The following is a 45,901-nucleotide window of genomic DNA, read 5'->3' on the forward strand; positions in this document are numbered from 1 at the left end:
CCCCGTCCCACCGAACAGCTCGTCGATGCTGTGCTGAGCTGGGACCCGCGGTAGCCCTCGCCGCAGAATCTCCCTCCATGCTCCCGGCAATCACCTTTCCTCCACACAGGGTGGTTATCCACAAATTCATCCACGTTCGAGAGAACAGTGGATATATTCGTCCACATCTTTTAGAATAAGAGGAGTCATCGAGCGAATGGCGAACGGGCATTGTCGCCCGGGCACTGCCGCATTCGGAACCACCAGGGAGAGGGGGCCTCGTCGCGATGACGATCATGTCGCAGCCGCCCGCCGACACGGAGCCGCCTGACCCCACGGTCCGCGCCCGCAAGCCCCTGGATCCTGACGACTTCGCCGCCCGTTCCCTCATGGAGCCGGGGTGCCTCGAGGCGCACCTGGCCCTCGAGCTGTTCGCCGCCCAGCAGGCCGAAGCCCGCTCCTATGCAGAGCACCTCCGGAAGATGGCGATGTTCTGGGATGAATCCGGCGACGACGGCGATCTGTACGCGATCCTCGTCGCCGATGCTCGGCGGATCACCGTGCATCAGGCGAGCACGCAGCTGCACGCCGCCTACACCGCCGTCACGGGCTTCCCGCACACCCTTGCCCGGCTCGAGGCCGGCGACCTCCCGGCCCACTGGTTCGAGCAGCTGCTCCGACGCGTGCGCCGCCTCACGCCGGACCAGTGGCGACAGGTCGATGACCGCGTCTCCGCCTGGGACCTCGCCAACATCCCCTCCGACCGGTTCACCCGCGAGCTGGGGAAGCTGATCGCCTGGTTCGGCGCAGCTGCGGTGCGTGAAACCCCTGCCCAGCAGCGCAATGTCGGGCTTGAGGTCAACCCCGATCACGACGGGACCGCCCGCCTCGCCATCACTGGACCGGTCCACGAGATCGTCGGCCTCTCGCACCGTCTCGATGCCGCCGCGCGCGCCGTCCAGAACGACCAGCGTCATGCGGTCGACGAAGGCCGCCCCGCACCGTTCGACATCGACGGCGACGTCTCCCGCGACGGCCACCACATGACCCTCGCGGCCCTGCGGTACGCGATCCTCACCCGCACCATGCTCGACACCGCGGGCATCGAGGTGCCCGGGAGCAGGTTCCGGCTCCAGGTCGTCGTCCCCGCCATGACACTGCTCGGCGAGACCGAGGCACCCGGCACGATCGACGGCACGATCCCGCTGCCCGCACCGATGGCCCGCCATCTCGCGGCTGGCGAGCCCACCTGGTACCGGATCCTCACCGATCCGGCCACCGGGGCCTACCTCCCGCTCCCGCCCTCGAGGTACTCCCCCACCCCCACGATGCAGGAGCACCTCCGCCTCCTCGATCCCGTCTGCGCCGTTCCCGGCTGCACCAGAAATGTCTGCACCGTCGGGGAATCCGATCACATCGAAGAATATGATCACGACAATCCCGAGAAGGGCGGTCAGACCTCGATCGAGAATCTCCATCGATTGTGCTGGAAACACCACACGATGAAGACGCGAGGGCTTCTCGATCCGGTTCGCGGTCCCGATGGCAGCACGACATGGAATATCGGAGAGATCGAACGCCTGAGCACCCGGCAGAACTGCGACCTGCTCACTCCGGAGATCGCCGCCGACCTCCAGCATTCCTGGGATGTCTACGAGGAGATGCTCGCATGGGATGACGCCCGCTGGCGGGGACTCCTCCAGGACGCCGAGTCACCAGCCCCGGCCCCAGCACCAGTTCCGGTCCCGGTCCCGGTCCCGGACCCGTCGTCGATCCCGTTGGCCGATGTCGTGCCGGTCAGGGTCCCGTACACGGATCCGGCCACGTACCCCGACCCTCCGTTCTGAGGGTCGGCGCAGGTCCCGCTTGCCCAGGCGTCGCGGAGCCTCCTCACCCTCAGTGGTTCCGAGCTACCCAGCCGTCGCCGCACTGGCCGCCGTTCTCTGCGGTATCGATCCTCACCTCATCGCCCTCCACGTCGAGGAGCGGCTGGTACATGGACGCCACCTCCCGGCTGTTCTCGGGGATGTAGTGGAAGATCAACGAGCGCCGGAAGCGGTCGGCGCTGGAGTTGGGCTTGGAGCCGTGCACAAGACTGCCGTGGAAGATGAGCATGTCGCCGGCCTTCATGTCCGTCTGCACCACGTGGAGGTGGTCGGGAATGCTCACGGTGATCGAGGTGAACGACTCGGTCGCATCGGCCTCCTCCGGGCAGACGATCTCGTAGCGGTGCGTGCCGGGGACGACGCCCAGCGCGCCGTTCTCCGCGTCGCAGTCGTCCACCGCGATCCAGGCCGCGATGCAGGTCTCAGGATTGGACTGCAGGAAGAGGTTGTCCTGGTGCATGGCCTGGCCACGAGCCCCGGCGGGCTTGAAGTAGAACATCGACTGCGCCGCCCACACCGGCCCCACCGTCTCGACGACCCTGCCCATCACCCGCTGCTCGAGCATCCAGCGCCTCGCGAGCACACCCGGCGCGTGCTCACCGCGGTGCGGCTGGATCATGCGGGGGTAGGCGTGCAGAGGATCGCCGGCCTCCGTCTCGTCGAAGGCCCCGCCCTCCCCGTCGGTCTCGATGTGGGTGGTGAACGTGTCGCGGAGCTCGGCGATCTCGTCCGCGGTGAGCACCCCGCGCAGGTGCACCGCACCCCCGGCCTCGTACGCCGCCGCCAGCTGGTCCGGAGTCGCACCGGCGGCGTCGAGGATCACGAGGTCCGACGCATCGGCTGTTCTGGTGTCCGCGGTCGGGGTGAGTCCCTGCGCAGTGGTTCCCTGAGTAGTGGTCATGATGTCAGTGTGGTTCTCTGGACCATGACGGACCAGGTGATCGGAGGTCACGGACATGGACGATCCTGCTGGGCGACGTCAGGTCGCACCGGTCGAGGTGCCGCCTCCGGAGACCGGTCGAGTGCTGGCCGGCGAATTCGATCAGGACGCCGGGTATCACGTGCGCCGCACCCGGGGCACCGCGGACTGGCTCCTGCTGCACACCGTCAGCGGCGGTGGACTCGTGCGCACCTCCGAGACCCACGTTCTGGCCACGGAGCCCGGCGAGGCCCTGCTGCTGCGCCCCGGCACGCTGCACGACTACGGCACCGATCCTGCCGCCGGGCACTGGCACCTGCTGTACTGCCATGTCCACCCGCCCGCGACCTGGCTCGCGCTGCTGGACTGGCCCGAGGCGGCATCCGGTGGGTCCGCATCCGGTATCGGCCGCATCCGTCTCGGCGCGGAGGTGGCCGCGCGCGTGCAGCAGCAGCTGCGCGGGGCCGCCCGTGCCACGCGCCTCGCCGTCGGCCGCCCGGAGCTGTTCGCCCTCAACGCGATCGAGGCGGCCCTGCTCTGGTACGACACCCAGAACCCGCGGCAGCGCCAGCTCGACGAACGTGTGCTGAGGGTGCTCGAGCACCTGGATGCGCACCTCACCGAGGATGTCGATGTCGCGCGCCTCGCGGACGTCGCCCACCTCTCCCCGTCCCGCCTCTCGCACCTGTTCACCGCGCAGGTGGGCACGCCGATCTCGCGGTACATCGAGGCGCAGCGGATGGAGCTCGCGGCCCGACTGCTGGAGATGACGGGAGAGCCCGTCTCCGAGGTCGCGCGGCGCGTGGGGTTCCGCGATGCTCTCTACTTCTCGCGCCGCTTCCGGGCTCTGCACGGTGCGAGCCCGTCGGCCCATCGCGCGCGGCACCGCTGAGCGCACGCGGGACGACCCCTGACGACGACGGCCCCTGACGACGACGGCCCCCGACGCCGAAGGCCCCTCCGGCGCCGCCGCGGGGCGGGCTGGAGGGGCCGTCGAGGGTCCTGCTGGGTCTGGCTGGGGCTTGCTAAGTCCTACGGGACGCTGATCAGGCGTCGACCACGACCGCCATGACGGCGGGCTCGCGGCGGTAGGTGCGGCGCAGGTAGCCGCTGACCGCCTCGACGATGATCTCCTCGAGCTGACCGATGTCGTCGATCTTGTCGTCCTTGGCGCGCTTGAGCGCCTTGTCGACCTGGGTCGATGCACCCTCGAAGGTCTTGTCGTCGTGCACGAAGCCCTTGGTGATGAACTCGAGCGGCTCGGTCGGCTGGTTGGTCTTGGGGTCGATCAGCGCCACGACGGTGACGACGCCGCCGCCGCTGAGCAGACGGCGCTCGGCGAGGGTGTCCTCGGTGGCGGTGCCGATGGTCTGACCGTCGACGTAGACCAGCCCGGCCTCGACCTTGCCGGAGATCTTCGCGCGGCCGTCCACCAGGTCGACGGTGACGCCGTCCTGGCCCACGATGATGCGATCCTCGGGGACGCCGGTGCGGCGTGCGAGCTCGGCGTTGGCGTGCAGGTGCTTGGACTCGCCGTGCACCGGCATCACGTTGCTGGGGCGCACGATGTTGTAGCAGTACACGAGCTCGCCGGCGCTGGCGTGGCCGGAGACGTGGACCTTGGCGTTGCCCTTGTGGACGATGTTCGCGCCGAGGTCGGTGAGCTTGTTGATGATCCCGTAGATCGCGTTCTCGTTGCCGGGGATCAGCGAGCTGGCCATCAGCACGGTGTCACCCTCGCCGACGCGGATCTGGTGGTCGCCGTTGGCCATGCGCGCGAGCGCGGCCATCGGCTCGCCCTGCGAGCCGGTGCAGATCAGCGTGATCTTGTGGTCCGGCATCGACTGGATCTTGCGGAAGTCGACCACGAGACCCTTGGGGATCGTCAGGTAGCCGAGGTCGCGGGCGATGCCCATGTTGCGCACCATGGAGCGGCCCACGAAGGCGACCTTGCGGCCGTTGGCGTGCGCGGCGTTGAGCACCTGCTGGATGCGGTGCACGTGGCTGGCGAAGCTCGAGACGATGATCCGACGCGGCGAGGTGGTGAACACCTGGTCGATCGCGGGGTTCAGGTCGCGCTCGGACATCGTGAAGCCGGGGACCTCGGCGTTCGTGGAGTCGGTGAGGAAGAGGTCCACACCCTCCTCGCCGAGGCGTGCGAAGGCACGGAGGTCGGTGATCCGGTCGTCCAGCGGGAACTGGTCCATCTTGAAGTCGCCGGTGTGCAGCACCATGCCCGCCTTGGTGCGGATCGCGACCGCGAGGGCATCGGGGATCGAGTGGTTGACCGCGACGAACTCGAGATCGAACGCGCCCATCTTGCGGTGCTCCCCCGCCTCGACCTGGATGGTCTTGGGGGTGATGCGGTGCTCCTTGAGCTTGGCCGTGATGAAGGCCAGGGTCAGCTCGGAACCGATCAGGGGGATGTCGGCCCGCTCCTTGAGCAGGTACGGCACGCCGCCGATGTGGTCCTCGTGCCCGTGGGTGAGCACGATGGCCTCGATGTCGTCGAGGCGGTCACGGATGGACGTGAAGTCCGGCAGGATCACGTCGATGCCCGGCTGGTGCTCCTCGGGGAAGAGCACGCCGCAGTCGACGATGATCAGCTTGCCGCCGAACTCGAACACGGTCATGTTGCGTCCGACCTCGCCGAGACCGCCCAGCGGCGTGATGCGCAGGCCGTTCTTGGGCAGGCGCGGGGGCGCGGTGAGCTTGCGGTGGGCAGACGCTACGGAAGGGGCTGCAGAGGAGGGCATAGAAGCATCTCGATTCGTTGAAGGGTCAGGGTCTCAAGAGTCGGGTGTCGCGCGCGTCGCAGAGCTCGCAGCAGCGTTCACAGCATTTACCGTACGGCAGTGAGGGCCATCTGGCCGACGACATCCCGCAAGGGGAGACAATCGCCATGGCCGCGCCCTGTCGGTTTCTGGGCAGCCGGCGCCCCAGCGCACAGCTCCGGATCGGCTGTCGCACCACGGTCGGACACGAAGTTCAGGTGGCGCGCAGGTGCGCCAGGAGCAGTCCGATGGGAATGCTGACCAGCGTCACGACCAGCACGGCCCGGTAGGTCCACAGCGCCCAGACCGGCCCGTTCCCGCCACGCCCCACGGTGCGGATCATGAGGGCGAGCGCGGCCACGAGCAGCAGACCGCCGCCGTCGACGATCAGGGGCGCTGTGAGCAGGGTTCCCGCGATCACGGCGAGGCAGCCCAGGTTCCAGGTGAGCACCTCGGCCACGAGGGTCCGGGCCGACGGGCCTCGCGGCGACAGCGCGTGCTGGGCGATCCCGAGTCCCGCCTGGAGCACCCCGCCCACGAGCACCTGGAAGGCCGCGGACCAGGAACCGTGCTCCAGACCCAGCGGACCGGTCACCGCGGCGACCAGGCCGCCGGTGATCACCCAGAGCAGCGCGAGCCCCCGGAACAGCAGGTCGTCGCGGAACAGCAGGTCGTCCCGGAAGCCGCCGGGAGCACGGAGATCACCAGTCATGGTCACCATCCTCCTGCGGCCGACGGGGCGGGTGGGGCCGACGGCCTGCACTGAGACGAACCAGGCACGCCGTCGCTCTATCGTTCCGCACCTCAGACGATCCGCACCTCAGGCGATCCCCGCCTCAGGCGATCCGCTCGACCAACGCGTCGAGCGAACGGTCCGCGCGGAACGCGTGCCCACCGTCGGTGACCACGAGCTCCGGCGGCACCGCCCCGTGCTCCTCCCACACGCCCGCGAGCCGCGCGAAGGAGGCCCGGGTCGCCGCGATCGGGAAGATGTGGTCCAGCTCCCCCGCCTCGAGGATCAGCGGGCGCGGGGCGATCAGGGCGGCGATGTCCGCCATCTCCAGCTCGGGCAGCAGGCCCGGGATGATGTTGCAGGGACAGTGCCGGATCGAGCACAGGCTCGCCTCGAAGGTGCAGAAGTAGGTCGCGACCAGGGCCGCCGCGATCGACGGATCCACCGCGGCGAGCAGCAGCGCGACCGCTCCGCCGCCGGAGCCGCCGGCCACGCCGACCCGGTCGGGGTCCACCCCGGGGAGCCGGCGCAGTGCCTGGGCTGCGGCGCGGGCGTCGGCCACACGGTGCCCCATGACGGGCCGCCCGTGCAGGAGATGCCGGGCCGCGTCGATGCCGCAGGTGTTCTCGGTGGGCTCGTAGGGCACCGTGTACCCTGCCTGCCCCTCGGGCTGCGGGAAGCGTCGCCTGCCGAAGCTGACCATCTCCGGGCACAGCACCGTGAACCCGGCTCGGACCAGCTTGTGAGCGAGGCCGTCGTGAAAGTCGTCGACCGGATCCTGGGCCACCAGATCGTCGATGCCCCGGCCGTGCCCGGCCACCAGCACGACGCCGGCACCGGTGGCGGTCTCCGGGGCCGGGCGCAGCAGGAAGGCAGGGATCTCGTCGCCGTCGGCGGTCCGGACCTGCACGAGGGCTGGTTCGGGCGCCGACGCCGCCCCTGTGCTCGAGGAGGCGCTCGTCGGACCGACGAGGCTCGCGTCACCGGACTCGGGGCCGGGACCGAGACCGAGCAGCGTGCGCAGCCGCTCGCGGAGCAGGTCAGAGCTCGTGGATCGGGCGACCATGCGTTCTCCTCGTCATCGGAATGCGGTCAACAGCCCACGGACAGCCGCCCGTCAGCTCCTCGCAGCAAGCAGGTCACTCCCCCGTGACGGCGCGATCCAGCCGGCCGGAGATGTCGGCGAGCACGTCGTCGACGGGCTGCTCGGCGAGGGACTTCATGAAGGGTTCCACCTTGACAGGGCCCGTGTAGCCGGCGGCGTGGACCGCGCCCATGAAGCCGGCCAGGTCGATGACCCCGGTGTCGTAGGGCAGGCGGCGGTCGAGGTCCTGCTGCTCGTCGCGCTCGCGATCGGTGCGGGCGTCGTTGATGTCCACCGAGACGATGTCGGCGTCGGTCAGCCCGGCGAGGTCCTCGGCGCTCTCCCCGGCGGTGTGCCAGTGGTAGCTGTCCAGGATGATCCCGACGTTCGTGGCGCCGGAGTCGGCGATCAGCTCGCGGGCCTCACGCAGGGAGTGGATGAACGGGTAGCGCTCGGTGGACCAGAAGGTCTTCGGGCCGATGTACTCCAGGCCGATGCGCAGACCGGCGTCGGCCAGCAGCTCGGCGACCAGGGCCAGGCGACCCACGTGCAGGCGCCAGTTGCGCAGGTAGTCGAGGTCGTCGTGCATCGGCCGCATCCAGGTGCCCACGCGGGTCACGCCCGCCGCCCGGAGCAGCTCGAGGGACTCGGGGAGGTCGACGAGAGCCTCGCGGAACTCCGCGGCGGGGGCGTCCAGCGGGACAGGGAGACCTGCCATCCCCCATTCGAGGCCCTTCTCCTGCAAGGCGGCGGCGTGCTCGGCGACGGCGGACGTGCCGCCCAGGGTGCGGAAGTAGCCGAGATCGGGGTCGACTCCTCCGAAGCCGTGCTTCGCGGCGAGGTCGATCGAGGTGGTGTGGTCCAGGGGAAGGCCGAGTGCGCCGGCCGAGAGGTTCGAGAACATCCGGAAAGACTATGCGTGTTTTCTTCCCACGTGGTGATCCGGGGCACACCGTCCGCCAGGTGGGACGACGGGTCAGTGGCGCGGTTCGGCCGTCGACATCTGGGCCGGCGCGAGCTCCTCGTAGGCATGCAGGAAGCGGTCGAAGAGATCCAGCAGGACCGCCGCGTCGGCCTCTCCGAGGGACATCAGTGCGGACTCGTAGCCGCCCAGCGAGATCTGGACGTCCTGCTCGAACGCCTGGTGCCCAGCATCGGTGCTCACGACCTCGTAGGCGGAGCCGCCCGGTGGCCGCGACTTCTCCAGCAGGCCCTGTGCGACAGCGGCGTTCACCTGGCGGTTGACCGTGGACTGCTCGAGGTTGAGCTCCTGGGCGATCTGCTTGAGGGTGCGAGGCTCCCGGTCGGTGAACAGCCAGAGCATCCGCAGGTCGGCGGTACCGAGCGTCATGGCCTGCAGGTGGGTGCGACGCAGGCGGTCGAGCCGTTCGATCACGCTCGCGAGCCGCCTGCCGCGTCGGACGTCGGGCGCCGTCCGGCCCTTTTCCCTGCTCGCCATCTCGTTCCTCTCATCACGCCGGGGTGGTGCCTCGAGCCTGAATGTGTAGTCTACATAGAAAGGTCTTATGTACTTTACACATCACGCCCTCCATCCACTCCTCCAAAGGTGCCGATGACACATCCGCCTCAGTCCGAGACCACAGCGCCCCGGAACGCCCGCCACCCGATCGCAATCCTTCTCGTGGCCGGCTTCTCGAGCCTCTGCGCAGCCCTCATGCAGTCGCTCGTGATCCCGATCCAGCCAGAGCTCCCCGCCATGCTCGGCACATCGGCGTCCAACTCCGCGTGGGTGGTCACCGCGACCCTGCTCGCGGGCGGCGTCGCCATGCCGGTCTCCGGCAAGCTCGCCGACCTCAAGGGACGCAAGCCCGTCCTCGTGGTCTCCGCGATCATCCTGCTGATCGGCTCGCTGATCTGCGCGCTCGGCGACTCCCTGGCCCCGGTGCTCGTGGGCCGCGTGCTGCAGGGCCTGGCGATGGGCTACATCCCGGTCGCCATCAGCTTCGTACGCGAGCTGATGCCCGCGCACCTGCGCAACACCGCCGTCGCCGGCATCAGCGCCACAATGGGGGTCGGCGGCGCCCTCGGCCTGCCGCTCGCCGCCTGGATCGCCCAGTCCTACGACTGGCACGCCCTGTTCTGGCTGGCCAGCGCCCTGGCCGTCGTCATGGTCGTCGCGACCGCTGCGGTGATGCCGCACCGCCCCGCGGCGCAGACGGGGAAGCTCGACGTGATCGGCGCCCTCGGCATGGCCGTGGGCGTGGTCGCCCTGCTGGTCGGTGTCTCCAAGGGCAACGACTGGGGCTGGGCCAGCCCCACCACCCTCGCTGCGATCATCGGCGGGATCGTGGTCCTGCTGCTGTGGGGCCGCTTCGAGGTGAGGCAGAAGAACCCCCTGGTCGACCTGCGCACCACCGCGCGACGGCCGATCCTGCTGACCAACATCGCCGCCCTGATGGCGGGCTTCGGCATGATGGCCCAGTCCATCGTCGTCCCGCAGCTGCTGCAGGGCCCCGAGGCCACCGGCTACGGCCTGGGCCAGACGATGCTGCAGGCGGGCCTGTGGATGGCGCCGGCCGGGCTGATGATGATGATCTTCACCCCGGTCTCCAGCAGGATGCTGACCGCCCTCGGCGGACGCATCACGCTGGCCACCGGCATGGTCGTGATGGCCGCCGGCTACGCGGTCGCCTTCTTCCTCACCGACGCCCCGTGGCAGCTCATGCTCGCCGCCTGCGTCTCCTCGGCCGGTGTGGGCATCGCCTACGCCGCCATGCCGACGCTGATCATGGAGAACTCCCCCGCCTCCGAGGCCGGTGCGGGCGTGGGCGTGAACGCGCTCATGCGCTCCATGGGCACCACCGTCGCCGGCGCCGTCATGGCCATCGTGCTCACGTCGGTCACGACCACGCTCGGCGGCACGGACGTTCCCACCGTGACCGCCTTCAAGCTCTGCTTCCTGCTGGGTGCGATCGCGGGGCTCGGGGCCGCGGTGGTCACGCTGTGCATCGCGCGGCGCCCCGCAGGACTGGCAGAACCATCTGAGGAGGTCGCCGACCACCGAGCTCCGGTCGAGGCTGCGTAGGTTCCACGCCCACCCGGGCGCTCCTCCCGAGCCGGGCCTCGTGCACCTCGAGGAAGGCCCTTGCCAGGTACATCGCAGCAGGGGCCTTCTGCCGTCCCTACGGGAGCCGCTACTCTTCAGACACGTCATGCCGCCGGGGATTGGCTCGAGGGGTGGAGCAATGAGGAACGACGAAGGCAGGATCGGCCGCCGCAAGGCCATCATCGCCGCAACGCTCATCACCGCTGTGGCCAGCACGCTGGGAGCATGCTCCACCTTCGACTCCGAGCGACCGGACGGGGACCTCGTGTTCCTCGCGGAGAACTGGAGCATCGACATCCCGGCGAGCGCCGAGACCGCGAGCTACTACACCAGCGAATCGGATTTCCAGGGCGGCCGAGACGACGTCTATGTGGTCTCCATGGAGGCGGCGGACCGAGTCGGATACTGGGATCTCTCCCAGTTCACCGAGTCCGCCACCTCCTCCCTCGAACCGTCACCGCAGACCATCATCGCCGCGTCCGAGGCGCCTGTGGAACAGAGCGCGCTGGGCCGCCTCCGGTGCAGGAGCTCCGAGGAGCAGGGACAGGATTACCTGCTTCTCTGCTTCGATGACGACACCGAGCGATACCTGGTGTTCGAGCAGATCTTCTGAGGCCCGAGCCTCGCGAATCACCGAACGGGCGGGGTCCACCGCGGGTCGCGGCCGAGGAAGGCGAACAGCTTCTCCTGCTCGGTGGCGTCGGCCGGGACCGGCTGCTGCTCCCCGAACTGGCCGGTGGGGCGCAGATATTCCTCCGCCGCGCTCATCCCGGTATAGGCGTCGTGGACCATGCCGGGGTCGAGTCGGTCATCCTGCCCCGAGGAGCGGGCGAGGTCCCAGGTGTGGAAGAAGACGTCCCCGGTGAAGAACTCGTCGATCACCCCGGGCAGCGGCCGATCCGATCCCGTGTGCGGGTTCGAGTGGAGGTGCCGGTCGGCAGCGGGGTCCGCGAAGAGAGCGTGGAGCTGGTTGTCGAGATGGGCCCACGCCCCGACGGGATCCTGATCGGCCGACGGACCCTCCTCGAAGCGGAACGTCGACCCGCCGTGGATCATCGCCGGCAGCCACGTGACCAGATGACCCACGACGTCCCGGGCGCGCCACTCCGCGACGGGTGTGGGGGCGTCCCAGTCGGTGACGCCTCCGACGGTCGCCGTGAACCCGGAGGCGATCGCCCGGTACTTCTCCGCAGGAGGCAGCTGGGTCAGAGGCGTGCTGGCGGCGTTCACCGGGCGCCCCCTGCGGTGTCGTCGGCCGCCAGAAGGTCATCGAGCGCGGCGTAGCCCTCGTGGACCCCCACGTCCATGCCGCTGTCGAGCATCTGCCCGCGCCCCTCGAAGGAGTCGAAGAGCGAGGTGCTGTGCATCCGGGTCCAGCCGTCACCGAGATCCTCGAGGCGCATGGTCTCCAGGGAGACCCCTTCCGGCCAGCCGTCGAAGGTGAAGGTCTGGACGATGCGCTCCTCGGTGATCTCATGGAAGCAGCCGTGGAAGGAGAACCGCTCCTCGCCACGGATGTTCGTGAAAGCCCAGGAGCCGCCCGTGCGCGCATCCCAGTGGTCGATGCGGGTGGAGAGGCTCTCCGGGCCGACCCACTGCGAATACAGCTCGGGGTCCGTGTGGGCATGGATCAGCCGGGCCGCGGTGGCAGGGAAATCCCGGGTGATGCGGATCAGGGGGACCTCGGGGTCGGCTTCGATGGTGGCGGTGGTCAGGTGCTCGGTGGGCTGCAGGTGCTCGGTGGGGTTCATGGCGTGCGCTCCGGGGTGTCGGTGCTGCTCGGGTCATGGAGGTCCGGGTCATGGTGGGTCGCGTCACGGAGGACGGCGTCGAGGCGGGACAGTCTCGTCTCGGCGGCGAGGCGGTGGCGATCGATCCAGCGGGTCAGCTCCCCCAGCACCTCGGCATCGAGGCGGACGGGGCGCCGTTGGGCGTCGCGCCGGCGGGTCACGAGGCCCGCCGATTCGAGGACCGCGATGTGCTTGCTCACGGCCTGCAGGGACATGGCGTAGGGGGCGGCGAGCTCGCCGACGGTGGCATCACCGAGGGTGAGTCGGGAGACGAGGTCTCGCCGGGTGGGATCAGCGAGGGCTGCGAACGCCCTGGACAAGGTGTCGTCGTCCATCCCTCCCCTTCTCAACTGATTGGTTGATGACGGGAACGCTACCTCTCGAACAAGGCGTCGTCAACCATCAGGTTGAGAACCGGTGGCACCCGGTCCGCACCGCCACGAACTGGTGCGAAGCAGCGCCGGGGCGGCGGCACGACAGCATGACGGCAGGACGCCACGACGCACGTCGCTCCGACATGTCCCCTGTCCGGGAACATGCCGGAGCGTCACCAGCCGTACGGAGGGCCCGGGCTCACGCCCCCAGCTGGAGCTCCACGGTCACGAAGGAGTGCGCGGGCAGCGTGATCTCGAGGCCGCGATCGTGCTCACGCACGTCGGTGAGCTCGGCTGGGGCGACGGCGTCGGGCTGGTCCGGGGTGTTGTGCGCGGCGGAGGTCGCGCCGGTGAGCACGCGGGCGGTGTGCCCGGTGACGGTGCGTCCGCGCAGGTCCAGCACGAGGGTGCGCTCCTGCGCGTGATCGAGGTTCGACAGCGAGATCAGCGCCGTCGACCCGGTGGTGGACGCGGAGGCGGAGATCATCGGCAGAACGCGGCCATCGACCTCGGCAGGCTCCTCCGGCAGCAGCACGTGGGCGGCGAGCGCGCGGGCATCCTGGTGCCCGGCGTTCATCGCGAACACGTGGTACGTCGGCGTGAGCACGAGGGCGCCGGTGTCCGGATCGGTGAGGATCATCGCCTGCAGCACGTTCACCGTCTGGGCGATATTCGCCATCATCAGGCGGTCCGCGTGGCGATGGAAGCCGTCGAAGTGGATCGAGGCCACGAGCGCATCGCGCACGGTGTTCTGCTGGTACAGGAAGCCGGGATTCGTGCCGGGCTCCACGTTCCACCAGGTGCCCCACTCGTCGAACACCAGGCCCACCTTCTTGTGCGGGTCGTAGTGGTCCATGACGGTGGCGTGGCGGGCCACGAGCTCCTCGGCGCGGGCCGCACGGGAGAGGGTGCGGTACCACTCCTCCTCGCTGAACTCGGTGGCGCTGCCCTTGTCGCCCCAGGGGCCGGACATCGTGTAGTAGTGCATCGAGATGGCCTGGTAGGGACCGGCCCTGCCCTCGCGCTCGTCCAGGTTCGTGACGGCACGCATGAGCGCCTCGGTCCACGCGAAGTCGTCATCGCTCGCGCCGGCCGCGATCCGGGTGACTGTATTTCCTGGGTCACCGCCCTGGTCACGCACATAGGTGGAGTACTGGCGAGCCAAGGCCGCGTAGTCGTCGGCCCGCATGTTGCCGCCGCAGCCCCAGGCCTCGTTGCCGATGCCGAAGAAGGGCACCTTCCACGGCTCGTCCCGCCCGTTCTCGCGGCGCAGCGACGCCATGGGCGAGTCATCGGCGCGGGTGAGGTACTCGATCCACTCGCTCATCTCCGCGACGGTGCCCGAGCCGACGTTGCCGTTGACGTACGCCTCGGTGCCGAGCAGCTCCACGAGGTCCATGAACTCGTGGGTGCCGAAGGAGTTGTCCTCGACGATGTCGCCCCAGTGGGAGTTGACCATGCGGGGCCGCTGCTCGCGCGGGCCGATGCCGTCCTTCCAGTGGTAGTCGTCCGCGAAGCAGCCGCCGGGCCAGCGCAGGTTCGGGATCTGCAGGGCGCGCAGAGCGGCGACCACGTCGTCGCGGATGCCGCGGGTGTTGGGGATCTCGGAGTCCTCGCCCACGTAGAAGCCCTCATAGATGCAGCGACCGAGGTGCTCGGCGAAGTGGCCGTAGAGGTGGCGGCTGATGGTGGCACCGGGCAGGTCGAGGTCGACGACCACGCGGGCCGGGCCGTCCGTCGGCCTGCTGGACGGGCCGGTGGATCCGGTGGCGCCGGCGGCAGGGGAACCGGTGGCGCTCGGGCTCAGGGCCGAGACCAGTCCGGGGGTGAGGGTGCGGGCACGGGCGGTCATGAGGGTCTCCTCGGAGGACGGCAGGCGGCAGGGCGGGGCGGGGCGGGGCGGCACAGTCTGCGGACGGGCCCGATCCGCTCCTGCGGGAGGAACGGATCGGGACCGGCCGACGGGGTCAGGCGGCCGGGGTCAGGCAGTGGGCGTCAGGCTGCCGGGCGAGCCAGACGCACCAGGGTCCACGAGATCGCGGGCAGGTCGCCGACGAGGCGGCCTCCCTCGAGGCGCACCGAGTCATTGGCCGCCGGGACCACGGTCTCGGGCGCGGCCTGGGTGTTCGTGGCGTAGGGGTCCTCGTGGTGCAGGGTGAGGGCCTCGACGACCTCGAGATCGCCGAAGGAGTCGAGATCCGCGTCCAGGGCGAGGGGCGCGTCGGCCCCGCGGTTCACGACGAACACTGCGAGCGTGCCGGCGTCGTCGTCCCAGGTGGCCACCGCGTCGGCCGCGGAGCTGGAGCCGAAGCGCTGGTTCTCGAAGCTCGGGGCGTCCAGACGCACGTCGAGCACCTCACCCACCGCATAGCGGGAGGTGAGTGCGAAGGGATGGAAGGTGGTCTGCTTCCAGGCGGCCCCGCCGGGCTCGGTCATGATCGGGGCGATCACGTTGACGAGCTGGGCGAGCGAGGCGGAGGCGACGCGGTCGCTGTGGCGCAGCAGCGAGATGAGCAGGTTGCCGAACACGACCGCGTCCATCGCGCTGTAGGTGTCCTCCAGGAGCACGGGGGCGACGGGCCAGTCATCGCCGCTCGGCGGGCGGGACTCGGCGCGGTGCTGGTACCAGATGTTCCACTCGTCGAAGCTGATCATGATGCGCTTGTCGCGCTTGAGCTTCGCGCGCACGTGATCGGCGGTGGCCACGACGGAGTCGATGAAGTGGTCCATGTCGTCGGCCGAGGCGAGGAAGGAGGCCTGGTCTCCGTCCTTCTCGGAGTAGTAGACGTGGGCGGAGACCATGTCTACCTGGTCGTACGCCTCGGTGAGGACCGTGTTCTCCCAGGCGCCGAAGGTGGGCATCTGGGAGTTGGAGGAGCCGCACACGATGAGCTCGAGGTCCGGATCCTCCTGACGCATGAGGCGGGCGGTCTCGGTCGCCAGACGGGCGTACTCCTCGGCCGTCTTGTGACCGGCCTGCCAGGGGCCGTCCATCTCGTTGCCCAGGCACCACATCGAGATGCCGTAGGGCTCGGGATGCCCGTTGGCGGCGCGCTGGTCCGAGAGCGCGATGCCCTGCGGGGCGTTCGCGTACTGGAGCACGTCCAGCGCCTCCTCCATCCCACGGGTGCCGAGGTTCACGGCGTACATCGGCTCGACGTCGGCCTTCTTCGCCCAGGCCATGAACTCGTCCAGACCCACGGTGTTGGGATCGCTCGAGTGCCATGCGAGGTCGTGGCGGGTGGGGCGGTCCTCGACCGGGCCGACGCCGTCCTCCCACTTGTAGCCGGAGACGAAGTTGCCGCCCGGGTAGCGCACGGAGCTCACGCCGAGCTCGCGGGTGAGCTCGAGGACGTCGGTGCGGAAGCCGTCCTCGTCGGCCGTCGGATGGCCCGGCTCGTGGATGCCCGTGTAGACGCAGCGGCCGAGGTGCTCGACGAACGCGCCGAAGGTGCGGCGGCGCACGGGGGCGACGCGGAAGGAGGGGTTCAGAGTGAGGGTGACGTGCGAAGACATCGGTGTCGGCGTCCTTCTCGAAGGTAGGGGAACCGGTCCGTGCGCAGCTGTGCGACGGAAAGTTCTACAACGTTGCAATAACCTTTCCATACCCGTGTGACCACGTCAACGGGTCTCCGGGATCCGGTCGGCGCACCCTGTCCGGCCGCTCGCCGCGCCAGGTCGTCCGCGCGCCTGTCCTCAGGTGCGAGAATCGACCCCATGCCCCTGCACCCCGCTTCCGGCCGCAAGCGCCCTCCGGCGCTGCGCGACGTCGCCGAGCTCGCGGGCGTCTCGATCAAGACCGTCTCCAACGTGGTCAACGACTACCCGCACGTGAAGGACTCGACCCGCGAGACGGTGCGCGAAGCGATCCTGCAGGTCGGCTACCGCCCGCAGGCCGCGGCGCAGCAGCTGCGCACCGGGGCCTCGAAGATGATCACGCTCGCGGTGCCGGCCCTGACCTTCTCCTACTTCTCCAACCTCGCCCAGCAGTTCATCGACGAGGCGCAGCGGCGCGGCCAGACCGTCGTCCTGCATTCGACGTCCGGCGGCCGGGAGGCCGAGCGCACCGTGCTCGAGGGGTTCAACCGCGTGGTCGGCGACGGCGTGATCTTCAATCCTCTGCTGATCGAGGAGGAGGTGTTCGCCCGGATGGAGCAGACCACGCAGCCCACCGTCTTCATCGGCGAGCACCTGCCCGAGAAGCTCCCCCACGGCAGCGACTACGTACGGATCGACAACGTCGCCGCAGCCTTCGACGCCACGACCCACCTGCTCGAGACGGGTCGGCGGCGCATCGCGTTCCTCGGTGCGATCGCCACCAAGCACGGCCTGCAGCCGCACAGCTCCGGCTCCCTGCGCCGGGACGGCTACCTCGCCGCCCTGCGGGAGCACAAGGTCGAGCCGGATCCCAGCCTCGTGCAGGCGGTGGACGACTGGCATCGCCACGACGGGTTCGCCGGCGCGCAGGACCTGATGGCCCGGCACCCGGACCTCGACGGGATCGTCTGCGGCAACGACGACCTCGCGATCGGGGTCCTCGCCCACCTGCGCCGACTGGGCCGTCGCGTCCCGGAGGACATCGCCGTGATCGGCTACGACGACACGCCCGACGCCCCGTTCGCCTCGCCCCCGCTGTCCACGATCTCCCCGGACAAGCACGCCCTCGCCGCCACCGCGCTGGATCTGCTGACCGAGCGCATCCAAGGGTTCGACGGGCCGCCCCGGATCGTCGACACCCCGTATTCGCTGGTGATCCGTGATTCCACGGAGCCTGCAGCCGGCGGCCACACTCCGACCACCCCCTCATCCACCCTTCCTGACGCCACTGACGCGCACGACCGCGAGGAGCTCCCCCGGTGACCATCCCGACCCCGTACGAGGACCTGCTGCGCGAGGTCATGGAGACCGGCAACGCCAAGAGCGACCGCACCGGCACCGGCACCCGCAGCCTCTTCGGCAAGCAGATCCGCTTCGACCTGACCCAGGGCTTCCCGCTGATCACCACGAAGCGCGTGCACACCCGCTCGATCATCCTCGAGCTGCTGTGGTTCCTGCGCGGGGACACCAACGCGCGCTGGCTGCAGGAGCAGGGCGTGAGCATCTGGGACGAATGGGCCGACGAGAACGGTGACCTCGGCCCGATCTACGGCGCGCAGTGGCGCTCCTGGCCCACGGCGGACGGCGCCGTGATCGACCAGATCAGCGACGTCGTCGAGCAGATCCGCACGAACCCGGACTCCCGCCGCCTCATCGTCTCGGCCTGGAACCCGGCCGACATCCCGCAGATGGCGCTCGCCCCCTGCCACGCGCTGTTCCAGTTCGAGGTGCACGACGGGAAGCTCTCCTGCCAGCTGTACCAGCGCAGCGCCGACCTGTTCCTCGGGGTGCCGTTCAACATCGCCAGCTACGCGCTGCTGACCCACATGATCGCCCAGCAGACGGACCTCGAGGTGGGCGACTTCGTGTGGACCGGCGGCGACTGCCACATCTACGACAACCACGTCGAGCAGGTGACCCGGCAGCTCTCGCGCGAGCCGTTCCCCTACCCCACGCTGACGATCGGGCGCCGACCCGAGTCGATCCTCGACTACGAGCTCGAGGACTTCGAGATCGAGGGCTACCAGCACCACAAGGGCATCAAGGCCCCGGTGGCGGTGTGAGCAGGGCTCAGTCCCCGACCGGTGGCGTGAGTGCTGGGCCCTCTCCCCGGATCGGCCTGATCTGGGCGCAGGCCCGCGATCGCGTGATCGGCGCGGCCGGCACGATGCCCTGGCACCTGAGCGAGGACCTCCGGCACTTCTCGCGCACCACGAAGGGCTCGCCCGTGGTGATGGGCCGACGCACCTGGCAGTCGTTCCCTGAGAAGTTCCGACCGCTGCCGGGGCGCACGAACATCGTCATCACCCGCGATGATGCCTTCGCCGACGAGGGCGCTGTGCGTGCTCGTGACCTGGGGGATGCGCTGCGCATCGCGCAGGAGACGGTGGCGACGACCTCGCCCGAGGCCGGCGCAGCCACCGCGCCGGCGTCCGCGACCGACGGACCGTCCGACGCCGACTCCCGCCCGGTGATCTGGGTGATCGGCGGCGGTTCCGTGTACCGCGAAGCGATCGAGGACGCCGACCTGCTGGTGGTCACCGAGATCGACCTCGAGGTCGACGGGGACACCACGGCGCCAGCGGTGCCGGATCGCCTCGGCACGCCGGTGGCCGACCCGGAGAACGGGTGGCACGAGGCGAAGAACGGTCTGCGCTACCGCATCCTCACCTACCGCCGCTGATCGCCGGCCGTCCCTCCGAGGCACAACCCGTCGGCTCACGGAGCCCGTCGGCTCAGCCAGCCCGTCGGCTCACGGAGCCCGGCGGCTCACGACCAGGGACGGCGGTTCCGTACCCACCTCGAGCTCCCGCAGATGCAGGTAGCGGCCGGTGCGCTCCTCGTCCCAGGCGTGGAAGGCGATCACGTCCTGGCCGTCGGGACCGATCGTGCATGAGTTGTGCCCGGGCCCGATGAACTCCTCGTCGCTCGCCAGCAGCACGTCCTCCCCCGGCGCCGGCACGGTCCAGGGACCCTCGGGCGACGTCGCCCAGGCCCAGGCCGTGCGATAGCCGGGCCCCTGCCAGGAACCTCCTGACCAGGTCATCAGCAGCACACCATCGCGGACCACCACGTGCGGGCCCTCGAGGGTGTGCCAGTCGAAGCGTCGGCCGTACATCTCTCGGTCGCGGGCGAAGATCTGCCAGTCCGCGTACGGCGCGAGCACGCTCACCGTCTCCCCGAGCGAGGTCGGGGAGAGCAGCGGCGCGGCCGCGAGATGGGTGCCCGGCCGTTCGTGGTCGAGCACGTCGCGGGCGAAGAACAGCCACCAGCTGCCGTCGGGGAGCCGGCACGGGGAGGCGTCGATCGCGAACAGCTCGTCCGGGGTGAGGACCACGCCCTGGTCGAGGAACGGGCCCTCGGGACGCTCGGCCCGGGCGACCCGGATCAGGTGCCCCCGATCGCCATGGCCCACCGAGTAGTACATCCACCAGATGCCGTCGCGCACGCAGACCTCGGGAGCCCAGTAGGAGTCCCCCGCCTGCGGGTCGAGCGCCTGCAGGACGTTGCCGACCCCGCGCCACTCGCGCAGGTCCGACGAGACCGCGGCCGGGACAGCACGACCGCCATGCACCGGACCGGTCCCGTAGGCGATCCACCCGTCGGCCGTGCGCACCACGGCGGGGTCCGCGAGCGGCGTCGACCAGGCGGGCTCGGCCCGGGGAGCACGGACCGAACCGTCCTCGACGGGCCGGTCGCCGGCGTCCCCACCTGCCCCGCTCATCCCTTCAGTCCCGTCGCCGCGATGCCCGCGACCAGGTAGCGCTGGAGCACGAAGAACACCAGCAGCACCGGGATCAGGCTGACGGTGGCGGCCATGAACAGGCCGCCGTAGTCGAAGGTCTGCGCGGTGAGGAAGGAGGACAGATATATCTGCACCGTCATCGCATTCTGCCCGTCGCCCGCCACGACCAGCGGCCACAGGAAGGCGTTCCACGAGCCGATCAGCCCCAGCACCGTGAGCGCCGAGGCGAACGGCAGCGTATTGGGGAAGACGATCCGGAAGAAGGTGCGGAAGAACCCGGCACCGTCGATATAGGCGGCCTCCTCGATCTCCCGTGGGAAGTTCACATAGAACTGCCGGAACAGGAACACGTTGAAGGCGCTGAACAGTCCCGGCACGATCAGGCCCTGCAGGGTGCCGATCCAGCCGAGCGAGGCGACGATGATGAAGTTCGGGACGAACGCCGTGGTCGCCGGCACCAGCAGCACCACGATGACCAGTATGAACATCGGTTTCGCGGCTCGGTGCGGGATCCGCACCAGGGCGTACCCGGCCAGCGCCGCGATGAGGATGGACAGCGACGTCGAGACGATCGCCATGATCGCGGAGTTCATCAGCGCGTCGAGATACCGCGGATCCGCGAAGAGCTCCGGGATGCGCTGCCATTGCGGATCGCTCGGCCAGAACACGAAGTCCTGCGAATAGATCTCGTCGTTGGTGGACAGCGCCGTCTTGATCATCGCGTAGAACGGCACGAGGAACACCAGGGCCAGCACGGACGCCACCGTGTAGCGCAGCACGAGTCCGACGCTGCTGCGGTTCTGGCCCACGATGTTGAGCTGTGCGGTCATCGCCGCGCCTCCTTCTCCGGCGTCTGCGTGGTCTCCGTCGTCTCCGCGGCGTCGACGGGCCGACGGCGGCGCCCGCGCAGGAACCCGAACCGGCGCCGGGTGGTGTCGTCGTTGGACCCGAAGCCGACCAGCCAGGTCTGCAGGAGCCCGGCGAGGACCATGATCGCGGTGAGCACGAGCGCGCCCGCGGAGCCGCGGCCGAAGTCCTGCTGCGGACCGAGCGCGATGTTGTACAGGTACACCAGCGGGGGTCGGGTCTCGGGATTGTTGCCCGTGAGGTTGTAGAACTCGTCGAACGCCTGGAAGGACGCGATGAGCAGGAGCAGCAGCACCGCGGCCGACGTGGTGCGCAGCTGCGGCAGGGTGATCAGGCGGAACATCGAGAAGCCACCGGGATTCAGCCCGTCGACCGACGCCGCCTCGTACATCTGGGTGGGGATCGCCTGCAGGCCCGCGAGGAACAGCAGCATGTAGAAGCCGACCTGCAGCCACAGCCGCACGGAGACCAGCACGATCCACCAGTACGGCGAGGCGGACAGCCATGACGCGATCGAGTCGAGCCCGACCACGCCCAGCAGCTGATTCACGATCCCGGACTCGAGACCGTTGAACAGCGACAGCCTCCACACCACGCAGGCGACGACATAGCTGCATGCCGTGGGCAGGAAGAACACCGAGCGGAAGAAGGTCTGAAACCTCGGCAGGCCGTTGACTAGCACGGCGAGCGCGAGGGAGACCGCCATCGTGACCGGCACGATGAACACTGCGAACACGAGGAAGGTGCGCAGGGACTGCAGGAACGCGGTGTCGACGAGGAAGCCGCGGAAGTTGTCCAGGCCGATGAACTTCGTGGGCAGCACGGTGCCGCGGGCCTCGAAGAGGCTCAGCGTCCCACCCCAGATCAGCGGCAGGATCGTGAACACGCACAGCCCGACCAGGAACGGGGTGAAGAAGAGCCAGAAGGCGAGTCCGTTCCCCTTGATCCGGGTGGGGCCGGTGCGGGTCGGGGGCGCGGCCGTGGCGTCGGCCCGCGTGGCGGACGGGGCGCTCACGACCCGATCGCCCGGTTGCTGGCCTCCTCGGCCTTCGCCAGCTCCTCGGCCGGGTCGGCACCGTTCTTGAGGATGTTGCTGATCGCGTCGTCGCGCGGAGTGCCGATGTCCCCGGTGTACTCCGGCGGGCCGGTGACCCCCATGTCCTTGGCCATGGTCGCGATCTCCAGGCCGTTGCCCTCCTTGAGCGCCTCCGCCTGATCGGCGACCGCGGTGATCGGCGGGATGTGGAACCCGTAGCTGAGCGCCCAGTCCGTCTGATGATCGGTCTGGTCCACCCACAGCCACTTGGCGAACGCCTTGGCCGCATCGGTCTTCTCGCTGTTGCCGGCGACCTGCTCGTTCCAGGAGCCCATGAAGGCGACCTGGCGGCCGTCCGAGCCGACGGCCGGATGCGGGAACACGCCGATGTCGTCGAGGGCGCCCTCGAGCGCCGGCAGCGCCCAGCAACCGCCCCAGGTGATCGCGGCGAGACCTGCGGCGAAGGCCGCCGGATCCGCCCAGTCCGACGGGGCGCCGGTGAGGAGCACGTCGTCCTTGATCATCTGCTGGATCGACCCCAGCCCCTCGGCGTAGCCGGGAGTGTTGTAGGCGACGGCGTCCTTCGCCTCGTTGAGCGGGGATCCGCCCGCGGCCCAGACCATCGCCCAGGAGCTGGCGTCGTAGTTGTTGCCCAGGAACAGGCCCTTCTGATCCTTGGTGGTGAGCTCGGTGGCCGCGGCGACCAGGTCGTCGAAGGTTGTCGGCGGCTCGATGCCCGCCTTCTCGAACAGGCTCTTGCGGTAGTAGAAGTGCTGCGGGTCCAGGATCATGGGGATGCCCCAGATCTTGCCGTCGATCGTGACCGGGCCGAGCGACGCCTCGTTGAACTGGTCCTTGACCGGCTCCATGATGTCGGTCAGGTCGGTGTACCGCCCCTGCTTCGCCTGGTCCACAGCGATCCCGTTGTTCTCGAACACGTCGACGCCGCCGCCCGAGAGCAGCGCGGTCGAGAGCCGGGCGGCATAGTCGCCGGTCACCCAGTTCACCTTCACGGTCGCGTCCTCGTAGCCCGCGGCGTACTTCGTCGCGGCGTCCTGCGTGCCGTCCTCGCCGTACTGGTGGTACCACTGCGAGAGCGTCTCTCCGCCTCCTCCTCCGCCACCACCGGTCAGACCGCCGGTGTTGCCGCCGCAGGCCGCGAGGCCGGCGCCGGCGAGCGCCATCCCGCCGAGGCCGAGAGCATTGCGTCGCGTGAACCGATTCCGAGTAGGCATAGCCGTCTCCTTTGAGGCACCGAGGCGTCGCATCGTTGCGAGGCTGCTCGGAGTCTAACGTGAGAATAGGTGGCTCCGGTCACATCTGCGCAACGGTTCCGGAGGCAGGTTCTCGACCTCCCCGACGCGGTGCGCACACAGAACGCCTGCCACCCGGCGGGCGCTCGGCTCGGGAAAGAGCTCGGACGCGCCGGATGGCAGACGTCCGATGGTCGCGTGGGACGCGAGGCGCGGGACCGGTCGGGCTGACCGGTCCCGTCAGAGCCGCCTCTCAGGTGCCGGCAATGCCGGTGGTGGCGACACCCTTGATGATCTGGCGCTGGAAGAACATGAACACCACGATCAACGGCAGCGCGGCGAGCACGGCCTGGGCCATGTTCTGCGCGTACTGGATGCCGTAGGCGCTGATCACGGTCTGAAGACCGGTGGGCAGCGTCATCAAGCTGGCGTCGTTGACCACGATGAATGGCCACAGGAAGTTGTTCCATGCGCCGATGAACACGAAGATCGCGACAGCGCCCAGGATCGGGCGGGACAGCGGCAGCACGATGGACCAGAAGATCCGCAGCCGGCTCGCGCCGTCCATGAGCGCGGCCTCCTCGAGCTCGAAGGGGATCTGGTCGAAGAACTTCTTGAGGATGAACACCATGGGTGCCGCGACGACCTGCGGCAGGATGATCCCCCAGTAGGTGTCCACCAGGTTCAGGTTCAGCATCAGGTGGAACAGCGGGACGATGAGGATCTGGCCAGGGATCATAATCGAGGCGACGATCAGGGTGATGATCATCTGCCGACCGGTGAACTTCAGCCGCGACAGGGCATAGCCGGCGAGCGTCGAGATCGCCACGGTGATCACCGTGACCAGCGCCGAGGTGAGCAGGCTGTTCCATGCCCATCGCGGCACCAGACCCTCGGTGAGCACATTGAGGTAGGCCTTCAGCGTGAACCCGCTGTCGGGAATGATCGAGACCGGCATGGCGGCCGCCTCGGCTTCCGTCTTGAAGGAGGTCAGCACCGCCCAGAGCACCGGGATGAGCCAGGCCAGAGCGAGGACGGCGAGGATCACGAAGGCGAGGATCCGGGCAGGGGTGGGCCCGCGACGGCGACGCCCGGCCGTGCTGAGTGCCGGAGACTCCGAGATCGGGACCGCCGGGCTCAGGGTGGCGGTGGGGGTCGCGGCGCTCATGCCTTCACGCTCCGTCGGGACGAGATCACCATGTAGGCGATCGAGACGATGATGATCAGGAAGAAGAAGATGTAGGAGATCGCCGAGGCATAGCCCAGGCGGTAGCCGGTGAATCCGACCTCGTAGATGTACAGCAGCACCGGACGGGTCTCCCCTCCGGGCCCGCCGCCGGTCATCTGATAGATCTGATCGAAGACCTTCAGCGAGGCCAGCATCTGCAGGACAAGGACCAGCACGGTCGTGGGCAGGAGCTGCGGCAGGGTGATCGAGCGGAACTTCCGCCAGGCGCCGGCCCCGTCGAGCGAGGCGGCCTCGTAGAGCTGATCGGGAATGTTCTGGAGGGCAGCGAGGTAGAGCAGGAAGTTGAAGCCGATGGTCCACCACACGGTCGTGACGACCACGGCGATCATGGCCGTGCTCGGGTCCTGCAACCAGGCTGGCCCAGCGATCCCGAACCAGCCGAGGAAGGTGTTGATCAGCCCCAGCTGCGGGTTGTACATCCAGTTCCAGAACTGCGAGACCACGGTCGAGGCGAGCAGGAACGGCATGAAGAACGAGAGCCGCCAGAACCACTGACCCGGCAGCCCGATGTTGACCAGCACCGCGAGCAGCATCGCGACCACCACCAGCGGGACCGTCGAGAGGACGGTGAACCACGCGGTGTTGGCCAGCGAAGTCCAGACCTGCGGGTCCCCGAGGGCTTCCTTCCAGTTCGCCAGGCCCACGAACTCCGTGTTCGTGCCGGCGAGGCTCGTTCCGGTGAAGCTCATCCACAGGCCGTAGATCGTGGGCCAGATGAGGAATATCCCGAACGCGAGGAGGAACGGCGCGCAGTACAGCCAGCCGCGCAGGTTGTCCGAGCGGCGGCGACGGGCCCGGCCGACGGCGAGGCTGTCGCCCTGCAGAGCGCCCTGTGGAGGGGCGGAGAGAGCTTCGGCGGTGGTCATCGGTCGTCTCCTTCGACGGACGGACATGTCTGCACGACTGAGATGGAGCGCGAACGGCGCGCCGGGGAGGGGAGGGACGAGGTGGCCACCGGGGTCGTGCGGAACCCGGGAGGCAGCGTCTCGAGATATCGCACGGCGATCACATCGGGGTCGGCTTGAGCAGCAGGGCGTTGATCCGGGCGACGAAAGCGTTCCAGCCGTCGAGCGGATCGGTGCGCCGCGCCCAGACGTTCTGCATGTCATTGCCGAAATAGGTGTGGAAGTCGCTGCCGGATCCGCTGAACCAGGCCGGCGGGTCATAGACGAGGTGGTCGACTGCATCGGCATAGTGCGACTGCGGGACGAGGTCGGCATAAGCCGGATCCTCGATCACCGGGGAGTAGGCGGGAATGTGTCCAGCGCCCGCCCACGTGATCGAGTTCTTCAGGAGGTAGGCGACGACTCCATGCACGTTGCGGCGCCGTTCCGGATCCGGGTTCATCTGGTGGGGCAGCACGAAGGAGTGCGAGTCGGCGTAGGCGACCGGCTCCCCGAAGACGCCCGGGATCATGGTCATGTCGAAGGGGACTCCTTGGTTGCGGTAGTTCCCCGATTCCCAGACACCGCCGTAGAAGGCCCCGGAACCACCGGTGGCGAACTCGGAGATCGCGGTGCCTCCGTCGTGCCCGGGGTTGCCGACCTCGCCGTCGATGAGCGAGAGGATCCACTCCGCGGCCTCGATGACCAGTTCCTCCTGGTACACCATCTTCTTGCCCACCGGCAGCTCGATCGTGCCGCCGAGCTGGGCGTAGTAGGTGGAGAACATGCGCCACTGGTTGGAGCCGTCCCCCAGGTACCCGAAGGAGAGCCCATAGCCGCTGGGAGCCTTGGCCCCGAGCTCGAGCGCCATCGCCCGGAAATCCTCGGGGTTGTCGGTGGGCATCAGGAGTCCATCACTGCCCAGCACACCCGCCGCGTCGGCGATCTCGGTGTTGTAGTAGAGGACGAACGGGTGGGAATCCAGGGCGATGTCGGTGAGCTTGCCCTCCACGACCATCTTGTCCCAGATCAGCTCCGGGAAGTCCTCCTGGCGGACGCCGAACTCCCCGAGCAGGTCGATGTCCCATTCATCGAGCAGACCCCCGGGCGCGTAGCCGGGCACGCGCGCCGCGTGCATCACGGCGAGGTCAGGGGCTCGGCCGCCGGCCGAGGCCATCGCGAGCTTCGTGTAGTACGGGGCGCCCCAGGCGAGCACGGTCTGCTTGACGGAGGCCGACCCCTCGGTGGCCATGTAACCGTCGAGCATCTCGCCCATTGTCACTCCGTCCGGCCCGGAGAGCAGGTGCCAGAAGGCGATGTCATCGGCCGCCCTCGCCGCGGTGCCGGCGCAGCCGGACAGCGCACCCAGCCCGCCGAGAGCGCCCAGGGTGCCGGCACCCTGCATCAGGGCGCGACGGCCGACGGCGGGGCCGCTGTCGCGAGCACGCCCGGGAAGACCTCCGGGGGAAGTCGGCCGGGGCCCTGCGGCGCCGGCGCGAGAAGAACCAAGCACCATTCCATCCACCTCTTCGTGGTGGGGCGCGGCCGCCGCGGCAGATGCCGTGCGCGGCCGTCAACCCGACAGTCTTCGTACGCTGGTTTCGAATTTACATCGTTGCAAAGCGGCCGTCAACACTCCGCGCAGAAGTGCTTCTTGTGGGGCCCACCGGCCGATTCGCTCCATCCGGGCAGGTCAGCGCTCATCACGAAAGGGTCGGACTTCAGAAGCACAGTTCGTCATCGCTCAAGGCGGACAGAACGGCGCCCCGTCATCGCGCGCATCGCGGGCGCCAGGACGCCGTCGGACCTCTCTCGGCCCTTCAGACCCGAACCGGTCATCGCTTCATCGACTCGACGCACGGAACCCCGCCGCCGTCCTCGACCATGGGGATCGAGGATGGCGACGGGGTTCCGGTCGCAGGCGACAGAGCCAGGCCCTGTCGTCGCCTCTCAGGCTCCGCTGGTGGAGCGCTTCTTGTTCCAGACGTCGAAGGCCACGGCCACCAGCAGCACCACGCCGCGGACGACCGACTGCGTGGACTGGTCGATGCCCATGATCTGCATGCCGTTGGACATGACCGCCATGATGAGACCACCGATGATCGCGCCGTGGACCTTGCCCACGCCACCGGTCACCGCCGCGCCGCCGATGAAGGCGGCCGCGATGGCGTCCAGCTCGAACATGTTGCCGGCGCCCGGCTGGGCGCTGTTCGAGCGCGCGGAGTAGACGATGCCGGCGACCGCGGAGAGCAGGCCCATGTTCACGAACAGGAGCATGTTCACGCGGCGGGTCTTCACGCCGGAGAGCTGCGCGGCCTGGAGGTTGCCGCCCATGGCGTAGATGTGTCGACCGAAGATCGTGTTCTGGCTGATGAAGCCGTAGATGAGCACGAGGGCGGCCAGCAGGATCAGCACCACCGGCAGGCCGCGCGAGTGCGCGAGCTGCCAGGCGAAGGCCATGACGACCACGGCGATCGCGGCGGTCTTCAGCCAGAACAGCGGCAGGGCCTCGACCTGCTGCTTGTACCTCAGCTTCGCCAGGCGCCCGCGGTACTGCTGGACCGCGAAGACCACGATCAGCGCAGCGGCGAGGAACAGCGTGAAGGCGTCGTAGCCGTTGCCGCCGAAGAGCCCGTTGAGGAACCCGCCGGAGATGTACTGGTACTCCTTGGGGAACGGCGAGAGCGAGACGTTGCCCAGGACCTGCATGGCCATGCCGCGGAAGATGAGCATGCCGGCCAGGGTGACGATGAACGCCGGGATGCCCACATAGGCCACCCAGAAGCCCTGCCACAGGCCCACCAGCACACCGGTGCCCAGCGCCGCGAGCACGCCGAGCCACCAGGGCATGCCGTGGCCGATCACCACGACGGCTGCGACGCCGCCGGTCAGGGCGACCACTGAGCCGACGGACAGGTCGATGTGCCCGGCCACGATGATCAGCACCATGCCGATCGCGAGGATCAGGATGTAGGAGTACTGCAGCACCAGGTTCGTCAGGTTGCCCGGGCTGAGCAGGGCACCGCCCGTGAGGATCGTGAACAGCACGATGATGAACACGAACGCGATGTAGATGCCGCTCTGACGCATGTTCCGCGTCAGGAGCTCTTTGATGTCAGAAGTTCCCGCCATGAGGCGCGCTCACTCCCTTTCCCTGGTCATGAGCTCCATGAGGTGCTCCTGCGTGGCGTCCTGAGCGGCGACCTCGCCGGTGATGCGCCCCGTAGACAATGTGTAGATTCGATCGGAGAGCCCCATGACTTCGGGCAGCTCCGAGGAGATGACGATGATCGCCTTGCCGGACTCGGCGAGCTCATTGATGATCGAGTAGATCTCGAACTTCGCGCCGACGTCGACGCCGCGGGTGGGCTCGTCGAGGATCAGCAGCTCGGGCTCGGTGTACAGCCACTTGCTGAGCACGACCTTCTGCTGGTTGCCGCCGGAGAGCTTGCCGACGGGCGCCATGACGGTCGGGGTCTTGATGTTCAGCGAGGAGCGGTAGCGCTCGGCGACCGCGATCTCCTCGTTGCCGTTGATCCACCCGCCGGTGGTGATCTTCTTCAGACCTGCCGCGGTGACGTTCGTGCGGATGTCCTGGATCAGGTTCAGCCCGTACTGCTTGCGGTCCTCGGAGACGTAGGCGATCCCGGCGTCGATGGCGTCGGAGACGGTCTTGATCTCCACGGGCCGCCCGTGCATGAACACGGTGCCGGAGATGTCCCGGCCGTACGAGCGCCCGAAGACGCTCATGGCGAGCTCGGTGCGGCCGGCACCCATGAGCCCGGCGATGCCGACGACCTCGCCGGCGCGCACGGTCAGCGCCGCGCCGTCGACGACCACGCGCCCCTGCTGGGTGGGGTGGCCGACGTGCCAGTCCTCGACCCGGAAGATCTCCTCGCCGATCTCGGCGTGGCGCTCCGGGTAGAGGTTGTCGATGTCGCGGCCCACCATGCCCTTGATGATGCGCGGGATGAGGGTGCGCTTCTGCTCGGCGGGCACGTCCATGTCGATGGTCTCGATGGTGGAGCCATCGCGGATGATCGTCGTGGCGTCGGCGACGGCGGCGATCTCTCCGAGTTTGTGGCTGATGATGATGCTGGTGACGCCCTCGTCGCGCAATCCGCGGATGAGGCCGAGCAGGTGCTCGGAGTCGTCGTCGTTCAGTGCCGCGGTGGGCTCGTCGAGGATCAGCAGGCTCACGTTCTTGGTGAGCGCCTTGGCGATCTCCACGAGCTGCTGCTTGCCCACACCGAGCTGTCCGACGGGGGTCACGGGCTTCTCGCGCAGTCCGACGCGCTCGAGGAGCTCGGCGGCCCGGGCGTTGGTCTCGTGCCAGCTGATCACGCCGCCCTTGGTCTGCTCGTTCCCCAGGAAGATGTTCTCGGCGATCGACAGGTGGGGCACCAGGGCGAGCTCCTGGTGGATGATCACGATGCCCTCGGCCTCGGAGTCATTGATGGTGGCGAAGCTGACGGGGCGGCCGCGGTAGTGGATCTCGCCCTCGTAGCTGCCGGCCGGCTCGACGCCGGAGAGCACCTTCATGAGCGTGGACTTGCCGGCGCCGTTCTCGCCGCAGATCGCGTGGATCTCGCCCTCGCCGACCGTCAGGGACACGTCCTTGAGGGCGACGACGCCGGGGAATCTCTTGGTGATGGACCGCATCTCGAGGATGTGTTCGGTCAAGGGGCCCTCCTTCGGGCAGGAGGGTCCCAGCGCCGCGATCTCGCGTGCGCCGGGACCCCACCGGATTACTGCTGCAGAGGCTGGCTCAGAGCTGGCCGGACTCGACCTGCTCAGGCGTGTAATACCCGGAATCGACCATGATCTCCTGGTAGTTGTTCTCCAGGACCATCTGGATCGGGAGCAGGTACGACGGCACGACCTTCACGCCGTTGTCATAGGTCTCGGTATCGTTCGCCTCGGGCTCCTCGCCCTTGAGGATCGACTCCGCGCTCAGGATGGCCTGGTCTGCCAGGGTGCGGGTGTCTTTGAAGATGGTCGAGGACTGCACGCCGTCAGCGATCAGCTTGATCGAGGCGATCTCTGCGTCCTGCCCGGTGACGACCGGCAGACCCTCCTCGAGCGTCGGCCCGAGACCGGCGTTCTGCAGGGCGTTGATGATGCCGCGCGACAGCGGATCGGCCGGAGAGAGCACACCGGCCAGCTCCTCGCCGCCGTTGTAGTGCGTGGTCAGCAGGTTCTCCATGCGCTTCTGAGCCGTCTCCTGCTCCCAACGCTGGGTGGCGGCCTGCTCGATGTCCGTCTGCTCGGACAGCACCACGAGGGTGCCGTCGTCGAAGTACGGCTGGAGGGTGTCGATCGCGCCCTGCCAGAACAGATGGGCGTTGTTGTCGTCCAGCGATCCGGCGAAGAGCTCGACGTTCAGCGGCCCCTTCGGGGCGTCGTCGGCGGCCTCGAACTTCTCGTCCAGCAGGCCCAGGCCGAACATCAGCGCGTTGGCCTGGTTCACGCCCACCTTGTAGTTGTCGAAGGTGACGTAGAAGTCGACGTTCTCGCTGTCGGTGAGCAGGCGGTCGTACGCGATGACCGGGATGTTCGCCGCGGCGGCCGCATCGAGCTGCGAGGAGAGCGAGGCGCCGTCGATCGAGGCGATCAGCAGCACGCTGACGCCCGAATTGACCATCTGATCGATCTGCTGCTGCTGCGTCGGGATGTCATCCTCGGCGTACTGCATGTCGACCTTGAAGCCCTTGTCCTCCAGGCCCTTCTTGATGTTGTTGCCGTCCGCGACCCACCGCTCGTAGGTCTGGGTGGGCATCGCGACGCCGACGGTCTGGTCGCTGGGTGCGGCGTCCGTGTCGGGGCCGCCGGATCCTGCGCCTTCGCCGCCACAGGCGGCCAGTCCGAGCGCGGCCGCCGTGGCCGTCGCGCCCAGCATGAAGATTCTCCGGTTGTACATGGGTATTTCCTCCTCGAAATCGCCGACTGCTACCTGCAGCAGGGGACGTCCCGCGTGGCTCTGAGCGTGTACGGCGCCGGGCTGCTCCGCCCGTCACCGCGTCGACATCGCCTCGGCGGGCACTGCTGGACCCTGGGCGGGTCCGTGTCCTTGGTTCGCATGCCATCGATGGCACCGAACGCCCCGAATGGTAACGTTCACATTGAAGCAGATGTCAAGAAGAGTCGACCCCACGCGGGTCACGAATCAGCAACGACTTACCACTGGTAAGTTCCGTGCAATGCGGTGACCTGCTGTAAAGCGTTTTCACGCGTTGGCGCAGGTCATGCACGACACGGGGCATCCACGCCGGGCCGGGCACGGAATCCTCGAACCCGGCACCCTGGCCGACCTCCACCGCCACCCGCCCGGACCGTCGCCCGCTCGGACCGCCGCACCGCCCCCAGGAAGGACCCCATGGACACCACCGCCCGCCGTCCCTCCATGGCCGACGTCGCCGCCCGTGCGGGCGTCTCCTACCAGACCGTCTCCCGCGTCCTCAACGAGCCGGAGATCGTGCGCCCCGACACCCGCGCCCGCGTACGGCAGGCGATCGCCGAGCTCGGCTACACCCGGAACCGGGCCGCCCGCGCCCTGAAGACCACCCGGTCCTCGCTGATCGGCATGCTCACCGACGGCTCCGCACTGTTCGGGCCGGCAGAGACCACCACCGCGATCGAGTCCGCCGCCCGCGAGGCCGACTACTCGGTGCTGCTGACCACCGTCGGCGCGCACGACGACTGCGACCGCGAGATCGGCGCCGAGCTCCTGGGCTCCGGGGCCGACGGCGTCCTCGTGGTCGCCGCCCACGAGGGCATGGTGCCAGCCGTCGCCGCGGTGGCCCGCTCCACCCCGGTGGTCGCGGTCTCCGCGCAAGCCCCTCGAGTGCCCGGGGTGGAGGTCGTCGGCGTGGACCAGCGGCTCGGAGCGCTGCAGGTCATCGAGCATCTGGTGCGCACCGGCGCCCGCTCGGTGGTCCACGCGGCCGGACCGCAGGACTGGTTCGACGCCCGCGCCCGCCTCGAGGGCTTCGAGCACGCCGTCGAGCTGCACGGCCTCGACGCAGCCGTCGTCGGCCCCGGCGACTGGACCCCTCGAGCCGGCTACGACCTCGCCAACGACCTGGTCCGGGAGGGCCTGCCCGACGCGATCTTCGCCGCGAACGACATGATGGCGATCGGCGTGCTCCACGCCCTGCACGAGCACCGGCTGCGCATCCCCGAGGACGTCGCCGTGGTGGGCTTCGACAACACGCTCGGCGCCGAGTTCCAGATCCCCTCCCTGACCACCGTCTCGCAACCCTTCGCGGACCTCGGCCGCCTGGCCCTGCAGCACCTGCTGTGCCTGCTCGAGGGGCAGGAGCTCCCTCCCGGAACCCCCAGCACGCTGCCGCCTCGCCTGGTCGTGCGCCGATCCACCCGTCCCGAACGCACGCACTGACCGCCCGCCGCCCGGGCCCGCCGGTCCCGCCGGCCGGAGGGGCGCAGGGGTGCAGGGGTGCAGGGGTGCAGGGGTGCAGGGGTGCAGGGGCACTGGTCCACTGGGGCGCTGGGTCGCAGGCACGCTGGGGCGCTGGGGCGCTGGGGCGCTGGGGCGCTGGGGCGCTGGGGCGCTGGGGCGCTGGGGCGCTGGGGCGCTGGGGCGCTGGGGCGCTGGGGACGACACTCCCGGTGAGGCCCACCCACTCCACCGAAACGTCCCGCTGACGGGACGTTTCGAGGGACTCGACGAGACCGACGTCGTCACGGGTGCGCCGGGGCAGGTGGGGTCACGAGCTCGACAGGCACGACGGGGCAGGCGAAGTCACGAGCTCGACGGGCTCGACAGGGCCGACCGACGGCCGGCGCCCAGATCTCGAGATCAAAATGTGAACGTTGACATTGGTGGGTGCCACCTGGTGGGATGACCCCATGACGCACGCCGCCGTGTCCTCGCCGGACCTTCCCCGACCCGATGCCGCCGCCCTCCTCGAGGCCGGCAGCGCCCATCTCGGCCTCGAGCTGGGCTCGACCCGCATCAAGGCCGCGCTGGTCGACGACGCAGGTCAGGTGCTCGGCACCGGCTCCCACGCCTGGGAGAACGAGTTCGCCGACGACAGCTGGACGTACTCGCTGGACGACGCCTGGACGGGCATCCAGTCCTGCTACGCCGACCTCGTGCGGGATGTGCGCGAGCGCCACGGCGTGGAGCTCACCGAGCTCGCGAGCATCGGCATCTCCGCGATGATGCACGGCTACCTCGCACTGGACCGCGACGGCGAGCTGCTGGTCCCCTTCCGCACCTGGCGCAACACCTACACGGCTGACGCCGCATCGCTGCTCAGCAGCACCTTCGGGCTCAACATCCCGCTGCGCTGGAGCGTCTCGCACCTGCTGCACGCGGTCCTCGGCGGCGAGGAGCACGTGCAGCGTCTGGGCCGGCTCACCACCCTGGCCGGGTACGTCCACGAGAAGCTCACCGGTCGCTCGGTGCTCGGCGTGGGCGACGCCAGCGGCGTGTTCCCGATCGCCGCCTCGGGTGATGCCTACGATCCCGAGCTGCTCGAGCGCTTCGCGGGCCTCGACGCGGTCGCCGATCTTGCGTGGTCGCTCGCGGAGATCCTGCCCGAGGTGCTCGTGGCCGGGCAGGACGCCGGCACGCTGACCTCCGAGGGCGCCGCCCTGCTGGATCCCACCGGTGCGCTGCGCGATGGCGCCGTGGCCGCTCCTCCGGAGGGCGACGCCGGCACCGGCATGGTCGCCACCCAGGCCGTGGATCCGCGCACCGGCAACGTCTCCGCCGGCACCAGCGCCTTCGCGATGGTGGTCCTGGAGAAGCCGCTGTCCGGTCCTCGCGAGGAGATCGACCTGGTCACCACCCCGTCGGGCGATCCGGTGGCGATGATCCACACCAACAACTGCGCGGGCGATCTCGACGCCTGGCTGGGCCTCTTCGGTCGCTTCGCCGAGCTGCTGGGCCACCCCGTCGGCCCGGAGGAGCTCTACGCGACCCTGTTCGCCGCCGGCGCCGAGGGCGAGGCCGACGCCGGCGGCGTGCTGAGCTACAACTACATCTCCGGCGAGCACCAGACGGGCGTCCCCTCCGGCCGTCCTCTGCTGGTGCGCGAGCAGGAGGCCCGCTTCACGCTCGAGAACTTCATGCGCTCCCAGCTCTACGGCGCCTTCGGTGCGCTCGCGGTGGGCATGGAGGCGCTGCTGAAGGACGAAGGCGTGCAGCTGGACGTCATGTTCGCCCACGGCGGGATCTTCCGCACGAAGGGCATCGCCCAGCAGATCCTGGCCGACGCCCTCGCCACCCCGGTCGCCGTGGGCGAATCCGCCGGGGAGGGCGGCGCCTGGGGCATGGCGCTGCTGGCCGCGTACACCGCGTGGACCCGCCGCGCCTCGGGTGCCCGCCGCAGCTCGGGCGCCGCCTCGCTCAGCAGCTTCCTGGCCGAGCAGATCTTCGCCTCCCAAGAGCTCTCCACCCTGCAGCCCGACGAGGCCGGGATGGCGGGGCACGCCTCCTGGCTCGCCGGCTACCGCACCGGTCTCGAGGTCGAGCGGAAGGCCGGCGAGGTGCTCGCCTGATGCTCTGACCTTCTGGCCTTCTGGCCTTCTGGCCTTCTGGCCTTCTGGCCTTCGGGTCCTCTGGCCCCCTCCTGATGGCGCCCGTCGCCCCTACTCGATCTCGCCCGCTGACGTTGACCACCCTCCGCCCCGATCCAGGAGCTGCCCCATGACCCTCGTCCTCACCGACCTCCCCCAGGCCACCCAGGAGGCCGTCGCGGCGACCCGCGAGCGCGTCGCCGCCCTGCACGCCGAGCTGCCCCGCAACGGACTCGTCGTCTGGACCGCCGGCAACGTCTCCGAGCGCGTGCCCGCCACCGACCCCGAGGTCCCCGGCCTGCTGGTCATCAAGCCCTCCGGGGTCTCCTACGACGAGCTCACCGCGGACACCATGGTGGTGTGCACCCTGGACGGCGCGAAGATCGTCGACGGGACCCCCGATTCCCTCACGCCCTCCTCGGACACTGCGGCCCACGCCTACCTGTACGAGCACATGGACGAGGTGGGCGGCGTGGTCCACACCCACTCGACGTACGCGACCGCCTGGGCCGCTCGCGGCCAGGAGATCCCCTGCGTGCTGACGATGATGGGCGACGAGTTCGGCGGCCCGGTCCCCGTCGGCCCCTTCGCGATCATCGGCGACGACTCGATCGGCCGCGGCATCGTGGAGACCCTCACCGGGCATCGCAGCCCGGCCGTGCTCATGCAGAACCACGGCCCGTTCACGATCGGCACGGACGCCCGCGCCGCCGTGAAAGCCGCGGTGATGGTCGAGGAGGTCGCGCGCACCGTGCACATCTCCCGCCAGCTCGGCGAGCCGCTGCCCATCGCGCAGGGGCACATCGATTCGCTCTACGACCGCTACCAGAACGTCTACGGCCAGCACTGACGCCGGCCCCACCCGACCCGCCGATCCGTCGGCCCACCACCCCAAGCCACCCCTGAAGGACGAGGACACCCCATGCAGAACCCCTTCGAAGCCCGCGAGATCTGGTTCCTGACCGGCAGCCAGGGCCTGTACGGCCCCGAGACGCTGGACCAGGTCGCCGAGCAGTCCCGCGTGATCGCCGAGACCCTCGACGCAGGTTCCTCGATCCCCGTGAAGATCGTCTGGAAGCCGGTCCTCACCGACCGTGACGCGATCCGTGAGACGGCCCTGGCTGCGAACGCCGACCCGGCCTGCGTGGGCGTCATCGCGTGGATGCACACCTTCTCGCCGGCGAAGATGTGGATCCAGGGCCTCGACGTCCTGCGCACCCCGCTGCTGCACCTGCACACGCAGGCCAACGTCGAGCTGCCCTGGTCCACGATCGACATGGACTTCATGAACCTCAACCAGGCAGCGCACGGCGATCGCGAGTTCGGCTACATCGCGACCCGCCTCGGCGTGAACCGCAAGACGGTCGTGGGCCATGCGAGCGACGCCGGCGTGCAGGAGAAGGTGGGCCGCTGGGCCCGCGCCGCCACCGGCTGGGCCGAGATGCACTCCCTGAAGCTGGCCCGCTTCGGTGACAACATGCGGGGTGTCGCGGTCACCGAGGGCGACAAGACCGAGGCCGAGCTGCGCCTGGGCGTCTCGGTGAACACGTGGGGCGTGAACGACCTGGTCGAGGTGGTCGACGCCGTCGCCGACAGCGCGATCGATGAGCTGGTCGACGAGTACGAGCAGCAGTACGACGTGGTGCCCGAGCTGAGGAAGGGCGGCGAGCGCCATGAGGCGCTGCGCTACGGCGCCCGCCAGGAACTGGGCCTGCGCACCTTCCTGGAGGAGGGCGGCTTCGGCGCCTTCACCACCAACTTCGAGGACCTCGGCGGGCTGCGCCAGCTCCCGGGCCTCGCGGTGCAGCGCCTCATGGCCGACGGCTACGGCTTCGGCGCCGAGGGCGACTGGAAGACCGCGATCCTGGTGCGGGTCGCCGCGGTGATGGGCCACGGCCTGCCCGGCGGCGCCTCCCTCATGGAGGACTACACCTACGAGCTCACGCCCGGCAGCGAGAAGATCCTCGGCGCCCACATGCTCGAGGTCTCCCCCTCGCTGACCACCTCCAAGCCCACCCTCGAGATCCACCCGCTGGGGATCGGCGACCGGGAGGACCCGGTGCGTCTGACGTTCACGGCCGACGCCGGCCCCGCCGTCGTGGTCGCCCTGTCGGACATGCGCGAGCGGTTCCGCCTGGTCGCCAACGTGGTCGAGGTGGTCGAGCCCGAGCACGACCTGCCGAAGCTGCCGGTGGCCTGCGCCGTCTGGGAGCCCGCCCCGAACTTCGCGACCTCCGCCGAGTGCTGGCTGACCGCCGGCGCCGCCCACCACACGGTGATGAGCACCGCCGTGGGCCTCGAGGTATGGGAGGACCTCGCCCAGATCGGCGATATCGAGCTCGCCGTGATCGACGAGGACACCACCGTGCGCTCCTTCGCCCAGGAGCTGCGCACCAACCAGGTCTTCTACCGCCTCGGCCAGGGCTTCTGAGGCACTCCCAGGGGCTGACGGCCCAGAGGTCGACGGGCCAGGAGGCCTGAGGCCCAGAGGCGCCTGCCCGCTCGGCTCGCCGCAACCCGCTGCCGCCCGCTCAGCGAGGCAAAGGTGGGGGAATGAGAGCAGCATTCCCCCATCTTTGCCTCGCTGAGGGCGCCGACCCGCGGTGAGGTGGCAGAGGCCGGGGCACCGTGCGCTTCCCGGCCGGCCACGCCACGCCAATTTCTCACCACACACCGACCACAACGAGGTGGACCGCATGACCTCCCAGAGCGCAACATCGTCCGGCGGCACCACCGGCCCGGAGCTCTCCCGGCCCGGCCTCAGCTGGTCCGGCACGGTCGACTACGGGCCGGGGCCGCTGCACGTCCCGACGTCCGTGGAGCAGCTGCGCGCGCTCGTGGGCCGCAGCGGCCGGATCCGGGCGCTCGGCACGCGGCACTCGTTCTCCGAGGTCGCGGCGAGCGACGCGGACCTGGTCACCCTCGCGATGATGCCGTCGGACCTCGAGTTCGACACCGCCGCGCGCACCGTGCGGGTCGCAGCCGGGGTGCGCTACGGCGAGCTCGCGGTCGCGGCCGCGGCGCAGGGCCTGGCGCTGGCGAACACCGGCTCGCTCCCCCACATCTCGGTGGGCGGCGCGAGCGCGACCGGTACCCACGGCTCGGGCGACGGCAACCGATCGCTCGCCTCGGCCGTGCGCGCGGTCGAGCTGGTCACGGCGGGCGGGGACCTCCTGACGCTCTCCCGGGAGGGGGATCCCGAGATCTTCGACGGGGTGGTGCTCTCCCTCGGCATGCTCGGCGTGGTCACCCACCTGACGCTCGACCTCGTGCCCGCCTTCACGATGCGGCAGCGCGTGTATCGGGACCTCCCGGCGGGCGAGGTCTCCGGGCCCGGCCTGTCGGAGGTGCTCGCCGGCGCGTACAGCGTGAGCCTGTTCCACCACTGGGACGGGACCATGGCGCAGATCTGGGCGAAGCAGGCGGTTGCCGTCGGCTCGACGGACGGGCCCAGCGGCGGCTCCCCGTCCGGCGTCGGCGCCTCTGCCCACACAGGAGCCTCCGACCTGCCCACCGACGCGAGCTCGCCCTTCCCCGAGATCTGGCACGGCGCACGCCTCGCCACCGGCGCGGTGCATCCGCTGCCGGGGATGCCCGGCGACTTCTGCACCGATCAGTCCGGCGAGCCGGGGCCCTCGCACGAGCGTCTGCCGCACTTCCGCCTGGAGTTCACACCGAGCAGCGGCGAGGAGATCCAGTCGGAGTACTTCGTCCCGCGCGAGCAGATCGCCGAGGCGCTGGCGGCGGTGATGCCGCTCGGCGAGCGGATCCGTCCGCTGCTGCACGCCTCCGAGGTGCGCACCGTCGCGGCCGACGACCTCTGGCTCTCCCCCGCCCACCAGCGCGACAGCGCCTGTGTGCACTTCACCTGGAAGCAGCTGCCCCACGAGGTCGAGGCGCTGCTGCCGGAGATCGAGGAGCGGCTGGCCCCCTTCACCCCGCGCCCCCACTGGGGGAAGGTCTACACCCTCGCCCCGGAGACGGTGCGCGAGCAGTACCCCCGCCTCGCGGACTTCCAGGCGCTGCGCGACCGCCTGGACCCGCGCCGGGTCTTCCGCAACGACTACGTCGACCGCCTGCTCGGAGAGTGACCCGATGACGACCCCCAGCCCGACCCCCGCACCTGCGTCCGAACCCGCGCCAGCAGCGGCACCCGCAGCGGTACCCGCACCCGCACCCGCCGACCCCTCCCGCCCGCCGATGGGCTGGAACAGCTGGGACTGCTACGGCACCACCGTCACCGAGGAGGAGGTGCTGGCCAACGCCCGCTTCCTCGCCGAGCACCTCGCCCCGTACGGCTGGGACACGGTGGTGATCGACATCGACTGGTCGGACCCGTCGGCCCGTTCCCACGGCTACAACGCGGACGCCCCGCTGGTCATGGACGAGCACGGCCGGCTGCTGCCGGACCCCGGACGCTTCCCGAGCTCCGCGGACGGGGCCGGCTTCGGGCCGCTCGCCGCGCAGCTCCACGGTCTGGGCCTGCGCCTGGGCATCCACGTGATGCGCGGGGTCCCCCGCCGCGCCGTGGCCGCGAACACCCCGATCGTGGGCAGCACCCTGCGCGCGTCAAACATCGCAGATCCCACCAACTCCTGCGAGTGGAACCCGGACATGGTGGGCATCGACCACACCGTGCCCGGCGCGCACGCCTACTACGACTCGGTGCTCGCGCTCTATGCCTCCTGGGGCGTGGACTTCCTCAAGGTCGACGACATGCTGTGGCCCTACCAGGCCGCCGAGATCGAGGCGTTCTCCGCCGCGATCGAGGGCTGCGGCCGGCCGATGCAGCTGAGCCTCTCCCCCGGCCGCGACCTGGCCCTCACCCGCCTGCCGCATCTGCGCGAGCACGCGGCCATGTGGCGGATCTGCGACGACCTCTGGGACCGGTGGGAGGACGTCGAGGCGAACTTCGCACGCTTCGCCCGCTGGGCCCCGCACTCGGGCCCGGACGGCTGGGCCGACGGAGACATGCTCCCGCTGGGGCGCATCGGGATCCGCGCCGAACGGGGCGAACCGCGCCATGATCGGCTCACCCCCGAGGAACGTCGCACCCTGATGACGCTGTGGGTGATCGCCCGCTCCCCGCTGATGATCGGCGGCGACCTGCCGAGCTCCGACCCGGAGACCGTCGCTCTGCTGCGCAACGATGCCGTGCTCGAGGTGCTCCGCGCCTCCTCCGGCAACCGCGAGGTGTTCCGTGAAGGGCCGCTGGTCCTGTGGACGGCCGACGGGGACGGCGACACCCGCTACGTCGCCGCCTTCAACCTCGGCGCGGACGAGCTTCCCGTCGCGCTCGACAGCCAGGACGTGGACCTGCCCTCGCACCTCGAGGGCCAGGTCACCGAGCTGTGGAGCGGCAGCGAGGTGCCCACCCGTCCGGTCACCGAGCAGTCGGACGCCGCCCGGGGCGTCGCCCCCGGCTCCACGGCGCTCGACGTGGTGATCGCCCCGCATGGAGCACTGCTGCTGAGGTACGCCCCGGCACGCTGAGGCGACGAGGCTCCGGGCTCTCGCTCACACCTCCAGCCCGCTCACATCTCCTGGTAGCGGGACCGCAGCGCGCAGTAGACGCCGAAGAGGATCAGGCCCACCCCGACGAGCAGCAGCATCGCCACTCCCGCAGGCAGCCCCGCCATGGTTTTCAGCGCCCCGTCGAGCCCGGTCGCCTTCTCCGGGTCTGCGGAGATCGCGGCCCATCCCAGCAGTGCTCCGACCGCCGCCAGCGCGAGCCCCTTCGCGACATAGCCGACGATCCCGGTGATCCGCAGCGCGGCTCCGACGCTCCGGGCTCCGCTGCGCTCCAGCTGCCGGAGGAAGCGACGGGTGACCCCGAGGACCACGAAGCCGATCCCGATACCGATCACGACGGCGCCGGCGAGGAGCACCAGCGCCCGCCCCGGCCCCGAGCCCAGCAGGCCCGCCGTAGCGGACTGCGTCTGCGCCTCCGAGGACGACCCGCCGCCTGCGGCGAACCGCAGGACCATCACCGACAGGGCCGCGTAGACCACCGCAGGCCCCAGCCATCGCAGCGCGTCGACCACCGTGGCCCTCAGCCCCTGGGCGCTGCGCGCGGCGAACCAGGTGCGCAGCAGGAGCCACAGCGCCAGGATGCCCATGACCAGCCCGCCGGCCCACAGCAGGATCTGCCCGCCGGGCGCCTGCGCGATCATCGCCATCGCCCCGCTCTGATCCGCACTGCCCCCGGAGTCCCCGAGCGCGAGCCGCACGGCGATCCATCCGATGAGCACGTGCACCAGCCCGCCCATGAGGAAACCGCCCCGGGCGACGGCCTGGAACGCCGGCTGCTCCTCGACGGTCTCCGCAGCGTCCTCGACGGTTTCCGCAGCGTCGCCGACGGACTCCGCGGCGTCACCGACCGCCTCGGATGCTCCTGATTCCCCGGAAGCTGCTGCGTGCTCGTCGCTGCGCCCAGCGCTCTCGTGCGATCCCATGGCTGAACTGTAGGGGCCCGCGCTTCGGCGCTCGAACAGGCTCGGAGCGGATGTCGTCAGATGGGCCCCGGCGATACCCGTGCGAGCGCCGTCCCGACGTCGGTGGCGGATGCCCTCACCGGGCCCCGGGCCCCGTGCGCGCCCGCCCTCGAGCGCCGCCCAACATTCCATTCGGATAACGGCACTCGGGCCGGGAACAACGTTTGCACGTCGTTTCGCAACGTTGCATCGAGCCACTACCTGGAAGTACGTCCGGCGAGCTCTCGCCGCCACCGCCGGAAAGCGCGTGCCGACAACTCATGGCAACTTCCCGACAGAACGTGCAGAACAGCGGACATTCGTGTCTCACCAGTGCGCGACCCAGGTCACATCGAGCGGATGCTCCGGTCCACCTCGTTCGTCGTGCTGGCGCAGGGACGCCGCCGGCCGATGAGGTCCGATGCGCACCCGCCGAACTGCCCAGAGCCCGTCACTCCCCCTCCCCGAAGGGACCGCAAAGATGCTGTCACGACGTTCCATGATCTCCGCCGCCGGTGCCACGGGCATCGGTCTCACCGCCGCCGCCTGCGGATCCACCGAGGACACCAGCACGGGCGGCCCGGTGAACATCGACGCCGAGGCCACCGACCTGTCCGGCGACGTCACCCTGCTCACCCCGGACTTCACGGGGGATGCGGCCGCCGAGCTCAAGGACATGATCAAGGCCTTCACGGACGAGAACTCCGGAGTGAAGGTCAAGGTCGATCAGGTCGCCTGGGACAAGCTCAACGAGAAGCTCTCGACCTCGATCGCGGGCGGCCTGGTGGCCGATGTGATCATGTCCGGCGTGGGCTGGACCCCGCCGTTCGCGCACAAGGAGATCTTCGCGGAGCTGCCCTCCGACTACGTCGACGGGCTCGGTCTCGACGAGGCGCTGCTCGGCTCGTGCCGCTACGAGGACAAGTACTACTCGCTGCCGATCGGCATGGACCTCCGCTTCGTGGTCTACAACAAGGAGATGTTCGCGGCGAAGGGCATCACCGAGGCGCCCACGACGATGGATGAGCTCGCCGAGGTCGCGAACGAGCTGACCGGCGACGGCGTGGTCGGCTTCGACCTGCTCACCAAGAACATCCGTCAGGCTTGGATCCATCTGCTCTACGCCTTCGGGGGCACTCTCTTCAGCGAGGACGGGCTCACGCCCACGCTCCAGGAGGAGCCCGGCGCGAAGGCCACCCAGTGGATCCTCGACCTGATGGACAAGGGGGCGGTCGACTACGACCTGCAGGCAGCCGAGGGGCAGCCCACCCCGTTCATGCAGGGGGCCGCGGCGATGCAGCTGGTCAGCACGGCGGACTGGATCACCTGGGCTGACATGACCCCCGAGCTCGCGAAGAAGGACGCCGTGGGGATGTTCCTCCTCCCCGGCGCGGACGGCAACGACCCGGTGATGTTCCAGGGCGGCACGATGATCTCCGTCGGCCAGCGCTCGAAGAACCAGGACGCCGCGGCCGCACTGGTCAAGCACCTCATGACCCCGGAGATGCTCGCCGCCGGCAACGCCGCCACCGGCAAGGTGCCGCCGACCCCGGACATCCCCGACACCCCGGAGATCACCGAGAACTACCTGACCACGTTCGCCCTCGAGCACCTGGACAAGGCCGGCGCGGCCGAAGGCGGCTCCGCGGCGTGGATGGAGATCCGCGGCAACCTCCAGCCTCTCATCGAGGCGTGCCTGACCGGGCAGTCGGACGTCCAGAAGATGCTGGACGATATGAAGGCCCTGTGCGACGACGCGATCTCCCGGCTCTGAGCCGATGACAGCGACCGCCACCCGGGCCACCCCACGAGCAGCGTCGGCTCCTCGCCGCCGACGCGGTGGCCCGCGCGCCGCAGAATCGCGCTGGGGACTGATCCTCGCCGCGCCCGCCGCACTGCACACCCTGATCTGGATCGGTATCCCGATCATCGTCGCGTTCATCCTCAGCATGACGGCGTACGACGTGGTCACCCGACCCGAGTTCAACGGATTCGCGAACTACGCGACCATCTTCCAGGACGTGATCTTCTGGAAGGCCGTCCTCAACAACGTCATCATCGCCGGCGTCGGGATCCCGATCTCGATGTTCCTGGCGCTCGTGTTCGCGACGATGCTGAACCGGGCGATCCCCGGCCGTGGCATCTTCCGCGTCATGGTGTTCCTGCCGCACATCACCGCGACCGTCGCCGTGGCGATGATCTGGCTGTGGATCTACTCGCCGTCCACGAGCGGCCTGATGAACACCGCCCTCGGCGTGGTCGGTATCGGGCCGCTCCCCTACCTGACCAGCCCGAAGCTCGCGCTGGCCTCCGTCATCCTGGTGACGATCTGGCAGGGCATCGGCCTGAAGATGCTCATCTACCTGGCCGCCCTCCAGGGAGTCGATGAGCAGCTGTACGAGGCCTCGTCGATCGACGGGGCGAATTTCATCCAGAAGTTCCGCCACATCACCATCCCGATGCTCCGCCCGGCGACCTTCTTCATCCTGGTCACGTCGCTCATCGCCAACTTCCAGACCTTCGACCTGATCTACATCCTCACCGAGGGCGGGCCCGCGAACGCCACCAACGTGGTCACCTACCGGATCTACCAGACCGCGTTCCAGGAGTTCCGGTTCGGCCTGGCCAGCGCCCAATCGGTGATCCTGCTGCTGATGCTGATCGTGCTGACCTTCTTCTCCCGTCGCATCGTCGGAGGCACTGATGGTGACTGAATCCTCGACCCTCGCCCCCGACGCCCCGGGAGCCCCCACGGACCGGACCAGGAAGGATCCCGGATCACCCCGTCGGGCGCGTCAGCACAGCCTGAAGCGGCAGAAGCTGGTCGGCAACACCGCGATGATGGTGTTCCTCGTGGTCGCCTCGCTGATCATGGCCGCCCCGTTCCTGTGGATGGCACTGTCGGCGATGCGCGACCCCACCGAGATGGCCAAGGTGCCGATGCCGTTGATCCCGCAGAACTGGCGGCTGGAGAACTTCTCCGAGACCCTCGAGCGGGCTCCCTTCGGCATCTACGCGCGCAACAGCCTGATCCTGGCCAGCGCCTCTGCGATCCTCAACGTCGTGTTCGCGTCGGCATGCGGGTATTCGCTCGCGAAGCTGCGCTTCCGAGGATCCAAGGTCGTGTTCGGCTGGATCGTCGCCTGCATCATGATCCCGTTCTACGCGACCGTGATCCCGGTGTTCCTCATGGTGCGGCACATGCCGCTGTTCGGCGGGAACTCGATCCTCGGCCAGGGCGGCATCGGCTGGATCGACTCCTGGTGGGCGCTGATCGTGCCCGGGGCGGTCTCCCCGTTCATGGTGTTCCTGTTCCGGCAGTTCTACGTGGGCACGCCCACCGAGCTGATCGAGGCGGCGCGGCTGGACGGGGTGAGCGAGTTCGGGATCTACTCCCGGATCATCACCCCGCTGATCAAGCCGGGGCTGCTCACCGTGGCCCTGCTGAGCTTCGAGGCGGGCTGGAACAACTTCCTGTGGCCGCTGCTGGTGACGACCTCGGAGAACCTCCGGGTGATCCAGGTCGGGATCTCGTCGTTCCGTCAGGAGGCGACCACGGATTGGCACCTGCTCATGGCAGGCACCACGATGGCCGCGGTCCCGATGATCGTCCTGTTCCTGATCTTCCAGCGCTACTTCGTGCAGGGCTTCGCGGCCTCGGGGATCAAGTGACCCCGCGCGCTCCTGCCGCCCCCGCGGGTCCGTCGGTGCTGCCGACGGACCCGCGGGGCCCTGGCGTCCCCGCGCCCTCCTCGCCCGTCGCGCCGGAGCACGTCGACGACCTCTCCCGCTTCGAGCGCGGCATCGGCCGACGCGATCCGCTGGAGGCACGCGGGCTGGTCCGCTTCCTCACCAAGCCGGCCGCGTTCCTCGGGGCGAACTGGGCGGCGCTGCTGGGGATCCTCACGGTGATCGGCATCGTCCCGGCGCTGGCCGGGGCCACCCGCACCACCTCCGACCTCGAGCAGTACGAGGACGCGGCCTTCACGTCCACGCTCGCCCACGTGCGCCGAACGCTGCGCAGGGACGCTCCGATGTCGATCCTGCTGCTGCTCGTGCTCGGCGGGATCGGGGCGAACGCCCTGGTGCTGCCCAGCATGGCCCCCTCGACCCGCGTCTTCGCGGTCGGGCTGATGCTACCCGTGGTCTGGGTGATGGTCGCGCTGCTGAGCGCCTATGTGGTCGCCGCGGCGCGGGACCAGCTCGCGGCCCGTCCGACGGTCGTGCTGCGGGCGCTCGCGCTGGTGGCACGTCGGCCGCTGTCCGCGCTGCTGGCCCCCGTGCTCGTCGTGGCGCTCTCGCCCGTGTGGCTGCTCGCGCCCCTCACGATCGCCTGCGGGTTCAGCGTGCCGCCGTGGGTGGTGGGCCGGGTGTGGGGAGACTCGTCAGCGGGCAGCTCGGTCTGACTCCATCCGACTGCGCGCCTCCCGGCCCCGTGCGCTGACCTCCCCCGCCCAGCGCGGCGGGCTGTGCAGCGGGTTGCGCAGTGGTGCACAGCGAACTTGCGCAGCGGGTTGCGCAGTGATGCACAGCGGACTTGCGCAGTGGTGCACAGCGGACTTGCGCAGAGCGGGTTGCGCAGCATCCACTGGCGCCTCACGTGCAGGTTGCGCCCTATACGCGCAGCCTGCTCACCACGCGCCAG

39 protein-coding genes are annotated in these 45,901 nt (G+C 69.5%); 17 read left to right on the forward strand and 22 right to left on the reverse strand.

The window, feature by feature from the left end; translation table 11 throughout:
* Window positions 1-275 precede the first annotated feature (275 nt).
* Complete coding sequence (locus ACT3T5_RS17145) at window positions 276-1,826, forward strand: DUF222 domain-containing protein (protein WP_444595020.1); 1,551 nt, start codon at window positions 276-278, stop codon at window positions 1,824-1,826.
* A 49-nt stretch (window positions 1,827-1,875) separates the two neighbouring features.
* Here ACT3T5_RS17145 and ACT3T5_RS17150 read toward each other — a convergent pair whose 3' ends face one another.
* Window positions 1,876-2,766: a phytanoyl-CoA dioxygenase family protein gene (locus tag ACT3T5_RS17150; RefSeq protein WP_444595021.1), complete on the reverse strand. Its 891-nt coding sequence runs from the start codon at window positions 2,764-2,766 to the stop codon at window positions 1,876-1,878.
* A gap of 55 nt (window positions 2,767-2,821) precedes the next feature.
* Here ACT3T5_RS17150 and ACT3T5_RS17155 point away from each other — a divergent pair, with 55 nt between their 5' ends.
* Complete coding sequence (locus ACT3T5_RS17155; protein WP_443335661.1) at window positions 2,822-3,676, forward strand: helix-turn-helix domain-containing protein; 855 nt, start codon at window positions 2,822-2,824, stop codon at window positions 3,674-3,676.
* Between the two features lie 154 nt (window positions 3,677-3,830).
* Here ACT3T5_RS17155 and ACT3T5_RS17160 read toward each other — a convergent pair whose 3' ends face one another.
* From ACT3T5_RS17160 to ACT3T5_RS17180, 5 genes are all read right to left on the reverse strand, one after another.
* Window positions 3,831-5,540, reverse strand: coding sequence for a ribonuclease J (locus tag ACT3T5_RS17160; RefSeq protein WP_444595022.1), 1,710 nt, complete (start codon window positions 5,538-5,540; stop codon window positions 3,831-3,833).
* A gap of 232 nt (window positions 5,541-5,772) precedes the next feature.
* Window positions 5,773-6,270, reverse strand: a complete 498-nt coding sequence (locus ACT3T5_RS17165) for a hypothetical protein (RefSeq protein WP_444595023.1) — start codon at window positions 6,268-6,270, stop codon at window positions 5,773-5,775.
* 124 nt (window positions 6,271-6,394) lie between these two features.
* Window positions 6,395-7,357 carry a dienelactone hydrolase family protein gene (locus ACT3T5_RS17170; protein ID WP_444595024.1) on the reverse strand — a complete coding sequence of 321 codons (963 nt, stop codon included), beginning with the start codon at window positions 7,355-7,357 and terminating at the stop codon, window positions 6,395-6,397.
* Between the two features lie 73 nt (window positions 7,358-7,430).
* Window positions 7,431-8,279, reverse strand: a complete 849-nt coding sequence (locus ACT3T5_RS17175; RefSeq protein WP_443335665.1) for a sugar phosphate isomerase/epimerase family protein — start codon at window positions 8,277-8,279, stop codon at window positions 7,431-7,433.
* Between the two features lie 72 nt (window positions 8,280-8,351).
* On the reverse strand, window positions 8,352-8,834 hold the full coding sequence (locus ACT3T5_RS17180; protein WP_444595025.1) for a MarR family winged helix-turn-helix transcriptional regulator: 483 nt from the start codon (window positions 8,832-8,834) through the stop codon (window positions 8,352-8,354).
* A gap of 114 nt (window positions 8,835-8,948) precedes the next feature.
* Here ACT3T5_RS17180 and ACT3T5_RS17185 point away from each other — a divergent pair, with 114 nt between their 5' ends.
* Together ACT3T5_RS17185 and ACT3T5_RS17190 are read left to right on the forward strand one after the other, a co-directional pair.
* Window positions 8,949-10,421 carry an MFS transporter gene (locus tag ACT3T5_RS17185; RefSeq protein WP_443335667.1) on the forward strand — a complete coding sequence of 491 codons (1,473 nt, stop codon included), beginning with the start codon at window positions 8,949-8,951 and terminating at the stop codon, window positions 10,419-10,421.
* Between the two features lie 160 nt (window positions 10,422-10,581).
* A complete protein-coding gene (locus ACT3T5_RS17190; protein WP_443335668.1) occupies window positions 10,582-11,055 on the forward strand; it encodes a hypothetical protein in 474 nt (157 codons plus the stop codon).
* Window positions 11,056-11,072: 17 nt separating this feature from the next.
* On the opposite strand, the gene ACT3T5_RS17195 is transcribed toward ACT3T5_RS17190, so the two are convergent.
* The 5 genes from ACT3T5_RS17195 to arfA all read right to left on the reverse strand — a co-directional run bounded on the left by ACT3T5_RS17195 (window position 11,073) and on the right by arfA (window position 16,122).
* Entirely contained in the window at window positions 11,073-11,672 is a 600-nt protein-coding gene (locus ACT3T5_RS17195; RefSeq protein WP_443335669.1) for a TIGR03086 family metal-binding protein, read from the reverse strand.
* The gene (locus ACT3T5_RS17200) at window positions 11,669-12,193 is read right to left on the reverse strand and encodes an SRPBCC domain-containing protein (protein WP_444595026.1); all 525 of its coding nucleotides are present in this window, start codon (window positions 12,191-12,193) and stop codon (window positions 11,669-11,671) included. The genes ACT3T5_RS17195 and ACT3T5_RS17200 overlap by 4 nt, the downstream gene beginning before the upstream one ends.
* Window positions 12,190-12,567, reverse strand: a complete 378-nt coding sequence (locus tag ACT3T5_RS17205) for an ArsR/SmtB family transcription factor (RefSeq protein WP_444595027.1) — start codon at window positions 12,565-12,567, stop codon at window positions 12,190-12,192. The genes ACT3T5_RS17200 and ACT3T5_RS17205 overlap by 4 nt, the downstream gene beginning before the upstream one ends.
* A gap of 238 nt (window positions 12,568-12,805) precedes the next feature.
* The gene (locus ACT3T5_RS17210) at window positions 12,806-14,458 is read right to left on the reverse strand and encodes an alpha-N-arabinofuranosidase (RefSeq protein ID WP_444595028.1); all 1,653 of its coding nucleotides are present in this window, start codon (window positions 14,456-14,458) and stop codon (window positions 12,806-12,808) included.
* 143 nt (window positions 14,459-14,601) lie between these two features.
* Window positions 14,602-16,122 carry an arabinosylfuranosidase ArfA gene (gene arfA, locus ACT3T5_RS17215; protein ID WP_444595029.1) on the reverse strand — a complete coding sequence of 507 codons (1,521 nt, stop codon included), beginning with the start codon at window positions 16,120-16,122 and terminating at the stop codon, window positions 14,602-14,604.
* A gap of 201 nt (window positions 16,123-16,323) precedes the next feature.
* Between arfA and ACT3T5_RS17220 the strand changes: the two genes are divergently transcribed.
* Genes ACT3T5_RS17220 through ACT3T5_RS17230 form a run of 3 tightly spaced genes read left to right on the forward strand, consistent with a single transcriptional unit; the run spans window position 16,324 to window position 18,886 of the window.
* Complete coding sequence (locus ACT3T5_RS17220; protein ID WP_444595030.1) at window positions 16,324-17,466, forward strand: LacI family DNA-binding transcriptional regulator; 1,143 nt, start codon at window positions 16,324-16,326, stop codon at window positions 17,464-17,466.
* Window positions 17,463-18,266 (forward strand): thymidylate synthase, encoded by an 804-nt coding sequence (locus ACT3T5_RS17225; RefSeq protein ID WP_444595031.1) that lies wholly within the window; start codon window positions 17,463-17,465, stop codon window positions 18,264-18,266. Before ACT3T5_RS17220 ends, ACT3T5_RS17225 begins: the two co-directional genes overlap by 4 nt.
* Complete coding sequence (locus tag ACT3T5_RS17230) at window positions 18,263-18,886, forward strand: dihydrofolate reductase (RefSeq protein ID WP_444595032.1); 624 nt, start codon at window positions 18,263-18,265, stop codon at window positions 18,884-18,886. The genes ACT3T5_RS17225 and ACT3T5_RS17230 overlap by 4 nt, the downstream gene beginning before the upstream one ends.
* A 69-nt stretch (window positions 18,887-18,955) precedes the next feature.
* On the opposite strand, the gene ACT3T5_RS17235 is transcribed toward ACT3T5_RS17230, so the two are convergent.
* From ACT3T5_RS17235 to chvE, 10 genes are all read right to left on the reverse strand, one after another.
* A complete protein-coding gene (locus tag ACT3T5_RS17235) occupies window positions 18,956-19,927 on the reverse strand; it encodes a glycoside hydrolase family 43 protein (RefSeq protein ID WP_444579661.1) in 972 nt (323 codons plus the stop codon).
* Window positions 19,924-20,778: a carbohydrate ABC transporter permease gene (locus tag ACT3T5_RS17240; RefSeq protein ID WP_443352027.1), complete on the reverse strand. Its 855-nt coding sequence runs from the start codon at window positions 20,776-20,778 to the stop codon at window positions 19,924-19,926. Before ACT3T5_RS17240 ends, ACT3T5_RS17235 begins: the two co-directional genes overlap by 4 nt.
* Window positions 20,775-21,830, reverse strand: a complete 1,056-nt coding sequence (locus ACT3T5_RS17245; RefSeq protein ID WP_444579662.1) for a carbohydrate ABC transporter permease — start codon at window positions 21,828-21,830, stop codon at window positions 20,775-20,777. Before ACT3T5_RS17245 ends, ACT3T5_RS17240 begins: the two co-directional genes overlap by 4 nt.
* Complete coding sequence (locus ACT3T5_RS17250) at window positions 21,827-23,086, reverse strand: ABC transporter substrate-binding protein (protein WP_444595033.1); 1,260 nt, start codon at window positions 23,084-23,086, stop codon at window positions 21,827-21,829. The genes ACT3T5_RS17245 and ACT3T5_RS17250 overlap by 4 nt, the downstream gene beginning before the upstream one ends.
* 271 nt (window positions 23,087-23,357) lie before the next feature.
* Window positions 23,358-24,272, reverse strand: a complete 915-nt coding sequence (locus ACT3T5_RS17255; RefSeq protein WP_444595034.1) for a carbohydrate ABC transporter permease — start codon at window positions 24,270-24,272, stop codon at window positions 23,358-23,360.
* Window positions 24,269-25,219, reverse strand: coding sequence for a carbohydrate ABC transporter permease (locus ACT3T5_RS17260; RefSeq protein WP_443352161.1), 951 nt, complete (start codon window positions 25,217-25,219; stop codon window positions 24,269-24,271). Before ACT3T5_RS17260 ends, ACT3T5_RS17255 begins: the two co-directional genes overlap by 4 nt.
* Window positions 25,220-25,358: 139 nt before the next feature.
* A complete protein-coding gene (locus tag ACT3T5_RS17265; protein WP_441464515.1) occupies window positions 25,359-26,642 on the reverse strand; it encodes an extracellular solute-binding protein in 1,284 nt (427 codons plus the stop codon).
* Window positions 26,643-27,187: 545 nt separating this feature from the next.
* On the reverse strand, window positions 27,188-28,369 hold the full coding sequence (mmsB, locus tag ACT3T5_RS17270; RefSeq protein ID WP_444595035.1) for a multiple monosaccharide ABC transporter permease: 1,182 nt from the start codon (window positions 28,367-28,369) through the stop codon (window positions 27,188-27,190).
* Window positions 28,370-28,378: 9 nt separating this feature from the next.
* Window positions 28,379-29,920 (reverse strand): multiple monosaccharide ABC transporter ATP-binding protein, encoded by a 1,542-nt coding sequence (gene mmsA, locus ACT3T5_RS17275; protein WP_444595036.1) that lies wholly within the window; start codon window positions 29,918-29,920, stop codon window positions 28,379-28,381.
* Window positions 29,921-30,005: 85 nt separating this feature from the next.
* Window positions 30,006-31,157 carry a multiple monosaccharide ABC transporter substrate-binding protein gene (gene chvE / locus ACT3T5_RS17280; protein WP_444595037.1) on the reverse strand — a complete coding sequence of 384 codons (1,152 nt, stop codon included), beginning with the start codon at window positions 31,155-31,157 and terminating at the stop codon, window positions 30,006-30,008.
* A gap of 456 nt (window positions 31,158-31,613) precedes the next feature.
* On the opposite strand from chvE, the gene ACT3T5_RS17285 reads away from it, so the two are divergent.
* The 6 genes from ACT3T5_RS17285 to ACT3T5_RS17310 all read left to right on the forward strand — a co-directional run bounded on the left by ACT3T5_RS17285 (window position 31,614) and on the right by ACT3T5_RS17310 (window position 40,276).
* Entirely contained in the window at window positions 31,614-32,636 is a 1,023-nt protein-coding gene (locus ACT3T5_RS17285; protein WP_444595038.1) for a LacI family DNA-binding transcriptional regulator, read from the forward strand.
* Window positions 32,637-33,106: 470 nt separating this feature from the next.
* Window positions 33,107-34,765 (forward strand): xylulokinase, encoded by a 1,659-nt coding sequence (locus ACT3T5_RS17290; protein ID WP_444579668.1) that lies wholly within the window; start codon window positions 33,107-33,109, stop codon window positions 34,763-34,765.
* A 148-nt stretch (window positions 34,766-34,913) separates the two neighbouring features.
* Window positions 34,914-35,633: an L-ribulose-5-phosphate 4-epimerase gene (locus tag ACT3T5_RS17295; protein WP_444595039.1), complete on the forward strand. Its 720-nt coding sequence runs from the start codon at window positions 34,914-34,916 to the stop codon at window positions 35,631-35,633.
* Between the two features lie 72 nt (window positions 35,634-35,705).
* Window positions 35,706-37,214, forward strand: a complete 1,509-nt coding sequence (araA, locus tag ACT3T5_RS17300; RefSeq protein WP_444579670.1) for an L-arabinose isomerase — start codon at window positions 35,706-35,708, stop codon at window positions 37,212-37,214.
* A 265-nt stretch (window positions 37,215-37,479) separates the two neighbouring features.
* Complete coding sequence (locus ACT3T5_RS17305) at window positions 37,480-38,874, forward strand: D-arabinono-1,4-lactone oxidase (RefSeq protein ID WP_444595040.1); 1,395 nt, start codon at window positions 37,480-37,482, stop codon at window positions 38,872-38,874.
* Window positions 38,875-38,983: 109 nt separating this feature from the next.
* Complete coding sequence (locus ACT3T5_RS17310; RefSeq protein ID WP_444595045.1) at window positions 38,984-40,276, forward strand: alpha-galactosidase; 1,293 nt, start codon at window positions 38,984-38,986, stop codon at window positions 40,274-40,276.
* A 41-nt stretch (window positions 40,277-40,317) separates the two neighbouring features.
* Here ACT3T5_RS17310 and ACT3T5_RS17315 read toward each other — a convergent pair whose 3' ends face one another.
* A complete protein-coding gene (locus ACT3T5_RS17315; RefSeq protein WP_444595041.1) occupies window positions 40,318-41,238 on the reverse strand; it encodes a DUF1206 domain-containing protein in 921 nt (306 codons plus the stop codon).
* A gap of 499 nt (window positions 41,239-41,737) precedes the next feature.
* On the opposite strand from ACT3T5_RS17315, the gene ACT3T5_RS17320 reads away from it, so the two are divergent.
* Genes ACT3T5_RS17320 through ACT3T5_RS17335 form a run of 4 tightly spaced genes read left to right on the forward strand, consistent with a single transcriptional unit; the run spans window position 41,738 to window position 45,662 of the window.
* Window positions 41,738-43,030 carry an extracellular solute-binding protein gene (locus ACT3T5_RS17320; RefSeq protein ID WP_444595042.1) on the forward strand — a complete coding sequence of 431 codons (1,293 nt, stop codon included), beginning with the start codon at window positions 41,738-41,740 and terminating at the stop codon, window positions 43,028-43,030.
* A 4-nt stretch (window positions 43,031-43,034) separates the two neighbouring features.
* On the forward strand, window positions 43,035-43,970 hold the full coding sequence (locus ACT3T5_RS17325) for a carbohydrate ABC transporter permease (protein WP_343924750.1): 936 nt from the start codon (window positions 43,035-43,037) through the stop codon (window positions 43,968-43,970).
* Window positions 43,960-44,928, forward strand: a complete 969-nt coding sequence (locus ACT3T5_RS17330) for a carbohydrate ABC transporter permease (RefSeq protein ID WP_444595043.1) — start codon at window positions 43,960-43,962, stop codon at window positions 44,926-44,928. The genes ACT3T5_RS17325 and ACT3T5_RS17330 overlap by 11 nt, the downstream gene beginning before the upstream one ends.
* Complete coding sequence (locus tag ACT3T5_RS17335; protein WP_444595044.1) at window positions 44,925-45,662, forward strand: hypothetical protein; 738 nt, start codon at window positions 44,925-44,927, stop codon at window positions 45,660-45,662. Before ACT3T5_RS17330 ends, ACT3T5_RS17335 begins: the two co-directional genes overlap by 4 nt.
* Window positions 45,663-45,901: the final 239 nt, after the last annotated feature.

Origin of the sequence: Brachybacterium sp. AOP3-A1-3 (genome assembly GCF_052378285.1) — a bacterium.
GTDB lineage: Bacteria > Actinomycetota > Actinomycetes > Actinomycetales > Dermabacteraceae > Brachybacterium.

Coding starts and splice junctions, on each gene's coding strand:
- ACT3T5_RS17145 (WP_444595020.1), top strand. CDS start 276: ATGTCGCAGCCGCCCGCCGACACGGAGCCGCCTGACCCCACGGTCCGC.
- ACT3T5_RS17150 (WP_444595021.1), bottom strand. CDS start 2,766: ATGACCACTACTCAGGGAACCACTGCGCAGGGACTCACCCCGACCGCG.
- ACT3T5_RS17155 (WP_443335661.1), top strand. CDS start 2,822: ATGGACGATCCTGCTGGGCGACGTCAGGTCGCACCGGTCGAGGTGCCG.
- ACT3T5_RS17160 (WP_444595022.1), bottom strand. CDS start 5,540: ATGCCCTCCTCTGCAGCCCCTTCCGTAGCGTCTGCCCACCGCAAGCTC.
- ACT3T5_RS17165 (WP_444595023.1), bottom strand. CDS start 6,270: ATGACTGGTGATCTCCGTGCTCCCGGCGGCTTCCGGGACGACCTGCTG.
- ACT3T5_RS17170 (WP_444595024.1), bottom strand. CDS start 7,357: ATGGTCGCCCGATCCACGAGCTCTGACCTGCTCCGCGAGCGGCTGCGC.
- ACT3T5_RS17175 (WP_443335665.1), bottom strand. CDS start 8,279: ATGTTCTCGAACCTCTCGGCCGGCGCACTCGGCCTTCCCCTGGACCAC.
- ACT3T5_RS17180 (WP_444595025.1), bottom strand. CDS start 8,834: ATGGCGAGCAGGGAAAAGGGCCGGACGGCGCCCGACGTCCGACGCGGC.
- ACT3T5_RS17185 (WP_443335667.1), top strand. CDS start 8,949: ATGACACATCCGCCTCAGTCCGAGACCACAGCGCCCCGGAACGCCCGC.
- ACT3T5_RS17190 (WP_443335668.1), top strand. CDS start 10,582: ATGAGGAACGACGAAGGCAGGATCGGCCGCCGCAAGGCCATCATCGCC.
- ACT3T5_RS17200 (WP_444595026.1), bottom strand. CDS start 12,193: ATGAACCCCACCGAGCACCTGCAGCCCACCGAGCACCTGACCACCGCC.
- ACT3T5_RS17205 (WP_444595027.1), bottom strand. CDS start 12,567: ATGGACGACGACACCTTGTCCAGGGCGTTCGCAGCCCTCGCTGATCCC.
- ACT3T5_RS17210 (WP_444595028.1), bottom strand. CDS start 14,458: ATGACCGCCCGTGCCCGCACCCTCACCCCCGGACTGGTCTCGGCCCTG.
- arfA (WP_444595029.1), bottom strand. CDS start 16,122: ATGTCTTCGCACGTCACCCTCACTCTGAACCCCTCCTTCCGCGTCGCC.
- ACT3T5_RS17220 (WP_444595030.1), top strand. CDS start 16,324: ATGCCCCTGCACCCCGCTTCCGGCCGCAAGCGCCCTCCGGCGCTGCGC.
- ACT3T5_RS17235 (WP_444579661.1), bottom strand. CDS start 19,927: ATGAGCGGGGCAGGTGGGGACGCCGGCGACCGGCCCGTCGAGGACGGT.
- ACT3T5_RS17240 (WP_443352027.1), bottom strand. CDS start 20,778: ATGACCGCACAGCTCAACATCGTGGGCCAGAACCGCAGCAGCGTCGGA.
- ACT3T5_RS17250 (WP_444595033.1), bottom strand. CDS start 23,086: ATGCCTACTCGGAATCGGTTCACGCGACGCAATGCTCTCGGCCTCGGC.
- ACT3T5_RS17255 (WP_444595034.1), bottom strand. CDS start 24,272: ATGAGCGCCGCGACCCCCACCGCCACCCTGAGCCCGGCGGTCCCGATC.
- ACT3T5_RS17260 (WP_443352161.1), bottom strand. CDS start 25,219: ATGACCACCGCCGAAGCTCTCTCCGCCCCTCCACAGGGCGCTCTGCAG.
- ACT3T5_RS17265 (WP_441464515.1), bottom strand. CDS start 26,642: ATGCAGGGTGCCGGCACCCTGGGCGCTCTCGGCGGGCTGGGTGCGCTG.
- mmsB (WP_444595035.1), bottom strand. CDS start 28,369: ATGGCGGGAACTTCTGACATCAAAGAGCTCCTGACGCGGAACATGCGT.
- chvE (WP_444595037.1), bottom strand. CDS start 31,157: ATGTACAACCGGAGAATCTTCATGCTGGGCGCGACGGCCACGGCGGCC.
- ACT3T5_RS17285 (WP_444595038.1), top strand. CDS start 31,614: ATGGACACCACCGCCCGCCGTCCCTCCATGGCCGACGTCGCCGCCCGT.
- ACT3T5_RS17290 (WP_444579668.1), top strand. CDS start 33,107: ATGACGCACGCCGCCGTGTCCTCGCCGGACCTTCCCCGACCCGATGCC.
- ACT3T5_RS17295 (WP_444595039.1), top strand. CDS start 34,914: ATGACCCTCGTCCTCACCGACCTCCCCCAGGCCACCCAGGAGGCCGTC.
- araA (WP_444579670.1), top strand. CDS start 35,706: ATGCAGAACCCCTTCGAAGCCCGCGAGATCTGGTTCCTGACCGGCAGC.
- ACT3T5_RS17305 (WP_444595040.1), top strand. CDS start 37,480: ATGACCTCCCAGAGCGCAACATCGTCCGGCGGCACCACCGGCCCGGAG.
- ACT3T5_RS17310 (WP_444595045.1), top strand. CDS start 38,984: ATGGGCTGGAACAGCTGGGACTGCTACGGCACCACCGTCACCGAGGAG.
- ACT3T5_RS17315 (WP_444595041.1), bottom strand. CDS start 41,238: ATGGGATCGCACGAGAGCGCTGGGCGCAGCGACGAGCACGCAGCAGCT.
- ACT3T5_RS17320 (WP_444595042.1), top strand. CDS start 41,738: ATGCTGTCACGACGTTCCATGATCTCCGCCGCCGGTGCCACGGGCATC.
- ACT3T5_RS17325 (WP_343924750.1), top strand. CDS start 43,035: ATGACAGCGACCGCCACCCGGGCCACCCCACGAGCAGCGTCGGCTCCT.
- ACT3T5_RS17330 (WP_444595043.1), top strand. CDS start 43,960: ATGGTGACTGAATCCTCGACCCTCGCCCCCGACGCCCCGGGAGCCCCC.